We start from the raw sequence: 51,965 nt of genomic DNA, 5'->3' as shown, positions 1-51,965 counted from the left end.
GATCGAAGCGCCCGCGCGGTTGAGTTCCGAAAGGAGCCGATTGAGCCAGGAAAGGAGAGTGTCATGGATCGTGCTTCGTTCGACAAGCCGGTTACCATCCTCACCGGCCTCGGTACGCCGACGAAGATAGAAAGCGCGGCTGAGGCTTATGCACTTTTGGCTGAGTGGCCGGCAACGAGCCGGACGGCCGCGCATGACATCGCCGCAAAAGCGTGCCGTGCAGCACTGGAAGGAGAGATCGACGCCGAGACGGCGCGCGCCACCTTCGTTGCCTTCGCCCGCCGCAACGACCTGCTTGCGCCGCAGACGAACGGGACGGTTGCCGGCGAGAGCGTTGCTGGCGCCACGGTTGCCGACTGGGCAACGCGCGCACAGCGCGTCAACGCCCCGGCCTGAGCGGTTGGAGAAGTCGCCAATCTCCCCCCTTGAGGGGGAGATGTCGCCGAAGGCGACAGAGGGGGTCGGTACGTCCTGGCGCGACGCCATGTTGGACGAAAGAGAAAGTTGGCGCCTCACGCGCGGCTATCCCCTCTGGCCTGCCGGCCATCTCCCCCTCGAGGGGGGAGATTACGCGCTCAGCCGCTTTCGCCTACTAAGCCATCGGTAGCAGCCGGCGCATGATCAGCGAGGCATGGCCGCCCACCCCGTGTGCAGCCGGCCGGCGCTCGACGACCTCGAAGCCGTGCTTGCGATAGAAGGCGATTGCGCGGTCGTTGCCCTCGATCACTTCCAGGGCGATGCTGGGAATACCCGCATGCGCGGCAAGAACGGCATGCAGCAGGTCGGCGGCAAGGCCGGTGCCGTACTCTGTTTTGTCTATATGGAGCCGCTCGAGCATGACCTCGCCTTTGTCGTCCATCGCTGCCATCGCATAACCGGCGAGCGAGCCGTCAGCCCGCTCGGCGACGAAGGACATCTTGTTGTCATCCCCGAGCTCGGCCGCCAGCCGCTCCGGCGCGTGCCTCTCATCCGACAGCCGTGCCATCGTCTCGGCACCCAGGATCGGCGAATAGGTGTGTCGCCAGGACCCTCCAAGCAGCCGCGACACCGCCGGAACGTCCTGTTCGGTCATGGTTCTTATTTGGGTCACCGCCTTACCCGCGATTTCAGCCAGCGGTCGAAGGCCACGGCGAGGATGAGGATCAGGCCGATGACGATGCTTTGCGTGTAGGACGAGACGTTGTTGAACTGCAGCCCGTTCTGCAAGACGCCGATCAGCCCTGCACCGACCACCGTGCCGCCGACGCTGCCGATGCCGCCGAACAGCGAGGTGCCGCCGATAACGACCGCCGAGATCACCGTCAGCTCGTAGCCGATGCCGGCGACGGCTTCGGAGGAGTTGAGCCGCGCCGACAAAACGAAGGCGGCAAGGCCGGCGAAGAAGCCGACGATAATGTAGACCGAGATCAGGATGCGGTCGACACGCAGGCCGGAGAGCCGTGCCGCCTCGGCATTGCCGCCGACGGCATAGACCGCGCGGCCGTAACGTGTGTAGCGCAGCACGATATGGCAAAGGATCGCGGCAATCGCGAAGATGATCGCCGGCACCGGAACCGGGCCGATCAGGCCGGTACCGAACCAGCGCATCGAGGCGTCGAAGCCGGAAATCGGGCCGCCATTGGAAATCGTCAAGGTCAGGCCGCGAAACACGGTGAGGCCGCCAAGCGTGACGACGAAGGGCGGCACTTTCAGCCTGGTGATGGCAAAGCCCTGGACGCCGCCGGCCACGGCACCGACGACGACGGCCGCGAGAAGGGCGGCGAACCAGCCATAGCCCTGCGTGCCCGTTGTCGACAGCGACAGCGTGTTGGCGGTGCCGCCCTTGGCCACCACCGCCGCGACCATGCCGCAGAAGGCGAGCAGCGAGCCGACCGACAGGTCGATGCCGGCGGTGAGGATGACGAAGGTCATGCCAAGCGCGATCAGGCCGGTGATCGAGATCTGGCGCATGATGTTGAACAGGTTGATCGGGTCGATGAAGCTCGGCTTCAGCACGGTGAAGACGACGATCAGCAACGCCAGGAACATCAGTGGGCCGAAACTCATCAGCAGCCGCGCAATATTGACACCGCCGCGCTGGCTCCGTTCGGTCGTGCTGGTCATTGCGTTGCTTCCTGCTTCTGGTCGAGCGCCATCAGTTCCATCAATTTCTCCTCGGTCGCCTCGACGCCGGGCATCTCGCCGGTAATGCGCCCGCGCCGCATGGTGACGATCCTGTCCGACACCGCAAGCACTTCGGGCAGCTCGGACGAGATCATCATGATGGCGATGCCGCGCGCGGCGAGCTCCACCAGGATCTGGTGCACTTCCGCCTTGGCGCCGACATCGACGCCGCGCGTCGGTTCATCGACGATCAGTACCTTGGGATCGCGCGCCAGCCAGCGGGCAAGGATCACCTTCTGCTGGTTGCCGCCGGACAGGCCCTCGATCGCCTGCTCGGGCGAAGCCATGCGGATCGACAGCATCTTCCTGTAGTTCGCCAGCGCCTCGCGTTCGCGCCGCTCGGCCATGAAGCCGACACTGGAGTAGCGGTCGAGCGCGGCGATCGAGAAATTGGTGAGGATGGCGAGTGCTGCGAAGATTGCCTGGTGCTTGCGGTCCTCCGGCACCAGGCCGATGCCGAGCTCGATGGCGTCGGCGGGTGAGGCGGGCGCGATCGGCTTGCCGTCGAGCCTGATGGTGCCGGCGGCAATGCGGTCGGCGCCGAAGATGGCGCGGGCGAGCTCGGTGCGGCCGGAGCCGACGAGCCCGGCGACGCCGAGGATTTCGCCCGCCTTGAGGTCGAGATCGACGCCTTCGAGCACGATGGCGTGCGGCGCCTGCGGATCGCGCACCGTGCGCAGGCCGCGCACCGAGAGCCGGACGTCGCCGGCGACGTCGCGCTGCGTCGGCCTGGCATAGAGCTCGGAAGCGGCGCGGCCGACCATCTTCTCGATGATCTTCGGCAGTTTGATCGGCCCGCCTTCGCGGTCGAGATGGCCGGCCAGCCTGCCGTCGCGCAGCACCGTCATGCGGTCGCAGATCGCCGAGGCCTCCTCCAGCCGGTGGGTGACGAACATGATGGCGACGCCATCCTTGCGCAGCCGGTCCATGATCGACATCAGCCTGTGCACTTCGGTTTCGGTCAGCGCCGAGGTCGGCTCGTCCATGATGATCAAGCGGCTCTTCAGCGACAGCGCGCGGGCGATCTCGACCAGCTGCTGCTCGGCCACCGACAGCGCCGACACCGGCGTCGCCGGGTCGAGGTCGAGGCCGACGCGAGCGATGATCGCGCGCGAATCTTCCTCCATCTTCCGCCAGCTGACCAGCCCGAACCGGCCGAGCGGCGCGCGACCGATGAAGATATTCTCCGCCACGGTCAGCGTCGGGATCAGGCTCAGTTCCTGGTAGATTGTTACGATGCCGTGGCGCTTGGCATCCTGCGGATTGTGCGGGCTGAATTCGACCCCATCGAAGACGATGCGGCCGCTGGACGGCGGCATCACGCCGGACAGGATCTTGAGCAGCGTCGATTTGCCGGCTCCGTTCTCGCCGAGCAGGCCGAGAATCTCGCCGGGGCGGACTTCGAGCGAAACGTCGTTCAGCGCGGTGACGCCGGCAAAGCGCTTGGTCACGCCCTCGACGGTGAGCAGGGCGGGAGAGGGCGCGATGGCGGCTGCCTTGGGCAAAGTTTGCTCCTGGATTGCGATTGTCGGCGGGACAGCGCCCCCCTCTGTCCTGCCTGACATCTCCCCACGAGGGGGGAGATTGGATGTCTTTCGCCAACCTTCCTGCGTTGCAGAAAAGGCGCCATCGGCGAAGCTTCCGATCTCCCCCCAAGTGGGGGGAGATGCCCGGCAGGGCAGAGGGGGGGCGCGACAGAATGCTACTTTTGCCGCTGCGCGCCCTTTGTGCAACCTTACTTCGTCTCGCCCAGCCTCTCCGCCTTGTCGAGATTGTCCTTGCCGATGACGATCGGCGTCAAAAGCACCAGCTTTTCCTTCGGCTCGGTCTTGTCCCTGGCGTAAGCGACCGCGATCTGCACCGCAGTGCGCGATTGTTCGCCGGGGAATTGCTCGACCGTTCCGGCCAGCTTGCCGTCGCGCACGGCGACCAGCGCTTCGGGAAGCGCGTCGAAGCCGTAGATCTTGACGTCGGTGAAGTTGCGCGCCGCGCAGGCTTCAACCGCGCCAAGCGCCATGTCGTCATTGGCGCAGATGATCGCGTCGGGCTTGCCGTTGGCGGCAAGGCCGGCCTCGGTGACGGACAGCGCCTCGGCGCGGGCGAAGTTGGCGGTCTGCTCGAAGATGATCTGGTACTTGTCCTTCATCGGATCGAGGACGTTGTGCACACCCTTGTTGCGGTCGATCGCCGGGCCGGCACCGGGCTGGCCCTGCAGATGGAAGATCTTGGCGCCGTTCGGGAATGCCGCCACCATGGCCTTCGCTTCGGCCTCGCCGCCCTTGACGTTGTCGGCGCCGACATGGGCAAGGATGCCCTCGACGCCTTCGACACGGCGGTCGATGGTGACGACGGGAACGCCGGCCTTGACCGCTTCCTCGATGGCTGGGGCCAGCGCATTGACGTCGAGCGGCGAGATGACGATGGCGTTGACCTTCTGCACGAGCGCCGCTTCGATATCGGCGGTCTGCTTGGGCGCCGAATTCTGGCCGTCGCTTTCGACCAGGTTGACGCCCTGCGCCTGGGCTTCCGCCTTGATCTGGTTCAGCATGTGCACGAAGAACGGAAAGCCGAGGCTCGGCACCGAACCCAGGATGGTCAGCTTGTCCTGGGCAAAAGCCAGTTGCGGAGCGGCCAGCGCCAAAGCGGCCATCGCCGCGGTCGACAGCAGGAATTCACGTCTGTTGATCAATTTAGTCTCCTCCCAGATGAGCGCACGACCCCGAAACCGGAATGGGTTTTCCGGAAGGTTCCTTGCGTCGATTCAAAAATGGAGTGTCCTTCGAGCGCCCAACTCGTGTTTGAAGGGACGCAACGGCGCTCCAGCCGGTCCACCGCGACGTTCTCCTCCGCTCGGTGCCTGCCGGCGGATGCTAGCCAAGGCCGGAGCTTTGCGCAAGAACGCGCTACCGCGCGCGGCTCGCAGCGACCGCCAAATTGACAGCCGACACGCTCTCGGCCATCCTTAAGGCACGCCGCCTTGCGGCTTGTGCGTGAGTAACCAGCATGGCCAGTTCCGTCGCCAGTCAGAAATCCAAGCGCGCCGCGGTGCGGAACGCGCTCGACCGCCACAAGGTGTACATCACCGCGCAGCGTTTTTCGGCCGGCAGCTACAGCGCGCGGGTGCTGGTCAACGGCGAGGCCTATTGGGTCGACGAATTCCGGCTCAGCCAGCTGCAGCAGGGCCTGTCGCCGGCCGAGCTCGAATTGACGCCGGCCACCGACGATTGAGCGGCATGACGCCGACCTGCCGCATGCTGACAAAATGATTCAAGACATGCGCATCAAGCCGTTGTTTTTGCGCAAGAGCATGTGGCCGTGACCGCCCCGCCAAAGCTCAAGGCCTATCGCGCCAAGCGCGAGTTCACGAGGACGCCGGAACCCGCCGGCGGGCTGGTTGCCGGGGAAGGCAACCGCTTCGTCGTTCACAAGCACCACGCCACCGCCGACCACTACGACCTTCGCCTGCAGGTCGGCGACGTGCTGAAGAGCTGGGCGGTGCCGCGCGGCCCGTCGCTCAACCCCGCCGACAAACGGCTGGCGGTCGAGACCGAGGACCATCCGCTCGAGTATATCGACTTCGAAGGTGTCATTCCCGAAGGCGAATATGGCGGCGGGCCGATGATCGTCTGGGACACCGGCGTCTGGGCGCCGATGGACGATGTCGAGAAGAGCCTGCGCACCGGTTCCTTCAAGTTCCGCCTCGCCGGCGAAAAGCTGAATGGCGGCTGGATGCTGACGCGGCTGAAACCGAAGCCCGGCGAGGATGCGGGCAAGAAGAACTGGCTGCTGTTCAAGGAGCGCGATCTCGCCGCCGACGCCAAGCTCGACATACTGGAAGCCCGGCCGGAAAGCGTCAAATCCGGACGCCGCATCGAGGAACTGGCGGCAACGCCGAAGCCGGCCGCCAAGCCTGCCAGGCCGGTGGTGCTGAAGCCAGGTGCTTTGCCGGGCGCCGTCAAGGCGCCGCTGCCCACCCGCATCGAGCCGCAACTGGCGACGCAGGTTTCGAAACCGCCGGGCGGCGATGACCCAGCGGCCCGAACGGGCGAAGTCTGGCTGCACGAGATCAAATTCGATGGCTACCGCACCATGGCGCATCTCGCTAACGGCGCAGTCAGGCTGATCACCCGCGCCGGCCTCGACTGGACGAAGCGCTATGGCGACCTGCCGCTTGCCTTCGCCAGGCTGCCGTGCCGCGAGGCGATCATCGACGGCGAGGTCGTCGCGCTCGACGCCAAGGGCATCAGCCGCTTTGCCCTTTTGCAGAATGCGCTGGCCGAAGGCGCCGGCAACAAACTCCACTTCTACGCCTTCGATCTTCTGTATCTCGACGGCTGGGACCTGAGACAAGCGCCGCTCCGCCGGCGCAAGGCGCTGCTTTCGCAATTGCTGTCCGGTCTCGGCGCCAATTCGGCCATCCAGCTCAGCGATCATGTCGAAGGAGACGGCCAGGCACTTTATGACCAGGCGTCCGAGATGGGGCTCGAGGGTGTCGTCTCCAAGCGCGCCACGGCAATCTACCAGAGCGGCCGTACCAAGACCTGGACCAAGACCAAGGCGCTTCAGACCGGCGACTTCGTCATCGCCGGCTACACAGTCTCCGATGCGGCCGAGGGGCTGGCCGCACTCGGCCTCGGCGAATTCGAGGATGGCGAATTGCACTATCGCGGCAAGGTCGGCACCGGCTTCGACGCCGCCACCGCCGGCGAGTTGCTGGCGCGGCTGGAGCCGTTGCGCGCCGGGGCGTCCGCGCCGGAAGGCGTTCCGCGCGAAATCATGCGCGAGATGAAATGGGTGCGGCCGCTGCTTTCGGCGCATATCCACTACGCCAACCGGACTACCGACAATGCGCTGCGCCATGCCGTGTTCCGCGGCCTGCGCGACGTCGGCCTGTCGACGCCGGTTTCGGCCAAGCGCAAGCGGCTGATCGCCGAGGCCGACCTCGCCACCATCTGGGTGACCAACCCGACGCGGCGGCTGTTCGGCAAGACCGGCCCGACCAAGCTCGACATTGCCGTCTATTATGCGCTGGTCGGCGATTTCATGCTGCCGCACATTCTCGGCCGGCCGGTGTCGCTGGTGCGCTGCCCGACCGGCAGGCCGCAGGACTGTTTCTTCCAGCGCCACGCCTTCACCGGCATGCCGCCCTCCGTGGCGACTTTCGAAGCAACCAATTCGGAGGGCGAGACCAAATCCTATCTCTCGGTGGAAGACGCCAAGGGCTATCTGGCGCTGGCGCAGTTCGGTGTCGTCGAGTTCCACACCTGGGGCACCCATCGCACGCGGCTCGACAAGCCGGACCTGATCGTTTTCGACCTCGACCCGGGCGAGGGGATCGCCTGGCGCGAGGTGGTTGAGGCGGCGGTGCACATTAAGGGCGAGCTGGAAGCGCTAGGGCTGGTGCCGTTCGCCAAGACGTCCGGCGGCCACGGCATCCACATATCAGTGCCGGTGACGCAAAAGCAGAACTGGAAGAAACTGCACCAGGCGACCAGCGCCATCTCGACGCATCTTGCCGCCACCGCGCCCGACACTTTCACCACCACCATGGGCAAGGATAACCGGAAGCGGCGCATCTTCATCGATTATCACCGCAATGCGCGCGGCCACACCTCGGCGGCTCCCTATTCGCTGCGCGCCCGCACCAATTTGCCGGCCTCGACGCCGGTGAGCTGGAGCGACCTGGCGACCATCGACGCCCCGCAGGATCTGAATTATTCGTCATTGCCGGGCCTGCTGGCGACGTCAGGCGACCCTTGGGCCGACATGGAAGATTTCGCCCGGGATTTGCCGGTGATAGGCACCGCGAGGTAGTCGTGCCGGCGCGGCCCCAGACTCCATCGACGCTCCGGAAAATTTGAATTATTCTTCGCCACGGACCTCTTACCTGCAGGGGCTCCGGCGGAGGAAGATTTCGCTAGGGATTTGCCGGTATTGTAAGGGCAATGTAGGATTTCGGCAGCCGCATTCGTCCTCGGGACGAATGAACGCTGCGAACAGTTCGACAGCACAAGGCCGCGTAGGAGTATTCATGGCGCCCAGGGCAAGTTGGAAAGGTTACCTCAAGCTCAGTCTGGTCAGCTGTCCGGTCCGGCTCTATCCGGCGACGAGCGCGAGTGAACGCATCAGCTTCAACCAGCTGCACAAGAAGACGCACAACCGCATCAACATGAAGCCGGTCGACCCCGAGCTCGGGCTGGTCGAGCGTTCGGACCTGGTCAAGGGCTACGAATACGAGGACAAGCAGTACATCATCATCGAGGACTCCGATCTCGATGCGGTGCGCATCGAATCCAACCATACGATGAACATCGAGGCTTTTGTCGACGAGCATTCGGTCGACGTCATCTATCAGGACGCGCCCTATTACCTGGCGCCGGACGGCGCAATGGCCGAGGAGACCTTCGCCGTGCTGCGCGAAGCCATGCGCAAATCCGGCAAGCTGGCGATCGCCCGCCTGGTGCTGTCCAGCCGCGAGCGCGTGGTGACGATCGGCGCGCGCGAGAACGGCATGTTCGTCTGCACCTTGAGGAATCCGAACGAAGTGCGTGGCACGGCTGAGTATTTCGGCAATATCCCGGCCGGAAACCCCGATCCCGAAATGCTGCAATTGGCCGAGGCGCTGATCAAGCAAAAGGAAACCACCTTCGATCCGAAGAATTACGAGGACCGCTACGAGATCGCGCTGATGGCGATGATCCGCGAGAAGCTGAAGGGCCATAAGCCGATCATCGCGGCGGCCCCCGAGCGCGGCAATGTCATCAATCTCATGGATGCGCTGAAGGCGAGCCTGTCGCAATCGGCCAAACCGCCGGCCAAGTCGAAGAGCAAGGCCGATGAAACGGCCAAGCCCGCGGCGAAATCCGCCAAGGCCGGCGCTGGCGCGGCCAAGGAAAACCCGCTCAAGGCGAACCTTCTCAAAGCCGTCGGCAAGAGCAAGGCGTGACGGCTCTCGCCGGCACGGTCTTCGGCATCGTCGGCGCGCTGGCGGCCTTTCCGCTCAGGCTGGCGGCGCGCGAGGTCGAGCGCCAGCACGGCCAGTTGCGGCGCGGGGTCACTCGGCGCACCACACATGTCGTGTTGGGCCGCAAGTTGCTCGCCAAAGCCGGCGATGGCGAGATCGAGCGTCGGGCTGCTGCGGAGCGCGCGGCCGGGCGCAAGCTGGTCAGCGAGAACGGCTTCCTGCGCCTGCTCGGATTGATGAAGGCGCCGGAGGCTTCTGCGCTGTCGCGGCAGTCGCTGATCGACCAGTCGCGGCTGACCGGCGAGGATCTCGACCTTTTGTCGCTGTTCGATGCCTTCGAGCATGATTGCGAACCGTATTCCTTTCGCGACCTGATCCTCGCCCGCAAATATGCCGGGCTGGTTGCCGGCGGCGCCTCGTGGGGGGCGATTGCGCGCTCGGTGCACCGCTCAGGCCCGGTCGCCTCGCTCACCGCCAAGTCGCTCGCCGTCGGCTCGCAGCACGGGCGGGCCGATGCGATCTATCTCGAAGGCGGCCAGAGCGAACTCGACGGCCAGCTGCTGTTCGATCTGGGAACGCAGGATGACGACACGCTGGAAGAGCTGTTCGCCGATGCCGAGGCGGCGGAAGGGGCTGAAGAGCACGAGCAGGCGGCGGCGCTCTACCAGCGCTGCCTGGCCATCGACCCAAGCGATGCCATCGCCGCCTTCAACCGCGCCAACTGCCTGCGCGCCGCCGGCCAGGCGGCCGAGGCGGCGCACGACTATGCCCGCGCGATAAAGCTCGATCCCGGCTTCGTCGAGGCCTGGTTCAATCTCGCCGGGCTGATGAGCGAGGAGGGGCGGGTAGCCTCGGCGCGCCGCCATTTGCTCAAGGCGATCGCATTGGACGCTGATTATGCCGATGCGGTATTCAACCTTGCGAGGCTGGAGTTCGACGCCGGCAATCTCGCCGAGGCGCGGCGTCGCTGGGTGCGCTATCTCGAGCTCGACGCCAATTCCGAATGGGCGCGCACGGCCGCGCGGGGCATCCAGTTTGTCGATTTGCAGCTGGCGCGGATGTCGGCAGGGTGAGGTAGTAGCGCCTCCTTCTCCCCTTGTGGGAGAAGGTGGATCGGCGCGCAGCGCCGAGACGGTTGAGGGGTGTTGGAAGAAATGAGGCGTCGGCGTTCCCTGGAACACCCCTCATCCGACCGAGCTTCGCTCGGTCACCTTCTCCCACAAGGGGAGAAGGGGTCACCAGCGTTGGAGTCCCCATGACAACCTTCCTCTTCGACGGCCCCGACACCGCCGCCATCACGGTCCTGCTCGCCCATGGCGCAGGCGCTCCTATGGACTCCCCCTCGCTGACAGCCACGGCAAAAGCGCTGGCCGAGGCCGGCTTCCGCGTCGCGCGCTTCGAATTCCACTACATGGCGGCTCGCCGCTACGGCCACCGCAAGCCGCCGCCGCGCGCCGAGACGGTTAACCCGGAATACGTCAAGGCGATCGCCGACCTCCGGGCGAAGGGCGTGAAGGGTCCGCTGATCATCGGCGGCAAGTCGATGGGCGGACGCGTCGCTTCGATGATCGCCGACGAGATGTTTTCGAAGGGCGAGATTTCAGGGCTGCTTTGTCTCGGCTATCCCTTCCATCCGCCTGACAAACCGACGCAGCTTCGGACAAAACACCTGGCCGATCTCAAGACGCCGACATTGATCTTCCAGGGCACGCGCGACGAGTTCGGGACCAAAGACGAGGTCGCGACCTATGCTCTGTCCGACGCAATCGAGATCTTCTGGCTGGAAGACGGCGACCATGATCTGAAGCCGCGCAAAAACATCTCCGGCTTCTCCACCGCCGATCATCTGAAGACGCTGGCTGATGCGGTGAAGGCGTGGACCGAACGCATCGTGCGCTGAAGCAGGCCGATGAAGATCGCCACCTTCAACGTCAACAACATCAACAGCCGGCTGCCGAACCTGCTCGCATGGCTGGCTGCCGCCAAACCCGACATCGCCTGCCTGCAGGAGCTCAAGGCGAGACAGACGCAGTTTCCGCGCACTGCGCTGGCGGCGGCCGGCTACGGCGCGGTTTGGGTCGGGCAGCCGACCTGGAACGGCGTCGCCATCCTTTCGCGTGGTGCAGAACCCGTTCTGACCCGCGAGGCGCTGCCCGGCGACGATAGCGACCAGCAGGCGCGCTACATCGAAGCTGCGGTCAACGGCATCGTCGTCGCCTGCCTCTACGCGCCGAACGGCAATCCGCAGCCCGGCCCGAAATTCCAGTACAAGCTCAACTGGCACGAAAGGCTGGAGGCGCATGCGGCGCAGTTGCTCGACACCGGCCTGCCGGTGGTGCTGGCCGGCGACTACAACATCGTGCCCGAGCCGCGCGACATTTACCCGACCCGCTCCTATGACGACAACGCGCTGGTCCAGCCGGAAAGCCGCGCATCGTTCCAGCGGCTGCTCGACCAGGGCTGGCTTGACGCGCTGCGCAAGAAGCACCCGAACGAGACGCTCTACACATTCTGGGACTATCGCCGCAACCGCTGGCCGCGCGATGCCGGCCTGCGCCTCGACCATATCTTGCTCAGCAAGAAGCTGTCGCGCCGGCTGGTAGCGGCGGGCATCGACCGCGACGTGCGCGGCGAGACCGGCGCCAGCGATCATGCGCCGGTCTGGGTGGAGTTGAAGTGAGGCACGGAGGCTGGCGCCGCCTTTCCGGGCGGCAACCAGTCAAGTTGGCCGCGCCGCTTCGCGGGCGAACGCCTCGATCAGAGGGGCGTATCCCTCGAGGTCGGGCTGCGTAGCGAAACTGTGGCTAGCGGCGGTCGAAGCCCAGGGCAGCTTTTCCGAAGTGAAGACTTCGACGAAAGGCACGTACCATTGGTGCTGGTCCAGCATGGTCGCACGAATGTTGACGAAAAAGTCCAGGCCATGCGGGCGCGTGAACATCCAGTTCTTGCAATGCGGGCAATAGAGCTGGCGATGCGGGCCGTGCAGGCCGCCGACCACCGGCTCGCCCTGGGCGACGGCGAAACCGTCGCTGGGCACGGCGATGGTCAGGGAATACGCGCTGGCGCTCAGCTTCTGGCAGCCGGTGCAGTGACACGCCATCGTCAGCAAGGGCGGGGCGCTGATGCGAAAGCGTATTCCGGCGCACAGGCAACCGCCGTCCCAAGGTAGCTTCCAATCGTCCATTGCTGGCCTCGCGTTAGCCTCTGCCAGCGATCTAGCGCGCGACCGGCCTCCCGGCAAACGCGGCGATGCCTGCGGCTGCTGCCGAAGGGCTGGGGTGGACTTGAGCCATCACCGACAGCCAGGCGCCGAGCGCCATCATTGCAGAGCGGATAGATGAACAGGTTTGCTGACAGGCTGCTTGCAGCCCTCATGATCGTGATCGGCACGGCTTGCTTCATCGAGGCGTATCTGGCGCTGGGCGAGGCGTGCTCGCGAGGTGCCGAACGGCCTCAGTTTCACCGCCGGCAGACCGGCAACCAGCTCGCCATGTTCGACAGCCAGTCCGGCCCGATCTATGCGGTTGCCTTTGCCGCGGGCGGCACGGTGCTGACCGGCGGCTACGACCGCAGCATCAGGGACTGGCCGGCTGGCGGCGCCGATAGGATGGTGCTTTTCGCCGGGGCGCCGGATTGATTGCGGGATATCCAATTTCGTCGCCGGGGCTTGGACACCCCCACTGTTGCGCTGGGCAATCGCATTTGGATTCTTGCGAAGATGGACCCCCACCCTAACCCTCCCCACAAGGGGAGGGAATGCTTCCGCGCGCCCTTACTTCCCCTTTGGCGCCGAAAGGCAGGCAATTTGCCGAGGTCAGCGCCAACGGAAGTCCCCCTCCCCCTTGTGGGGAGGGGTTAGGGGTGGGGGTCCATCGTAGAGCGAAAGCCTCGGCTTTCCACCTGCGATAGCCCTGCCCCACGAGGGGGAGATCAGCAGCTCCAGCTCGGCTTCGGCGCGTATACTTGACCCGCCTACCACCCACGCTATGCTCGCGTCCATGTCAGAGACCAGCCCCGCGGCCGCTGCGCCGCTCATCGTGATTGACCTTCAGACCGGCATGTTCGACGGTGTTGCCGAACCGCCGATCCATGATGCCGACGGCATCGTTGCCCGCACCCGCGCGCTGATCGAATGGGCACGGCGCAGCGGGCGCAAAGTCGCCTTCATCAGGCATGACGGGCCGCAGGGCGATCCTCTGGCGCCGGGTGAGCCGGGCTGGCCGGTGTGGCCGGCGCTCGGCCAGGCCGAGGACGAGCCGACTTTCGCCAAGCGTGTCGGCGATGCGTTCAGCAATGCCGCCCTTGCAGAATGGGTGGCCGGGCAGGGCGCCGGCGAGGTCGTTCTGATCGGCGCGCAGACCGATTTCTGCGTGGCGGCCACGGTGAAGGGCGCCTTTGCAGCGGGCCTGGGCGTCACCGTGGTTTCCGACGCCCACAGCACGCTCGACGCGGCCAGCGAGACCGCCGCGGAGATCATCGCCCGGCACAATGCGGCATTTGCCGCCGCCGGGGTCAAAATGGCGACGACGAAGGCGCTTACCGATAGCTGATCCGCCGGCTCATCCCTACGCCGTCAAAGCCTGATCCAGCCGGGAAGCGACTGGCGGGTTCAGACAATTTGGCGCGGGGCGCCTCACTACTGCGGGCTTCCGCCGGCGCGGTCTATCGCGTATTGGCGCAGGAACTCTCCTTTGGCCTTCCCCGGAAAACCATGATTCGTCTCGAAAGCATCAGCAAGCAGAATGGCAGGCAGATCGTCTTCATCGAAGCCTCCGCCGCGTTGCAGAAGGGCGAGAAGGTCGGGCTGGTCGGGCCTAACGGCGCCGGCAAGACGACGCTGTTTCGCATGATCAACGGCGAGGAGCAGCCCGACGAAGGCCAGGTCTCGGTCGATCGCGGCGTCACCATCGGCTATTTCAGCCAGGATGTCGGCGACATGGAAGGCCGCAGTGCGGTGGCCGAAGTGATGGACGGCGCCGGACCGGTCAGCGAAGTGGCGGCCGAGATGCGCGAGCTCGAGCACGCCATGGGCGACCCTGACCAGGCCGACCAGATGGACGAGATCATCGCCCGCTACGGCGAGGCGCAGCACCGCTTCGAGGAGCTCGACGGCTACGCGCTGGATGGCCGGGCGCGCGAGGTGCTGGACGGCCTCGGCTTCAGCCAGGAGATGATGGACGGCGACGTCGGCAAGCTGTCCGGCGGCTGGAAAATGCGCGTGGCACTGGCCAGGATCCTTTTGATGCGGCCCGACGCCATGCTGCTCGACGAGCCGAGCAACCATCTCGACCTGGAAAGCCTGATCTGGCTGGAGCAGTTCCTGAAGAACTATGACGGCGCGCTGCTAATGACCTCGCACGACCGCGAGTTCATGAACCGCATCGTCAACAAGGTGGTCGAGATCGACGGCGGTTCGCTGACCGCTTACTCCGGCAACTACGAATTCTACCAGCAGCAGCGGGCGATTGCCGACAGGCAGCAGCAGGCGCAGTTCGAGCGCCAGCAGGCGATGCTGGCCAAGGAGATCGCCTTCATCGAGCGCTTCAAGGCGCGTGCCTCGCATGCCGCCCAGGTACAGAGCCGGGTGAAGAAGCTGGACAAGATCGACCGGGTCGAGCCGCCCAAGCGCCGCCAGAAGGTATCGTTCGACTTCCAGCCGGCGCCGCGCTGCGGCGAGGACGTGGTGACGCTGAAGAACGTGCACAAGGGCTATGGCAGCCGCTCGATCTACGAGGGATTGGATTTTCAGGTGCGCCGCCGCGAGCGCTGGTGCATCATGGGCGTCAACGGCGCCGGCAAGTCGACGCTGCTGAAGCTGGTCGCTGGCGCTTCCGAGCCGGACAATGGCACGGTGGCGCGCGGGCCCAGCGTCAAGATGGGCTATTTCGCCCAGCACGCCATGGAAGTGCTGGAGGGCGAGCGCACCGTGTTCCAGACGCTGGAAGATGCGTTTCCGCAGGCCGGCCAAGCACCGCTCAGGGCGCTGGCCGGCTGCTTCGGCTTTTCCGGCGACGAGATCGAGAAGAAATGCCGCGTGCTGTCGGGCGGCGAGAAGGCGCGGCTGGTGATGGCGCTGATGCTGTTCGATCCGCCCAATTTGCTGGTGCTGGACGAGCCGACCAACCACCTCGACATCGCCACCAAGGAGATGCTGATCACGGCACTGTCGCAGTACGAGGGAACCATGCTGTTCGTCTCGCACGACCGCCATTTCCTGGCGGCGCTGTCGAACCGGGTGCTGGAACTGACGCCCGAGGGCATCCACACCTATGGCGGCGGCTATACCGAATATGTCGAGCGCACCGGGCAGGAGGCGCCGGGGTTGCGGAGCTGAGGCCGGCTCTGCCGCGCACGGTCACGTAGACGCTCGATTCCGGGGGCCAAGCACGAGGTGCTCAGCCATGTATCGCAATTTCGCGCAGCGGATCGCCGCCGTCGATGAACAGCCGGCCTTGCGCGGTCAACGCCGCCTTGAGCCGTCGCAGGGCAATTTTTCCTGCTTCGGGATGACGCCCGTCCAGCGCGCCGACGCGCACCGCAACGGCAATGTCGAAGTGCTTCTCATCGGCCTCCAACTCGAAATCCTCGATGGCGATCTGGCGAAGGCTCAGCCGGCCTGCCGCAATCTCGGCGCGCGAGGCGGCCCCGGCCTGCGCGATGGCCTTGGCCGAGCGGTCGATCGCCAGCACGTGCCCGCCGCCGATCCGGCGCGCGATCTCGCGCGCTGCAGCACCCGGTCCGCAGCCGATCTCCAGCACTCGCATGCCCTGCCGCAAAGGCAGCGCATTGACGATCTCCAAAAGCCTTGGCGACAAGTCGTTCGCCATACGCTGTTCTCCAGCTTTTTCACAATCCGAGACTAGCGACCGCGGCCGGCGACGGGAAGGCCGAGAGACGCGGGCATCGCCGATGTGTTCAGCTGGCATGTTCAGCTGGGTGCTGCTTGAGCAGGGGGCATGATCGACATCGAAGAGGTCGACGATCCGGTCTCGACCGCGGGCGACCGGGCGGGCCCGAGCGGCCCGGCGTCGTTGACCTGAGGGGTAGGGAGGGAACTGGCGCCGAGCCTAACCGGTTGGGGGGTAGATCACCGGCCGTTTATGTGTATACGCTCAAGCTAATATAAGAGCAAGCTAATGTTTTGCGTCAGCGATGTTGGACGATTGTTCTGACCATGGCCGGTTGTGGCTTCCTGCCGCGCCCTCCAATCCGGCCAAACACCGCTTATTGCCTTCAAGTCCTGGCTTCAATGCTGTACCCCGGCCCGAAATTCAAGGAGCCTGCGATGACCTCACATCCCGACATCCCCGACGCCAGCATGGCGGTCGATGCGGCCGGCGTGGCAGCCGATGACCGGCGCGCTCGCGAGGCGGATGCCGCATGGCGGGACGATGTTCGCGAGGGCGTGCGGCAGGTAGGTGATCTGGATTCGCTGCCGCTGTCGCCAGCCGAGCGGGCGGCGGCCAAAGCCGCGGCCACGCGCCACAAGGTTCGCATTCCCAAGGCCTATCTCGACCTGATCGACTGGAACGACCCCGCCGATCCGATACGGCTTCAGGTCATCCCGTCGCCCGCCGAACTGGCAGAGCAGGAGGGCGAACTCGACGATCCGATCGCCGACCACGCCTTCAGTCCCGTGCCTAGATTGACGCATCGACATGCCGACCGGGTTCTGTTGTTCCCGACCTATCAATGCGCGGTCTATTGCCGGTTCTGCTTTCGCAAGGAGCAGCTGACCTCGATCGGCCGGGGTTTTTCGCGCGAGGCGCTGGAGCCGGCCTTCGCCTATATCGCGGCCCATCCGGAAATCCGCGAGGTGATCCTGACCGGCGGCGACCCGCTGTCGCTGCCGGACAGGGCGCTGGCGGAAATCCGCGCCCGTGTCGAGGCGATCCAGCATGTGCGGCTGTTGCGCATCCACACTCGCGTACCCGTCGCGCTGCCGTCGCGCGTCACCGGCGGGTTGATTCAAGCCTTGCAGGGCCGGCTGATGGTCACTGTCGTCACCCATTTCAACCACCCACGCGAAATCACGGAGGCGACCGAGCGGGCCTGCCGCACGTTGCGGCAGGGCGGCTTCGTGCTGCTGAACCAGAGCGTTCTGCTGAAAGGCGTGAACGATACGGTCGAGGTGCTGGAAGAGCTGTGCCGCGAGCTGATGTATCGCCTTGGCGTCAAACCCTATTACCTGCACCACGGCGATCTCGTGCGCGGAATGGCGCACCGGCGCACCACGATCGCCGAGGGCCAGGCGCTGGTCAGCGCCTTGCGTGCGCGCCTGTCGGGCATCTGCAATCCCGTCTACGTGCTGGACCTGCCGGACGGCGGAGGGAAAGTCCCGCTCGGCCCGTCCTATCTCGAGGCGCGCGAAGCGGAGACGTGGCGAATACGTGCGCTTGATGGGGCGGTGAGGGCGTATAGGGAGGTTGCTGGGGAGTAGGGGACGCGCAGCCGCTGTCCAAGCCAGCCCACCTTGGTGACCTGACATGCAGCCCTTGATCACGGAAGCATGCGTTAACTGCTGTTCTATTTGGTGCTTGCGCAATTGCTAAAATAGTGAAAACGTTGGCCCGGGGTAATGGGTTAGGGGAGTTCGTCCCGGCTGTTGCGAGTTTCGGGGCGGCGCAGAAAAGTCATGAACTTTCCACAGTTCCTGGTGGGGCTGACCACCACATCGTCCATCGTGGCGATCTCGACTTACTTTGCGACGGGTTCAATCTGGAAGACGCTGGCCTGGACGATCTTTACCTTGATCGTCATGCAGGTTGGATATTTCCTGTTCGTCGTCCGGTTGATCTACGGATCCGGGGCGAAAGGCGCGGCGGCAAAGCCGCGGCGTCTGAGGGCTGTGCCGCCGAACCGTCGAGGTCGCATTCAGCTTATGCAGTAATGTCCCATATAGATATCATGGTCTAGACAGGACATGTTCGGTTCTGGGAATGTGCGTTGGACGTTCCGCTAGTTTAGCCAACTAATATATATCGCCCAACTCATATCGTCGTTTTTGGGCTAGCGGGAAAACCTGCCTGCTGCTTGTACGACTGTGCCTAAGTCCGCATTTTACAACCGGCTGGCAAGCTCCCTTTCGTTGATGCAGCCTAAATCCGGCTGGTGTTTTCGATGGGCGGTTGAGGCTATAAAGCCGTTCACCCGGGCGGCATCGAGATGCATTTCGGCCGGTCGAGAGGGTTGTGGTGATCGACGGAACGCCAAACGTGATCTTGCTGATCGGCAGCGCCCCCGATGTCGTGCGTTGCGCCGCCTGGCCCAAGCAGGCCTTCGGCAAGATCGTCGCCATCAACAACGCCTGGCGCGTGCGGCCCGACTGGGATTTCCTGGTCCATGCCGGCGATTTCCCGGCGGAGCGGATGCCGCAAGGCGGTCCCCTGCAGCAGGCGCAGATCTTCAGCGCCTCGCATTACGTGCCGGCGCAAAACAGCTTTGGCGGCTTCGTCTATGCCGGGGGCACCATGTCGATGACGGCGGCCTACTGGACGATCCACAGTCAGAAGCCGGACGTGCTGGCATTCCTTGGCTGCGACATGATTTACGACCAGCCCGGCAACACGCATTTTTACGGCGTCGGCCGCGCCGATCCGCTGCGCAACGACGTCACCCTGCGCAACCTCGAGGCGAAGTCGGCCCGCCTGCTCATCCATGCGCTTCGGCGCGGCTGCCTGTGCGTCAACCTATCCGACCTGCCGCGCAGCCGGCTGGTCTTCCCGCGGCTGACGCTCGATGAAGTCGGCGCGCTTTCTTCCTCGCGGCTTTCGGAAATGAAGGCCGAGATGCTTGCCGGCCTGCGGCTCGATCAGGCGGAGGAGGCCGACAGGATCGAGAAGGAACTCGGCTATTTCTTCGAGGACGGCATGTACTGGAAGCACCTCGAAAAGCTCGACGAGAAATTCCTGGCCAACATCGACCGGCTGTGGATGGCGGCGGTGAAGGCGAGCTTGAGCAGTCGGCCGAAGCTCCCGATCTCCCCCCTTGTGGCAGGGCAACCGCATTTGGATTCTTGCGAAGATGGACCCCCACCCTAACCCTCCCCACAAGGGGGAGGGAACGCTGCCGCGCGCCCTTACTTCCCCTTTGGCGCCGAAAGGCAGGCAATTTGCCGAGGTCAGCGCCAACGGAAGTCTCCCTCCCCCTTGTGGGGAGGGGTTAGGGGTGGGGGTACGTCGTAGAGCGAAAGCCTCGGCTTTCCATCTGCAATAGCCCTGCCCATTGTGGGGGGAGATCAGCAGTTTCAGTCGTCCGCTTAGCTTTTGGCCGCCGCGAGCTTGTCTTGCGTCCTGGTCTCGAAATCGCTGGCGTCATGGCGCTCGTGCAGTTGCATCGAAGGCTCGCCGAAGGTGCGGTTGACCATGCGGCCGCGCTTGACCGCCGGCCGCGCGTCGATGGCGTCGGCCCAGCGCTGCACGTTCTTGTACTGCTCCACCTGCAGGAACTCGCCGGAATCGTCATACATACGGCCCTTAGCCAGCCCGCCATACCAGGGCCACACCGCAATGTCGGCAATCGTATAGTCGCTGCCGCCTAAATACTCGCTTTCGGCGAGGCGTCGGTCGAGCACGTCCATCTGCCGCTTGGTTTCCATGGCGAAGCGGTCGATGGCATATTCGATCTTCGTCGGCGCATAGGCGTAGAAATGGCCGAAGCCGCCACCGAGATAGGGCGCCGAGCCCATCTGCCAGAACAGCCATGACAGCGTCTCGGCGCGAGCCGGCTGCTCCGTCGGCAGGAATTCGCCGAATTTTTCGGCGAGGTAGAGCAGGATCGAGCCGGATTCGAAGACGCGGACCGGCTTTTTCCCACTGCGATCCATCATGGCCGGGATCTTCGAGTTGGGGTTGACCTCGACGAAGCCGCTGCCGAACTGGTCGCCGTCGTTGATCCTGATAAGCCAGGCGTCGTATTCGGCGCCGCTGTGGCCGAGCGCCAGAAGTTCCTCCAGCATGATCGTCACCTTGACGCCGTTCGGTGTCGCCAGCGAATAAAGCTGCAGCGGATGCTTGCCGACCGGCAGTTTCTTGTCATGCGTCGGGCCGGCGATCGGCCGGTTGATGCTGGCGAAAGCGCCGCCATTTGCCTTGTTCCAGGTCCAGACTTTTGGCGGCGTGTATTGGTCCGTTGCGTAGTCGTTCATTTGGGAGGCCTTTGGAAGGGTTGGGTTGGGAGGATATCAGATATTAACGTGGGCAATGGCGGAGGAACTTTGCATAGGGCAGCTTGGGATAGCCGTAGGTACAGATAGGGCTGCCGGCGCTGTTGCAAAACCCCGGCGCGAACGGCGCGGCGCCGGTCCACGCCAAAGCCGGCGCCACCTCTTGCGCCTGATCACCTGCGCCATACCTATAGCCCATATCAGCTGCGAACATTGCCAGGAACCAAAGCATGAATATCGAACCCCTTTTGCGATCCATCGTGGCCGTCCGCGCCACCGTGCCAGAGGACGCCTTCACGGCAAATACACTTGGCACCCGCCGCGAGGGCAGTGGCGTGGTCATCCGCGGCGACGGGCTGGTACTCACCATCGGCTATCTCATCACCGAGGCCGAGGAGGTCTGGCTGGCCGACCAGGACGGGCGCGTCGTTCCCGCCCATGCGCTCGCCTACGACCAGGAGTCGGGCTTCGGCCTGGTGCAGGCGCTGGCGCCGCTCGGGCTGCCCGCCATTGCGCTCGGCGATGCGTCCAGGGCCAAGATCGGCGATCCCGTCGTGCTCGCCGACGGCGTCGGCCGCTCCGTGCGGGCGCGGATCGTCACCAAGCAGGAATTCGCCGGCTATTGGGAATATCTGCTCGACGAGGCGATCTTCACGGCGCCGGCTCACCCCTCATGGGGCGGCGCCGGCCTCATCGGCGCGGATAGCAGGCTGCTCGGCATCGGTTCACTGCGCCTGCAGATGAGCCGCAACGGCGAGGTCGCCGACATCAACATGGTGGTGCCGATCGATCTTCTGCCGCCCATCCTCGACGATCTGCTGACGCGCGGGCAGGTCGCCAGGCCGCCGCGGCCGTGGCTCGGCGCCTTCTCGGCCGAGAGCGACGGCAAGGTCGTGGTGATGAGCGTCGCCGAGGGCGGTCCAGCCGCCCAGGCGGGCCTTCGCCAAGGCGATGTCATCTCGGATGTCCGCGACACGGCGGTCGATGGGCTTGCCGATTTTTATCGCAAGCTTTGGAAGAGCGGCCCGGCGGGTGCCGAGATCCCGCTCCGGGTGCTGCGCGATGGCCGCGAAACCTGGCTGCGCGTCAAGTCCGCCGATCGCAACAGCCTGCTGTGGAAGCCGCCGCTGCAGTGAGGCAACCGAAACCTCTCACTCTCCGCAAGCGCTGAAGCCAGTGCCCGGGGTCCATTCCGCAAATGGGATGACCTTGCCTTCGACCGATACGGTCGCTTGCCTGGTGCTGCCGTCCGCCAGCTTCTTGCTGCTTTTGCCCTTGCCGGTCAGCACATTGTAGTCGCAGTCGCCGGCAACATTGTCGTCCATGTAATCCCAATAATCGTAGGCAAAACCGGCGACGACGAACGTGCCGTTGCGCCAGGCGAGCGTCAGCGTCTTATTGGTCCGCTCGCTGCCGATCTCCATCGCCGGAACATAGAGCTTGATCGAACCGTTGGGGAGCGCGGTGAGTTCGGGCTCGGTGTCGGATGTGGCGGGGCCCGGCCGGTCATAATCCTTCCATTCGCCGTAAATCTGTTCATGCACGACCCCGGCAGGTTTTAGAAAATCGCCATCGCGATCCTTGAGGAAAAAATACATGTCCATGGGATGGCCGGGCTCGGTCTCCACGATCATCGCCAGATCGGCGGCGCCGTCGCCGTTCCAGTCGCCGGTCGCCGCCGTGATGATCTTCTGCGTCTCGATCGGTTCTGCCAGGGCGGAGGCCGGCAGCAGCAGGACCAGACCGAATATTGCCGATCGCATGTAGATCCCCCCGCGCTTGGGCAGGCCTGAGGGCACGCTTCTCAGGAGGCCCGGCTCTGCCGCGTCTCGGAACGGCTCGTCTCGTTGAGCAGCCGGCAGAGCGAAACCGCTTCACGACGGCTCAGGCCGATCAGCGCGATTTGCGAAAATTGCGCCGGCAGATCGTGAACGATGTCCCACACCATCCATCGGCCGTTCGGCTCCATGACACATTCGTAGCGCAATAATTGTTCCTGCATCCGACCCCCCGGCTTTGCTCATCGGACTGGTACAGCGTCGAGGTAAATGAGTTGTTGCGCCGCGAGCGTATTCCGCGGCTGTCAAAACCAGGCGTTGAATCCTCACAAGGGCGAACCCGACAGGTCACGGCTGACGGTGCCGATGCTCTCGACAAGGCAGCAGGGCAGGGACGCTTCCGGCGTGAACGGCGGCCGCCGCCAGAGTTGGATCAGGCGTTGCGGCTCGCCATGTGCGCGTCGAGCTTCCTCCTCGAGGGGCCGTAACGCTTGATGATGGTCGCGGCCTCGCTTTGCGGTATGCCGTATTTGCGGGCAAAGGCAGCGACCTCGTAAGGCTCTTCGCCTGAGACCAGTTTGCGATCCTGCTTGGTCTTGGATTTGTCGTCGGCCATGGCGTCCTCCATCACATCTGGTCGTTATAGGGCTCCTTGGTCCGGCCGACCATCCTGGCCAGTTCGGCAAAGGACGGTACGCCGGTTTCACCCTGGGCATTGTTGGCCGCCTGCAGCAGCCTGAGCGGAAAGCAGACGGCGTCGCGGTTGGATGGCGACATGTCTTCATAGAGACGCTCCTCGCTGGTCATCGCCGCCTCGGCCCGGCGCAACGCCATGTCGACCTCGTCGACCGACAGCAGGCCCTTGTGGACCAGCGCGTTGTTGACGGCCGCGATCGCCATCATCAATCCTTCGAGCTGGAGATTGGCGACGTTCATCGTCTTGCGTCCTTGCCGGGCTTCTTGGCGGTGGCCTTGCCGTCTGGCCGGATCGCTGCGCGCGGCGGGTTCTGGCCCTCCGAATGCAGGGTCCTGTCGTCGAAATCGTCAGCCGGCCTAGTCAATCCCATGCCGCCGGGAGGTGGCTTGTTGCCGGCCGCATCCTGCGAAAATTCGTCGGCCGCGTCGCGGCTCGTCTTTGCCGGATATTTCCTCGCTCCGGTCTCGTAGCGGTTCGGGTCGTCGGCCATGTCCTGTGCTCCCGTTGCAATGAGCAGATAACTTTCATGCGGCGGCAGCGGTTCCGTGGCGAAATCGACCTTGCCGGTGCGCAAGCCTTCGCAATCTGCGACCACGACTACGAGGATTGCCCGAAGCGCAGAACCGATGCCGGACGGCAGAAGCAGACGCCAGGCAACGCGTCCCAGCCCGCAGCCGCGGCTGCAGGGGAAATCGGCTGGCCACCCTGAACCACCCGCCGGTCCGGCCGGCTGCCCCGAAGGTCTTTCCATATCCAGAGGATTGCAATGCCGCCACTATTGTGGGCAAAAGCAGCACGGGCAATCAGGTTGGGGTGGGGTGATGACCGAAACGCAAGGCAATTCAAGCCGTCCGCAGGGCAAGCCGGGGATGGCATCGGGGTCGATCGGTTCCGGCCTGATCGCACTCGTCATCGTGGCGCTCGGCGTCTTTGCGCTGTTTGGATCCTGGTACACGATCGATCAGGGCGACCGCGGCGTGCTTTTGACCAACGGAGCGCTGAGTTCGGTCGTTGATCCCGGACTGCATTTCAAGCTGCCGTGGTTACAGCGTGTCGAGAAGATCAGCCTGCGCCAGCAGGTGCTCAAATGGGGCTGCGAGAACCAGAACGATTGCAGCGGCCTGCCGGCCATGCAGGCCTATTCGCGCGACCAGCAACCGGCCGACATGCGCGTCACCGTCAATTTCCACGTGCCGGCCGCCGAAGTCAGCAACGTCTACACCAATTATGGATCGATCGAGGCACTGGCCGACCGCGTCATTGCCAGGAAAGCACCGCAGGAGATCAAGACGGTGTTCGGCCAGTACGACGCGGTGTCGGTTATCCAGAACCGGGCGAAGTTCAACAAGGACGTCGCCGAGGCCATCGCGGCGGTAACCGACGGCCCGGTGATGATCGACAGCGTGCAGGTCGAGAACATCGACTTCTCCGATGCCTACGAGCAGGCGGTCGAAGCCAGGATGACGGCGCAGGTCGAGGTGCAGAAGCAGGAACAGAACCTGCAGCAGGAAAAGATCAAGGCCGATATCGCCGTCACCCAGGCCAAGGGCCGCGCCGACAGCGTCAAGGCCGAAGCCGAGGCCAGCGCCTACAAGACCAGGGTCGAAGGCGATGCGACCGCGGGCGCCATCAAGGCTCGCGCCGCCGCAATCGCCAACAATCCGCTGCTGGTCGAACTGACCAAGGCGGAGAGATGGAACGGCGAATTGCCGAAGTCGATGATCCCGGGCTCGACCGTACCGTTCCTCGAACTCAGCACGCCTGCCGCAGCATCGAACTGAGGCGCGGCGCAAACCAGATCAGGGCGGCGGCGCGATAGCCGTCCTGGTGCGGTTACGGCTGAAGCACGGCGCCTCGGGCGATTGCTTGCGTTTGACCTAGAAAAGCTGTCAGCAGCTCCATTCCCGCCGGCCAGTCGCCGAGCCCGCTGTCGCCATTGATGTGGCGAAGCGGTCCGGCGATATGGAGATCGCTGCCCCATCGCTCGGATTTCGCCCTGGCATAGTCCAGCGAGCCGTAGGGATCGTTGGTGCTGGCGACAATCAGCGACGGAAAGCGAAGCCGTTGTTGCGGTGCGTCGGCGAAGGCCCGGGCGGAGGAGGGGAAGGCCGGCGACGCAGGGTCCGGAACCGCGACCAGCAACGCGCCGCCGATAGAGCGGGGGGAGATCCGCTGCCAGTGTACGACGAGCAGACAGCCGAGGCTATGGGCGACGAGCACCGGCGGTGTCCTTGCCTGGCATACAGCGGTTTCCAGCGCAGCCACCCAGTCGTCGAGGTTCGGCGCGTCCCAACTCGCCGGGTTGAACCGCCGCATCGCCGGGTTTGCCTGCTGCCAACGTGTCTGCCAGTGGGCTTCGCCCGATCCGCCGATGCCCGGCACAATGATGAAGTCGGTCATGCGAAGCCCTTCTTTCCTGATGCAGCGCGTGCAATTCTAGGTCTTCTCCCAGGTGGCGGAATGAGAGATCATCGGAAAGCAGCGACGAAATCCGATGGATTAAAGGGCGATCATGCGGAACGGCGATTATCGGCCAAGGCTCGACCCCACCGATCTGGCGATCATTGAGATCATGCAGGAGGATGGCCGCATCGGCATCTCCGAGCTTGGCCGCCGCGTCGGACTGTCCCAGCCCGCCACCTCGGAACGGGTGAAGCGGCTGGAGGAGCGCGGCGTCATCACCGGTTACAAGGCGGTGATCAATTCGGCAGCGCTCGGGCTCGGCACCATGGCGGTCATCCGCCTGCGCACCACGCATGAGCATATCCAGGCCTGCCTGAAGAAGTTCGCCCAATTGCCGGAGGTGGTCGAGGTGCTGCGGGTGACCGGCGAGGATTGTTTTCTGGTCAAGGTCGTGGTCCCGTCACCGCCCGATCTTGAAAGCATCGTCGACAGCATCGGCCACTACGGCACGGTGACGACAAATGTGGTTCTGCGCGCCGAGCAACCGAAGCGGCTGGGACGCGAATTGATGACCAGGGCCTGACCGGTCTATCGCTTGGTCTGCGTATGCCCGACGGCATTGGCGAACGAGATGCCGCCCTTGATCTCGCGCATCGCCATCGAGGTGATCGTGCGCCGCACGCCGGGCAGCCGGCTGAGCTCCTCGCGCAGCATCCTGTCGAGCGCCATCATGTCGACGGTGACTATCTGCAGGAGATAGTCGGCCTCGCCAGTCGTGGCGTGGCAGCGGCGGATCAGCGGATGCTTTTTGACCGCCGCCTCGAAGGCGTCCGACAGTTCGAAATCGATCGACACCTGGATGAAGGCTTCGATGCCGAAGCCGAGCTTGGCCGGGTCGATCCGGGTCGAGTAGCCGCGGATGACGCCGGCGTCCTCAAGCGCCTTGACCCGCTTCCAGCACGGCGTCTTGCTCAAGCCGACCTCGTCGGCGAGCGCGGCAAAGGAGATGCGGGCCTCGCGTTCGAGCGCCGCGACGATCTTCCGGTCGACCGCATCCAGCATCATTCGTTCTTCCTATCCGCTTCAGATGCAGTGTTTGTCCTTCATTTTGCACGAATCGAATAACAGAAAGGGACAATGTTCGGCAAGAAGGCGATTAGACTCGGGAACGGGATCCAACAAGCGCCTGCGGCCCAACGGCCGCGGCAAGGAGCATGGCCATGGACAAGCAGGATTATTATGCCCGCATCGAAACGCCTGAGATGCGCGACTATGGCGTCTACCTCAAATGCGACAGGCTGCTGGCCTGCCAGAAGCCGCTGGCCGAGATGGTGAATGCCGACGAGCTGCAGTTCCAGATCGTTCATCAGGTCGAGGAGCTGTGGATGAAGCTCATCGCCTATACGCTGGTCGATGTCGTTGATTTCCTGGAAAAGCAGGACACGCATCGCATCGTCACGCTGATGGCGCGCGTGCACCGGCTGTTGCGGCTGATGACGGCGCAGCTCGACCTGCTCGAAACCATGTCGCCCAAGGAGTACCAGCAGATCCGGCTGCAGCTCGGGAATGGCAGCGGTCAGGAATCGCCGGGTTTTAAGCAGCTGCTGCGTCTGCCGCCCGATCTGTGGCGGGCCTTCAAGGCGTCGTACCTCGACGACCGCGGCCTTTCGGTCGAGGATGTCTACGATACCGGCTACGATCACGGCGACAGCTATGTCGTTGCCGAAGCGCTGATCGAGTTCGACGAGCTGTTCCAGAAATTCCGTGCCAACCACCTCTATCTCATCCACCGCACGATCGGCCTCGGGGCGAAATCGCTGAAGGGCCGGCCGGTCGAATTGCTGGAAGCCGGCGCCCGCCACCGCTTCTTCCCGGAACTCTGGGACATACGCTGGGCGATGACCGACCGCTGGGGCAGCCAGTATGGAACGGTACGCGAGCCGATCAGCAAGCCGGGGGTCAAGGTGGGGTAGTACAACCTTCCTTCTTCCCTTGGGGGAGAAGGTGGATCGGCGCGCAGCGCCGAGACCGATGAGGGGTGTTGGACGGAGTGCCGCCGGCGCCAAGCTGGAGCACCCCTCATCCGTCGCCTTCGGCGACACCTTCTCCCACAAGGGGAGAAGGGAAGGCGCCACTTTGGTGTCGCCCGCTTGTATCTCTCAGGTTTTTCGGGGGATGATGTCGGGCTTGCGGCTGGTGGTGCGTCCTTGGGGCACAACCACCGTAACTCTTGGGAGGACATCATGACCTTGGAAACCGCTCAATCATCCGTTCAGTCGCCGTGGCAGACCGCGGCAATCCTTATCGCCCGCCTGATCTTTGCCGCCGTCTTCCTGATGGCCGTGATCTTCAAATTCGTCGATATCGGCGCCACCGCCGGCTATATCGCGGCGGCCGGGTTTCCATTCCCGCTGTTCCTGGCCTGGTGCGCAGCCCTGCTCGAGGTCGTCCTCGTTCTATGCTTCCTGACCGGCGCCTTCTTCTCCTGGGCAGCACTCGTCGCCGCCGCCTATGTGGTGTTCCTCGGCTTTGCCTTCCACGGGCCGTCGCACTGGGCCGGCAACCAGGCGGAGTTCGGCTTCTTCGTCGATCACTTCACCTTCCTGGCCGGGCTGCTGTTTGCCGCCGTGCACGGGCCGGGCCGCGTCCTGGCGCTGAGGCTTGGCAGGGGGTGATGCCAAAGCTTGCTGCGGCGGTCATCCTCGGTCGCCGCGTCACATCTGGTCGTTGTAAGGTTCCTTGATCTGACCGACCATGCGCGCCAGTTTCGAAAAGGACGGCATGTCCGTCTCCGGCTGACATTGATTGGCCAACTCCAGCAACCGGATCGGGAAGTTGGGGCATCGCGGCTCGACGCCGACATGCCTTCGGACCTTTCCTCGTTGGTCTCGCTGGCTTCGGCCTTGCGCAAGGCGATGTCTATCTCCTCGACGGAGACCACGCCCTTGCGGACCAGGACCTGATTGATCGATGCGATGGCCATCAGCAGGCCTTCGAGTTGCAGATTGGCGACGTTCATGGCTTTTGCTCCCATTGGCTGGGGTTCAAACGCGCGAATGCCTGTTCTGATCCGCGGCTGCGGCTGCTCGTCGGCCGGTGAGATGCCTCGGCAAATGGAGGAAGCGCCAATTGCCGACGCTGCGTTCGCGCCCACAAAGTGGCTGGCGGGCAACGCGAGGCGCCGAAGAGAAATTCGGTTTTTTGTCGCCGCGCCACATTTTGTTCTTGCTTTGTGCCGGCAGCTATGCTACTAATTTGGGTATGGTGCCAATTGGCTCCAACGACCCGCCCGCCGAGGCGGGTTTTTGTTTTTCAGGCTTCTTTTCGATCGAACGTTGCTTGTGTTGCCGGCTGTGAAGTCGGCGGGACAGCGCTCGGGACAGTACCCCCTCTGGCCTGCCGGCCATCTCCCCCTCAAGTGGGGAGATTGGCGGTTTCGGCGCTGCGCTCTTCCTGCAACGTTGGAGATTGGCGAAAGCCGGCGCGAAAGCCGATTTCCCCCCAAGTGGGGGAGATGTCCGGCGGGACAGAGGGGGGCGCGAAGGAATGCAGCCTAGCGGTCTTCTTGGAAGGTCAATCGGGAGGCGGACAAGGCGAGGCGCTGAACGGAATTCGCATTTTTCTGCCGCCGCGCGCCACATTTTGTTCTTGCTTTGTGCCGGCAGCTATGCTACTAATCTGGGTATGGTGCCAATTGGCTCCAACGACCCGCCCGCCGAGGCGGGTTTTTTGCTTTCAGGCCGGTTTGGAGACGATCACGGCGAGCGAGGCGAGCTTTCCGTCACTCAGGCTTCGGATATAGTTGCGGCGGCGCTGCAGGAATTCCGCGCCCATGACGACTTCATTTGCCTGCTGCTGCGCCGGCGAGGGCACGACGCCGGAATTGGCCCTCTTCAGCGCCAGCTCAACATGTTCGCCGGTTTCGTCGACGATTTCGTCGATGCGAAATCCGGCATCAACAAACAGGGTTTTCAATTTTTCCCGATCGGCGAGGTGGCTGGTCGCCGCAGAAACCGCCCAGGGCATGGGATAGTAGGGCTCGCCGCCGGCGAGCACGGCTTCGGTCCAGATCAGCCTGCCTCGCGGTTTCAGCACGCGCCAGGCCTCGTCGATGACCGCGGCTTTGTTCTCGATGTTCATGCCCACATAGAAGCAGATCGCCGCATCGAAGGTGCTGTCGCCAAAAGGCAGTTTCGTTGCGTCGGCCTGATGGAAGCGAACTTTGTCTGCCAGTCCGCTGAGTGCGGTCAGTCGGCTCGACGCGGCGACAAAGGCTGGTGTCAGGTCGATGCCGTCGACCTCGCAGCCATAGGCCGAGGCCAGAAACCTTGCCGGCCCGCCAATGCCGCTGCCGATATCCAGGATTCGATCTGTCGGCGAAGGAGCAAGACGGGCCGCATGCTCCTGCGTGGCGGTCAGTTCGCGGCCATGGAACTGATCGAACGGATAGAGTTGCGCGGCCGCGAGTTTGCCGGCCGGGTCGGCGTCCGGGATCGCGGCCAATATGCGATCGACGATGCCGTCGCTGCCCTCGCTGCCGTAGTGACTGGTGACATTGCCCATGACGCGTTCCCCTCAAGCGCAACCACCATCCCATCAACGCAAGTCTCACGCAATGCCCGCCCTTTTCGCCTTCTTTCCAGCCGTTCACCGACGAGGGTGCGAGGTCGTCAGTGCATTTTTCTGCCGCCGCGCCACATTTTGTTCTTGCTTTGTGCCGGCAGCTATGCTACTAATTTGGGTATGGTGCCAATTGGCTCCAACGACCCGCCCGCCGAGGCGGGTTTTTCATTTCGGGCTCCTGTTCGACCGAATGTTGCGTGTGCTGCCGAGGTATGTCGGCGCGAATGAACGCGACCGACTATCCCGGTCCGCAATCACCTATCGTCCATAGATTTCCCAACGCGCCCGTGCGCCCACTTCAGAGAACATCCCCATGTCCAACCGTTACGCCACCATCATCACCGACGATGACGGCCGCGAGGTCGTCAGCGCTATTGGCGAGTTCGCCGGCGCCGCACCCTATGCCCGCCATGGCCGCTTCGAGCAGGTCGCCGCCGGCGTGCGGATCGGCATGGTGCGTGGCGGTACCGTCGATGCGGTCGGCGGCTTCGGCTTCCCGTCGGAAGCACTCGACGACAAGGCGGCAATTCTCAGGGCAAGGCTGAATGCCTTGCCCGACGCCGGTGCGATGAAGCCCGGCACGACGACTGATGCGAAACCGGCAAGCCAGCCGCGGAAGCCGAAGTCGGCACGGGCCGGCAAGAAGGCCAGGCCGCGCAGGCGCATCGTGCGGCCAGGCAACAAGAAGCCGATGTCCGCCGGGACGGCGGAGTAGGGCATGGCCAAGGCTCCTTCCGCCGGCGATCCGCAGCCGCACGATCAAGCACCCGGCAGCCGAACCAGGCGGCCGAAGAAGACGCTGGCTGACGGCTTTCTCGAAGCGATCCGCGCTGATTTTCGCGCCCATGGCGCCGGCGTCATCGCCGAGGTGCGCGCCGAAAAGCCCGATCAGTATCTGAAGCTCGTGCTGTCGGTGCTGCCCAAGGATCTTAATGTCAACATCAACAATCTGGATGCATTGAGCGATGACGAAATCAGGCAGCGCATCCGCGGCCTCGAAGCCGTCCTCAAGCCGTTCCTCGAGAAGCCGGGCTTCGCAAAAGGCCTCGCAGAGCCGGGCGGCAAGGACGGAATATCTCAGCCTGCTGGCGGAGATGGACCGCAGGCGCCGCACTAACCAGCTTGCCGCCTATCGGCCCTATCCCAGGCAGGCCGAGTTCCATGCAGCCGGCGCGACCAATCGCGAGCGCCTGTTCATGGCCGGCAACCAGCTCGGCAAGACCAGGGCCGGCGGCGCCGAATGGGCGATGCATCTCACCGGCCGCTATCCCGACTGGTGGCAAGGCAAGGTTTTCGATTGTCCGGTTCGGATGTGGGCGGCCGGCGTCACCGGCGAAAGCACGCGCGACAACCCGCAGCGCATCCTGATCGGCCCGCCGCAGCAGCAGGCGGCCTGGGGCACCGGCATGATCCCGGCCGACGCCCTCGTCAGCACGATGGCGGGACGGGCGCCGGGCGCGCTCGACAGCGTCGTGGTGCGCTGGGGCGGCGGCGGCGACGTCCAGGCCGGTGAATCGGTGCTGTCGTTCAAGAGCTACGAGAAGGGTCGCGAGAAATGGCAGGGCGAAACGCTGCACGGCGTCTGGTTCGACGAGGAACCGCCGCTCGACATCTATTCCGAAGGGCTGACCCGCACCAACGCCACCGGCGGCATCACCATCGTCACCTTCACGCCGCTGCTCGGCATGAGCGATGTGGTGCTGCTGTTTTTGTCTGCGGAGGAGGTTGGGTTCATTGGTGAAGGGGAAGCAATCGGCTGAATAAGCCAGCCCGGCGCAATCATTATCCCAGCTGACTGTGGCGCACGGAATAAGTGTGGAGCACTTCTCTTTGCAGCAAAATTGTAGTTGTTTGGACGGAGGATGAGAGCCGTAACGGAGGGGTTGGGCAGTGGGAAATCACTATCGGTCGCTAGTCGTGATCGGTGCAATAATGCTTTCAGGATGCGTAGTGACTGAGAGCCGGTTCAATACAATCAACGCTGGAATACAAAGAAGTCCAGCTTTCAAAAAGGATTTCATGACTCAGTGTGCGGCGGGATTAGGGGAAAAGCCACTAGGTTACCGCAAACAATGGGCAAGAATAATAAACACAAGTGTTGAAGCGTTGCCAGAGGTGTACTGCAAACGCTGGACTGATGCGGCGGTGAGCGGGCGAATGACGTATGCGGATTACAAAAATGGATTGTCGCGACCTACCTACGAAAGTAAGTTGATCAAGATACTTCAGGGCCATTAGCCGGCCCGCCTGTGTTCGTCGCGCGCCGTCCCGGTTTTGCTCCAGCAAGGTATCTCGCATGAGCCGCCACGTCCCCTTCATGACCAGCGCGGTTGCCAAGCCATGATCCGGAACTAGACTGGCTACATTGGGCGGGAGATCACAACTATGAATAGACGAATGGTGTTGATCGGCGGCCTTTCGTCAATTGTCGTATCACCAGAAGGCAACGTCGGCATGTCAGCAACTTTTCCTCCTGTCCCGAAATGGCGGCCATCGTTTTCGCAGCCCATCGATCGCATCGAAGAGCGCTTTGGCTACTACTTCAACCAGGAGCGTGACTTTGCCATCCTTGAAAACGGCACCTGTGTGCTGACGGAGGCCGGTCTTTCCGATGGCGCTGCATCCTTGGCAGCCATCCAGACGCTTGCCGAGATCTACAACTACCACCCGGACATGAAACCGTCTGATATGGACGATGGCAATTTGTTGGTCAGCTACAATCATCCTGCCTTCAACGTCGTGCTGACCGACATTGCCAAGGCGCATTGGCCAGAGATCGAGGCTCGCCACCAGGACGGACTGACGACCGACGAGGTGTTGTTCACGCCGCTCGGGCAGAACGTATTCGATGATTTTGGCAAAAAGGCGCTGCTAGGCCGGTGCTACATGTTCATGGATGCACAGGCGCCGAAAGTCGTGCGCATCAAACGTCGGGCGATCTGATCCCGACTTTTCGACCGGCTCCGTGGCAGGTGTTCCGAGCGATGCAAACGGAGCCGCGAGGCGGGGCGTTGAAGCGCGCACCCGCCCACCACGATTCAATGCCGCGAGGGTGAAAAACAATGACCCGTCACGTCACCTTCATGACCATCGACGATGCCGAGCACTATACGCCGCAGCAGCGCGCCGAGATCGTTGCCGCCTATCCGGCGCATGAGCGTGAGGCGCGGGCCAAGGGCATTCCGGTGCTCGGCTCCGGCCGCATCTTTCCGGTGGCCGAGGAGCTGATCGCCTGCGAGCCGTTCCCGCTGCCGCGCTATTGGCCGCGGCTCGGGGCCCTCGATTTCGGCTGGGACCATCCCTCGGCGGCGGTCGAGCTCGCCTGGGATACGGAGGCCGATGTCGTCTATGTCACAAAGGCCTGCCGGGCTTCGCAGCAGACGCCGGCCATGCAGGCGCTGACCTTGAAACCATGGGGCGAATGGCTGCCTTGGGCATGGCCGCGCGACGGCCGCCGCGAGACGCTGGAAGGTGCCGGCACCGCACTGGCGAAGCAATATTCCGCACATGGGCTGAACATGCTCGCCAGCCATGCGCAGTTCGCCGACGGTTCGGTCTCGGTCGAAGCCGGGCTGATGGAGATGCTCGACCGCATGCATTCAGGCCGCTTCAAGGTGTTTGCGACGCTTTTGCCGTGGTTCGAGGAGTTCCGGCTCTATCACCGCAGGGACGGCCAGGTGGTGAAGCTGCGCGACGATTTGATGGCGGCGACCCGCTACGGCGTGATGATGCTGAGGGAAGCGGTGGTCGACCCGGCTCTGTTCAAGGCCGCGCGGCGGAAGGCGGGGCAGAGCGATCCGCTGGGGGCGTTTCGGTGAGGGGGAGGCAGGCAATGCGCTCCGGCTCCGATTGGAAAACTGTAGTGAATGTCCGTGGACGTGGTGTAGCATCGAATGATCCCGCTCAAGGGACGCATCGGCGTCGCCTCACGGGGGCATTCGCCGATAGGGGAGGATCAGATGCAAAACGGAATTTCTCCAGACCACATACTGCAAATTGGCTTTGGGTTCTGGCCAGCCAAGACATTGTTGAGCGCCGTGGAACTGGGACTCTTCTCGCTGCTTGCGGACGGCCCCAAAACGGGCCTCGAACTGCAAGGCGCGATGAGGCTGCATCCGCGCGCAACGTATGATTTTCTCGACACCCTCGTCGCGCTCGGATTGCTGCAGAGGGACGGCGCCGGTGAAACCGGCAAATACGGCAATACGCCATCGACCGCGCTGTTCCTGGTCAAGCGGAGCCCCCAATACATCGGTGGAATCCTTGAGATGGCGAACGCACGACTGTATCGGTTCTGGGGCGATCTCACACCAGCATTGCAAACCGGAAAGCCTCAAAACGAGATCAAGGAGACAGGCAAGTCGATGTTCGGCGAGCTCTATGCGGACCCGGCGCGCCTGGAGCAGTTCATGGACGCGATGAGCGGCATCTCCATGGGCAATTTCACGGCGTTTGCCGAGAAATTCGACTTTTCCAAATATAAGACGCTGGCCGATATAGGCGGCGCAACCGGGCAGCTTTCGGCCATCGTCGCGGCGCGGCATCCGCACATGCAATGCCGGACGTGCGATCTTGCCGATGTGCAGCCGATCGCCGAACGGCGCTTGAGGGAGCGCAATCTCGGCGGCCGGGTCATCGCCGAGGCGATCGACTTCTTCGCGGACGAATTCCCCAAGGCGGACATCATCACGATGGGAATGATCCTTCACGACTGGAATCTCGAGAACAAGAAAATGCTGATCGCCAAGGCCTATCGTGCATTGCCGACCGGCGGCGCGCTGGTCGCCATCGAGAACATCATCGACGATGAACGCAGGCAAAACGGCTTCGGTCTCATGATGTCGCTGAACATGCTGATCGAATTTGGCGAGGCGTTTGACTTCACCGGCGCCCAGTTCACCGAGTGGTGCAAAGAGGCAGGGTTTAGTCGCTGCGAGATTATTCCGTTGGCGGGACCTGCAAGCGCAGCAGTGGCTTACAAGTAGAGGCTTGGCACCCGCGCGCAGTTCGCCGGCGGTTCGGTGGCGGTCGGGCCGATGCTTGGCCGCATGCAATCAAGCCGCTTCAAGATGGTTTCGACGCTTTTGCCCTGGTTCGAGGAGTTCCGTCTCTATCATCGCAGGGACGGCCAAGTGGTGAAGCTGCGCCACGATCTGATGGCCGCGACCCGCTACGGCGTGATGATGCTGAGGGAGGCGCAGGTCGACCCGGCGATGTTCAAGGCCGCGCGGCGGAAGGCCGGGCAGGCCGATCCGCTGGGGGCGTTTCGGTGAGGAAGCGCCGAAAAGCTTAGCCGGGCTCCTTAGCCCATTCGCCGCCGCTGCCATGATAGGTCTCTGCGGAGAGCAAGAAAACCTGTGCGCAGGTCGTGCAGCGAAAGCGGTAACGAAGCAGATCGTCCCATGGTCCATCCGGGTTGAGATCCGAAAGCGGGATGACACTCGACATAGGACCACCCGGTACTTGCTGCAGAATACCGTCGCGTATGGCCTCTTTGGCCATCGTGATCGCCGCCGCGAGACAACCGGTGCTAAAGATCGTACGGGTCTCCTCGATCGGCGCGCAGTTACTACAAGTCATGCGCTTGTTCCCATAGGTACATCCACAAGTCACAGGCCAAGGAAATCCAGACGGCAAAGAGAGTCAATCTAGCTTGGCGCCTCGTTTCTCTAGGGCTCTCCGCTTCGCAGCGTGCCGGAAAGTGACCCAACATGACCCTCCGCATCATTCCCGCCACTTTGCGCGACCTCTCCTACATCGCTGCCAACCTCCGGCTCGAGGACCGGGCCGAGATCGATTGCCAGTTCGACCACTGGTCGCCGGCGCTGCTGGCGCTGACGGCGCTGCAGGGGTTTGCCTACGTCGCCGAGCTCGACGGCAATCCGGAGGCCGGCTTCGGCGCTGCCGAACAGCGCAGCGGACTTTGGATCGCCTGGAGCTGGGGCACGCGCCGCATGAGGCGCTGCGTGCCTGGGATTACGGAATTCTTTCATGCCGTGCTCGGGCCTGAAGTTGCCGCGCGCGGCGCCTGGCGGGTCGAGGCGCGAGCGCTGGCGGCCAATCAACTGGGGCTGCGCTGGCTTGCCCGGCTGGGCGCCACGCAACGCTGCCGCCTGCCGGGCTATGGCAGGAACGGCGAGGATTTTCTGCTCTACGACTGGATAAGAAGCTCTCATTTCGGAGAAAACCATGTGTCTTTTTCAAAAGCCGCCGGCGCTGAAGCCGTTGCCAAAGACACCGACCATTGCCGACAAGGACGTACAGGCGCGCGAAGCCGCCTTGCGGGCCCAGCTTGCGGCCAATGACGGCACTGCCGGCACGGTGAAGACCGATCTGTCGCCCAGTGAGCTCACCGGCCAGCGCCGCGTGCTGCTGGGGGTGTGACATGGGCGCCATGAGAAGAGTGTTCCGCAACCGCGTGCTGGCCTGGTGGTACTGGCGCCGGCATGCAAGGTTGAAGAAGAGATAGACGGGAGCTTGCCTGCCGGGATCGCGTAAGCCGCGATCCTTCGCGCCCCGGGTGTTCAAGTGCATGCCTCTACAATTGCCCTCCGGTGTTCCGCGTTTTTCCGTAACAGCACAGAGCAAATCGTGTTCCTTCCGCACGGTTGACATTCCTCCCTCAGCCGCCATGCTGCATTGCAACATGGCAATCGAGGAGTTCGGCATGACAGAAGCCCGGTCATCGCGCATCGAGTGCCTGGACGGGCTTCGGGCGCTCGCCGCGATCTGGGTGCTCGTCGGGCACTGCTTGTTGTTGACCGGCTGGCAGATTCCTATTCTCGGCGAACCGGACCTCGGCGTCGATCTGTTCATCATGCTGTCCGGCTTCCTGATGGTGTTCCACTACCAGCTGCGCCAGGACAAGGAGCCCTGGCAAAGGCCGGAAACCTGGCTGAAATTCTGGACCCGCCGCTATTTCAGGATAGCGCCGCTGTTCTACGTCATGCTGTTCGTTGCCCTGGCGCTTGGCCCCTATCTCTACGGGTCGAGAATGGTCATCGACGAGTTCCTGCTGAGGTCGCCGCAGGCGCCCGAGCGTTATCTCGACAGAGGCCTCAAGAATATCGGCGCCCATCTGCTGTTCCTGTTCGGCCTGGTGCCGAATTTCGCCTATCGCACGCCGCTGCCCGACTGGAGCCTCGGGCTGGAGATGCAGTTCTACGCACTGTTTCCGGCCATCATGCTGCTGGTGCGCAGGCTTGACTGGCTATGGGCGGCCATGCTGGTCGCGGCGATCGGCAGCGCGATGGTGTTCTTGATGGGACAATTGTCGGTCCACTTTCCGATGCCGTCGTTCCTGCCGTTGAAGATGCAGATTTTCCTGTGCGGGATGCTGCTGGCGGGCGTCGTCCATCAAAGGCAGAAGCGGCCTTCGTGCATCTGGCACTGGCCATGCTGCTGGCGGCGCTGCCCTTCGGCGGCGGCTATGGGCTGAGCAAGCTGTTGATGCGGGAAGCGCTCGTCCTGGGGTTCTTTGCCCTGGTTCTCTACCGGATGCTGCCGGGAACGATGGGCATCGTGGCCAGAAAGATCGCCATGACGCTCGCCAACAGGTTCTTTCATTTGATGGGTGAGCTTTCCTTCAGCATCTATTTGATCCATCTGCTGGTTCTCCAGCCGGTGGCGGCTCTGGTCATCACCCAGTTCGGCCACGAGCTGTCGGCGCCGTTGCGCTTCGCGGTCGTTGTTGTCGTCGTCTTGCCGGTGGTGTGCCTGCTGTCCTGGATCACCTATACGCTGATCGAAGTACCCGGCCAGAAGATGGGCCGTTTCGTGGTCCAGCGCTTTGGGCGCAAAGCCGCGCTGGAGACGACGCCGGCGGAATAAGGCGCTGCCGATCTCCCCCCTTGAGGGGGAGATGTCGCCGAAGGCGACAGAGGGGGTCGCCGATCCACGCGAGACGACCCCCTCTGTCCTATCGGACATCTCCCCCTCAAGTGGGGAGATTGGCAGTTTCGACGTCCCGCCATCTTTCTTTTTCCCATTGAGTTCATCAAGCGAGGCTGACCATGAGCGATTCCCGTGCTCGCGATATCCTGTCGCGACAGGCAGAACTGGAGGGCGAACGCAGCCAGTATGAGCATGTCTGGGAGGCGGTGTCCGAATTCTGCGATCCCGATGCGCCCGACATGTGGAGCGGCAGCCGAAAGGCCGGCTTCGATTCGCAGGCTGAGCGGCAGGAGCGGCGCGGTGCGCGTGTCTACGCCAACACCATCAACTCGGCCGCCAACCGGCTGGCCGCGGGGCTGGAGAGCCTGATCATTCCCCAGTCGGAGAAATGGCATGGGTTGTCGACCGCGGCCATCAACGACGAGGAGACCGACGAGGAAAAGGAATGGGCGGAAGCGCTGCGCGATTTCCTTTTCTCGCTGCGCTACTCCGCCAATTCGAACTTCGTGCCGGCAACGCAGGCCTGCCTGCGCAATGTCGTGCGCTATGGCCCGGCCTATCTCTATGCCGAGGAAGGTTTTGGCGGCACGCTGATCCGCTATGCCTCGATCCCGGTGGTCGAGGGCTATCTCTCGCGCAACCGCTGGGGGCAGGTCGATATTTTCCACCGCCGCTACGAGCGCACGGCAAGACAGGCCGCGCAACTGCTCGGCTACGACAGACTGCCGGCGCGGATCAAAATCCTGGTCGACGACCCCGCCAAATGCGAGACGAAGATCTCGCTGATCCAGTGCATCCAGCCGCGCGACGAGCGCAAGATGTACAGCTTGAGCGGCTCCTACCAGTATCTCGATACGGCGTTCGCTTCCTATCACGTCATCGAGGACGAGGAGGCGGTCGTCAGGGAAAGCGGTTTTCGCTCGTTCCCGGTGTCGTGCTTCAACTGGCGCCGCTACGAGGGCGATCCCTACGGCATCTCGCCGACCATCGAGGCGCTGACGACGGTGCGCGAGGAGAACGCGGTGCGGCGCTCCGGCCTGCGCGCGCTGCAGCAGATCACCGATCCGGCGACGGCCTCCAAGGCAAGGCTAGACTATGTGCCGGTGCTCAATCCCGGCGAGAACTATCCCGGGCTGATCGACGATGCCGGCCGGCCGCTGATCGCGCCGATCGCCACCGGCCAGAACCCGACCTATGCGTTCAATTATGCCGACAGCCGGGCCGAGGAGATCCGCGACATGATGTTCGTCAACCTGTTCCAGACGCTGGTACAGAACCCGCAGATGACGGCGACCGAAGCCTTGATCCGGGAGGAGGAGAAGGGCGCGCTGCTCGGCCCCTCCGGCTCGATCATCCAGGCCGGCTTTGCCTCTAATCTCGACCGCGAGCTGGGTATTCTGGAAGACAAGGGACTTTACGAGGAAGACAGCCGCTTCCTGCCGCCGGCGAGCCTTGCCGGCAAAGCGTTGCGGCCGACCTTCACCGGTCCGCTCGACGTGCTGCGCCGTTCCGCCGAGGCGCGCGACACCATCCAGGTTGTCACCACCGCCATGCAGATGGCGCAGTTCGATCCCGGCGTGATGGACAATATCGACGGCGACGCGGCGCTGAAGATCGTGCAGGGCGCCGGCCGCAGTCCGCAGCGCATTTTTCGCCGCCAGGACGAGGTGGCGGGAATACGCGATGCCCGCGCCAAGGCTCAAGCTGAACAGGCCGGCATAGCGGCGATGGCTGCCGCGGGCAAGGTCGCCAGGGATGCCGTGCCGGCGGCAGTGCAGGCGCGCGACAGCGGCCTGCTCGACGGGCTCGGCGGACTGATGCCGCAGGCTGCGCAAGATGCTTCGGTCGGGCAGGGCGCATGAGCCAAAAACGCTTCGCCCATTCCAGCCTGGCCGGCGGCCCGGCCAAGGCGCGGGATGCCCTGGCCAAGGCCTATCTCAGGGTATTCTCGGGCCAGGACGGCGAGATGGTGCTGGCCGACCTGACGGCTGCGACCGGCTATTACCGCCGCCCGTCCTATGGCGAGTGGCTGGCCAAGACCAAGACGCCGAACGGCTTCGAGCTGCACAGCGCGCTGAGCAACGCGCGGGCCGAAGTGGTGCAGCATATTATGGGGTTTTTGACGCTGGACGAGGCGCAACTGGCGGCACTGGAGAAGGCGGCGAGGGCGGAGGCGTAGGGGCTTTAGGAAAGCGTATGCTCAGGCGAACCCCGACGTGAACATCGAGGATGTAGTAATTCATCATCCGGCTGAGCAGCAATTACTTAAGAGGCTTCTAAATTTCCTATCGAAGAAAAAGATCAATTCGATAGAAAATCTACGCGGGATCCCTAAGGATTTAAATGATATTCTGCATCTTGTTATCATTAGGGGCGAAAATGACAAATTCTATGAAAAGTACCCGTATCCAACGGAGCAGCAGATTCTGGATCATTCTACAATGATGGATAAGAAATATGGCCATCATTTCGTGCCGCCTGTCGGAAAATATAGGTGAAAAATGGATTATTATTATGTAGAGCCATTTGTTGCTGGTGATTTTGGCAAAAATACGGTTCTCGATAACCGCGTTCACCCGCCGATTGTGCACAAACTTCACTACGAGATTGACGTTTGGATAGGTGATGTCCTGATAAGGAGTTTTCCCTGTTATCTTGTCACCAAAGAAGCCGAGCTGGAGCTGCTGAAGATGCGAGTTTCAGGGGCGACGTTTGCCGACGTCGAGGTTACTGCTTCGGAGTTGTTTCATCGGCTGCAGCCAGAAACAGAACTTCCAACCTTCGTCTGGATGAAGATCCATGGGCAGCCAGGACATGATGACTTCGGCATGGCTTCGAACCACACGCTTGTTGTTTCAGAGCGGGCGCTAGACGTGTTTGAGCGCCTCGGCAATGAGTCGGCCGGGATTCATTCATTCGACGAGCCGGAAAAGGATTGAATGATCCTAGTGACTTCGCACGTCAGAGATTTAGCTGATGGACTGCAAAACCTGAACGCGAATAGCCATCGGTTCTGCGGGCATCAATTCTGCAAGGTGCAGTCCAAATACCACGTGTTCAGATATGTTGGAGTTTGTAGCGTGACCCGCGCCTTGGTCGGAGGACCTTCAATATTTGCTGTCCTCATAACGAAGATGTCGAGCATAAATGTCGTGCTGTCAAATGCAGCGATCTGATATACGTTTCGTCGGAAGATATCGTATTTCGTTGACGATGGTTTGAACGTGCCCGATTTGCTGGTTACAATGAAGTGATCGGCAAATTCTTGGATATCAAATTTCCTGGCCTTGTTAGCTGCGACGAATCCCGAGTCATCTGATGACGGTATGTCGGACCATGTGTGGAAGTCGCTTACTGAACATATGAAGACGTCGCCATCTTTTGAGTTCACTGGCTCCATTGCAAACAAGCAAAGCGACAAAAGGATTATGAGGCGCAGGATCGCCGGCCTCAATGTTGCAATAGTCCGCATTGCCCGCCCCCGTGGGTAGCCCTGGACGATAGCGCTGACCTCTAATCAGGGGAAGGACCAAATCGTCAGGGAAACGGATGCGAGGTTGACGCTGCGCCCCTCTCCCCGTTCTACGGGGAGAGCGATGCCGGCAGGCAGGTGAGGGGCGGTGCCGGCATTTCAGAAGTTTGCGCTGCCCCTCATCCCCCTACCGGGACCTCCTCCCCGTAAAACGGGGAGAAGGGGCTAACGATCAATAATCGCCGTTGTAGTAGCGGTCGTCGCAGGGGGCGGTGTAGATGCGGCCGCTGGTGCGGTCCTGATAGCGGCAAAGCTGTTCGCCGGGCGGCGGCTGCGGCGTGGTGGCATTGCCGACAACGGCGCCCAGCAGGGCGCCGGCTCCGGCACCGATGACCGTGCTCTTGGTGTTGCCGCCGATCGCCTGGCCGGCAAGCGCGCCGGCGCCGGCGCCGAGCAGCGCACCGGTGCTGGTTCTCTGCTGTGCTTCGGTCTGCGCGCAGCCTGCCAGCGCGGCGGTTACGAACATGGCGGCAATGGCTCTGGACATGGTCATCGTCTGATACTCCCTTGAAGTCTATGAACTAATTCGCAGGCTGATTTTGCCAAGTACGGTCGCATTTGCGGCGGAACATAGGCACCGTGCCTCACGAAATAAGACATGGTTGTTTTTGTCTGACGGCCTGATCCGCAAAGAAAGTAACCGAACAAGACCCAAAGAGCTTCATCTCCAGTCGCGCCTTCCAGGGCGCTACGCCGCCTCGATCTGCATTACCTTTTTCGCCGCAGCGGCCAGAAATCCGGATCGGCTGTAGCCGTGGCGCTCCGCATATCGGTCAATCTGATCGAGGACATCTTCCGGAATGGTGACGTTGACACGCACGACCTTCGCAGCTTCAGCTTTCAAGGGAACCAGGATGGCGACACCGCTCAGATTGTCCTTGTCCGACATCACTTCCTCCAGGGACGACGGTTCGGGAATGGCCTCGCCATCCTCGACCAGCCCTTCGACATGAAAGGCCAGTGCTTCCCCGGCCATGGCACGGGCATCATCCAGGTTGACGCCGGCTGTCACCAGGCCCGGAAAATCGGGAAAGGAGACGCCGAAGTCGCTGTCCGCTTGCTTGTGGATCAATCCGATATAGTTCCGCATTTCTCTACCTCAGCTTCACGCCGGATTGTTTTTCAATACTCTTGAGAGTGCCGATCGGGATGTCGCGCTTGGGATGCGGAACTGTCACCCGGCCCGGCTTGGATTTGTGCTTGAACTGGGCGTGACTTCCTTTTCGAGCCACTTCGTACCAGCCATCCGCCAACAGCCTGTGAATGACATCGGCGCTCTTCATGTTGTGTATAGATACACATTACCGATCCAAATGTCCATGAGCTTTTGCCGCTGTTGCGTGCGGCGGCCCAGCCGACCCCGTTTTCAATCCCGCAAGAATGGAGATACCAAATGACCCGAGGTCTTGCCCGGACGCTTTCGCGTGCCGCCGCCAGAGAAGCTGGCCTTGCCCCACTCAGGGCAGGGCTTACCGCCAGGACGACCGGACAGGGCGGCGCCTACCGCACCGTCTTTTCGTTCAATGCCATGCCGGTGCCGGTCACCGATGCGCAGGGCTTTGCCAGCCAGAAGCTCTTTGACTTTCTCGATGGCAAGGTGCGGATCAAGGGCGGCACGGCAAGATTGCAGTTCGCCGTGCTGACGCCGCGCGCCTCGACCATCAACGACAATGCCGCGCTGACCTGGTCGCTCGGCTCGACGGCAGCATCGAGCGCTGTACTGGCAGGCACCATGGTCAATGTGGTGGGCGCGACCGGCCGTACGCTGGATGGCGCGGGTGCCGCGCCGTCGAGCGCATCGATTGCCGATGTTGCCGCAGCCTTGACGCTCGACGGCACCGTGACGCCGGTCGACCTCTATCTCAACCTGGCGTTTGCGACCGGCACGGATATCGACGCCGACGGCACGCTGGCGGTGTCGGGCACCATCACGCTGCTCTGGGAGAACTGGGGCGATAATGCGTAGGCGCTAATCTCCCCCCTTGAGGGGGAGATGTTGCCGAAGGCGACAGAGGGGGTCGGTTCGACGGGCGCGACGCCCGGCGACAGATGAGGTCGGCGCTCCACGCGCGGCTACCCCCTCTGGCCTGCCGGCCATCTCCCCCTCGAGGTGGGAGATACCAAGCTTCGCCGCCACTGCTCTCATCACCGGCCCTTAATTCTGTAACAAAAGGAATCTTCTCATGACAGATCTGGCAGACGCCGGGTCCGTGGTGGCGGCGCCACCGGCGGGCAACCTTGCACGGCCACCGGCCAACGGCGAAAACGGGTCCGCCCCGCCTACGGCCACAAGCTGGTTTGACGGTCTTTCCGAAGGCAACCGCAAGCTCGCTGAAACCAAGGGCTGGACCAAGCCTGAAAGCCTCGATCGGGTTTTCGCCTCCTATGCGGAGCTGGAGCGGCAGCAGGGCGAGAGCCTGCGCGTTCCGGCAGCCGATGCAGCCGCGGAAGACTGGGACAGGTTCCACGCCCGGCTGCCCGAGGCGATGCGTCCGCTGACCTCACCCGAGAAGGTCGAGTACCGGCGCCCCGACGGGCTCCCCGAAAACTTCGCCTATTCGGACGAGCTCGCCAATGCGTCCAAGGCCTGGGCAGTCGAGGCAGGTGCTACCCCGAAGGTCGCACAGGCCTATCACGACCGCTTCGTCGGCTACATGGCCGAGCAGGCCCAGGCACAGCAGATCGCCCTTGCCCGTTCGGTCGAGACGACGCACGACGATCTCGTCAGGGATTGGGGGCCGACCGGCAGCGATGGCTTTCGCCAGAAGCTCGAGGTCGCCAACCGGGCGATGAAGAAGCTCGGCCTGGTCAATGCCTACAAGGCGAAGGGCATCCTTCTGCCGGACGGTGCCTTGACCGACCCGCAGATCGCCAAGGCGTTCCATGCCATCGGCGAGGCGATGTTCCGCGAAGACACGATCGACGGCGGCACGGCCTTGAGTGGAGGCAATCCCTTCAAGCGCAATGCCGCCGGCGAGCGCAACCTGACTGGCATCTCGGCGCTCGTCAAAAGCGACCCCGCCCGCGCCCGGCGGCTGGCACGCGAGGCCGGCGAAAATCCCGACCTGTGGATGCCCAACAATCCTCTTTAACCCAAACCTGAAGGAAGACAAAAATGGCAGACGCCTATACCCGTATCGCGGACGCGATCGTTCCGTCCGTCTATGCGCAATACTCGTTCGAGGAGCACGTCCAGTCGCTGGAGATTTACCAGGCCGGGATCCTGTTTTCCGACCCGTCGATCGCCTCGAAGCTCAGCCTGGGCGGACGTTCCGTCGACATGCCCGGCTGGAAGGACCTCGGCAACGATCCGTCCGAGCCGGTCAACGACGACCCGGCCGACTCGATCGAGATGAAGAAGATCGGCGCGCGCCGCGAAGTCGCGGCCCGCAATGTGCGTGCGCAGGCCTGGGGCATCCCGGATCTGACCTCGATCCTTGCCGGCGACGATCCGCAGAAGCTTGTCGTGCGCCGCCAGACCGACTACTGGCAGCGCGCCAACAAGCTGACGCTGCTGGGCATACTGAAAGGCGTGCTGGCCGACAACATCGCCAATGACGGCAGTGACCTGGTGCGCATCACCGGTGCTTCCATCGTCGACACCGACATCATCGAGGCCGCCTATTTGGTGGGCGACCGCGCCGACAAGTTCAAGACGATCTGGATGCACTCGAAGCAGATGAAGGCGCTGAAGCTCGCCGACCTCATCGACTATGTGCCGTCGTCCGAGCAGGGCGGGCCGCTGATCCCCTATTACATGGGGCTCAGGGCCGTCGTCGACGACGACATTCCGGTTGCCAGCGGCGTCTACACGGCGTTCATGTTCAAGGACAAGGCAATCCTGTGGAACGAACTGCCGGTCAACACCGAAGGCGGCCCGCTCGAGTTCGACCGCAAGCCGCGGCAGGGCCATGGCGGCGGCGTCATGTAGCGCGCAAAATCACTTGGCACCTCCGCGCAACTTCATTTGGCACCAGATCGGCTGCTAAAAATGGCCCCAAAAAAAGGGCCTGTTTTACCGGCTCGCCTCTGCCCGAAACGCGTCCTCCACTTTCCGAGTGATCTCCGCCCGGTCTTCCTCGTCAAGATATAGGTACGGTCGGGATGGAATAGTGATGGTGTGCGCTCCAATCGACACGCGGACAGTTTCCTTCCGCTTGCGTGAAGCCTCTACAAAGCGACGGCCACGATTGGTCTTGCCGAAATTGATATCCTGCTCGCGCGCCGGGATTTGAACCACGCCGCCCAACTGCTGGATGGCCGCATAGGGCAGGTTCGTCCCGACCACTGCTTCGGTGTCGGTCGCCTCGCCGGTGATCGATTCATATAGGTGGAGTTTGTCGCGAAGAATGTGGCTGTAGCCGCGCCGGCCACTACGGCCGATGCGCTTGGCGGCCGTGCGCGGGCTGAGCCGTTGCCATTTGCCGTCCGGGCCGGTCTCGCGTTGGAAATGCTGCTGGGTTGAGAAGACCAGATAGCCGGCAATCTCCGACATGATCGCTTGGGGATGCTTGGCCAGGCGCTCTATACGGTCGAGCGTCTCTAGCACGGCCTGGTCGACTACACGGAGCTGGATACCGTCTGTCGCCATTTATGCGCGCCCCTTTATTCGGCCCTTGAAGCGCTGTTGCTGGGCAGCATGGACACCGGCCCAGTTGGTGCGCTTGAGTTCGGCACGGGCGGCCAAATGCGCCTTCGCGCCGGCCTTCGAGTTGGGCTGCTTTTTGGGGTCTTTCGGAAGCACGTCAGTGCAACCCGCCAGCAAGCAGCTTTTCGACCTCAAACTGCATGTGTTTGTACAGGCTGTTGTGGAACGTCGACCAGTCATTCAGGATCGTTGCCAGGTCGTTGCAAGCCTCGGCCGGCCCCTGCCATTGTTGCGCCCTATCCATCAGCTTTTGCACGAGCGTATTATTGGCCGCCGTTTGCACCTCAAAAAGAGACTCATACCTGAACAGGATTAGCCGGCGCTCGCCATCTGTGAGCTGATCGATATCGATCTTTGTAGCCATTGGGGGTGCAACCTTTTTTCACTGGGAAGGGGGGACGAGGGGGGACAGCGCGCCCTCAACAAACGCGCCATCCCCCGGTTGCCCCGGCTCACGTGAACTGAAACGCGCCGGGGACTTCCGGCCTCCCCGCATGGACTGAAGGAGGGCCGGCTCATCTACAAGGGGCAGTCGTCGCCAACCGCGCCCCTCGCAGGTCTCTTTAGGCCGCTAACAGCCATTGGGTGACCAGCGGCTTGGCCGTGTTGGCCCATTCGTTCTGCACCGCTACCGGCGTGTCATCTGCGCCGGCCAGGACGATGCGCGAGCCGTTATTGAGCAGGCGCATCACCGCGCCCTCGTTGTTCGGCCCGCACACAAGCGTATCAGGTTTGATGCCAAGAGGCCGGCCGGCGTCGCCCAGCTGGCTCTGCATGGCCGCGCGCGCGGCTTCGTAGTTCTCGGCCGTCAGCGGCTGCTTTGACGCGTAGGCAAGCTGCCACAGCCCATAGCCCACGTTGCAGCGCCCGTCGCTGCCGTAGATGTATTCCTTGTTCAGGAACACGTTGTCATCGGTTTCCTTGTCCTTCGACACGAGGTGGTTCAGCGGCATGCGCTCTTGATAGATCAGCGGCTTGATGGCGCGGCTTGTATCGAGCAGAAACCATGCCTCGCCAGCGCCGCCCTGTGTGTTCGACACAGAGGTGTCTGTACCATCGGCGGCTTTCACCGGATGATCCGTGTCGAAAAAGAATTGGCCGTCGTAGCACGCGCCGGTGAAGCCATTTCCGAGCAGACCGAAAATCAGTTCGTCGGGCAGCTCGGCAGCGGATCGGCCCATCTCGGTGAACATTGGCCCGAAGATGCTGAAGCGGTCGTCCTGGATGTCGTTGCGCGGCACCGCAATGCTCTGCTCAAAGTCGCGGTTCTTGATTGTGAAGCCGTGTGCGGCAAGGTTCTCGATGACGCGCGGGCCGAGCCACTCCCTCATCTTGGGGAACTGACCAAGCCAGCCATATTGCTCCTCGCGGGTGCCGGAAGGAACAACCATGGCAATTTGCTTATAGGCCGGAGCGGCAGCCCCAAACCCCGTTGTGAACGCGGTCTTGAACCCTGTGAAAAGGGCCGAAAGGTTGGAGGTGTTGATCAGCATTTTTTGTCCTGCTCCGGGATAGCTTTTGACGCGCCAAGCGCGTTGGTGAAGTCTTCGGTGTTGATGCCCATTTGCGAGCAGAGTTCGATTTCGATGGCCGTTAGATTGGCGTTGCCAGCGCAGAGCCTTGCCGCCCATTCCTTCATGACGCTCGCCATCCTGACGACGCCCTGGCGGAGGGTGTCAGCCTCAGCGACCACTCTGCGATAGTCGCCGATCGGCACATATTGGTGTGGGTCTGGAAGCTCGGCCATCAGTCGCGCTCGATGACGAAGATGGCGTTTGCGACGGTTGCCGATGCGTTAGTGCCTCCAACTGTCAGCGACAGTTCATCCCCGATCGCAACGACATTCGCTGCGGTTGGGACAGCTTCGTCTTTGTCGCCTGCTGCTGAACCCGCCTGAGTGATGGCGACGACGCCGGTAGTGATTGCCACGCCGTTGATCTTGCCGGTCAAGGTGGCGTCGCCGGTCGTCAGGACGCCTTCGGTAACGGACATGATCTTCGTGACGCGCCCGGCATAGGCCGAGACGTTGCGATAGACGTTTGCCCCAACCAGCGTTGCCACGCGGACAGGAACGAAGGCGGTGCGCAGGGCGTCATATTCGGCCAGAACATCCTCGCCCATGAGGACGCAAACCCCCACCGCATCAACGTCCACCACGATCCCGGCAGCGGCACGCGTCCCGGCGCCCGATGTCTTGGCTACCGTCTGATCGTCGGCGATGAAGCAACGATGGCCGATGCTGGATATGCCGATCAGATCGCCACCACCGGAGTTTGCCCACCGGAAGATGCCTTCGTCCACCCTGATCCTGAGATCGCCGGGTGCACCGGCCGAGTTGTCGACTTGCTCGGCGGCGCGGCCGATCGCGTGCAAGGTCGTGTCGGCCGCGCCCTTGGTGGCATAGCCGGTGGCGTTTCGGCAGACGATGGAGCCGGCGAAAATCTTCGCCGCCGCCATCGGTACCGACTTCGAGCCGCGCTCTCTGCGCTGTGTGTTACGGTCTGCGGAAAGATTGGTCACTTGCTTCGGTTCCTTGTGCTGTGGGCATGTGTTTCGTTCATCGGCGTTGCTTCGACCTGACTGCTGAGTTCGCCTCCGCCGCCTCTGGTCATGACACCGCACCGCTACTACTCCAGCGATGGCGACATCGGATCTGTTAGCTGCTCAATCGCCTCTTCGTATGACCCGCGCAGGAGCTCGTTGTCGGCGTGTTTCTCCATTCGCCGCGCCAGCTCTGCCTTGAGGTCCTGGCGGGAAACCGTCTCCTGCTTCAGGAACATGTCCAGCAGGGTGTCCATCGCAACCGCATACCACATTGCCTTTCGGTCCTTTCAGTCGGGCCGCATTCATGCGCAGTGTCGCCATTGATGACGAGGGCGAGATTGAGCGTCATTGGCGAAATCCGCAGGGAAGGCCGCCAAGGCACAACGCGGCATCGGGCAGGCCCCGGAGCAGCGGCGCTGCCCTTCGAACGCGCCCTAGGCCGTTCAAAACCGATTTTAGAAGGGTTGCGCGGGTCATTCGTCGCCCGCTGCGCGGATCAGGCGACGTTTTGGCCTGTCGTCGTTGGCGGCTTGCCGGGATGGCCCTGTGTCGTCATTGGCCGCAGCGCGCCTGCCGCTTCGACGGCTGGCAACCTTCAACCGGAGAAACAGCTTGTCCACACCGGTTTCGGTTATGCCGAGTTTGCGGGCAACCTTTCGGTTCGACAGCCCTTGGGCTCGATAGACCTTGGCGCAGAACTCGCGGGCCAGTGGCACCCGGAGATACGCGCCTGCATATCTTTCAGCGAGAAGTGCAACAGCGCGCACCCCAATCTCATCGGCCAACATCGTGGCTCTGGAGCCGGATGGAACGAAGAGCCGGCAACCGCCATACTCTTCCACAAGACGAAGAAAATCATCATCGCCCAGGAGCGTTAGCAGTTCGCTGGAAAGCTGATGATTGTCATTAAGGGACATGCCCCATTTGCAGCCTTGAGGCCGCAACAATAAATGCCCGCCATGGCGGGCGAAGGAGGGGATTTTGCCAGAATAGGCCGTGGATGGCGGAAAAATAATGCCCGCCTTGGCGTGGCCCCAAAGACGTATTCCGCCCCGCGAAAAACCGCAAGGGAGACAGGCGGTGCTCATTTCGTGCCTGCCGCTTTGATCAGGAGGCGGTGATCGTCATTGTCGGGCTGATGCTGCCGCGCGTTGTTGTTCGCGGCTCGGAGTTGCCGTTTCCACTCCTTGACCGTATTCAGCCCGACCCTGACTTCGCGCGCGACCGTTTGGACAGATCGGCCCTCCGATAGGAGCCGTCTCGCCTTCCGACGGGCGGTCGCCATGAGGCCAAGCGGCCCGTGGTGGATCTCGATCTTTTCGCCTTCGAACCCCAAACCTTGGACAATCGTGAGCCCGATCTCATATCCGACGACCGTCGCCAACGCGCTCTTGGGCGTGAAGAACTTCGGGAGTGGGACATAGAGATTTCCGCCTCCCCACTTGGCCGCAATTTTGAGCGTGGCCTCTGCGCCAACCAGCTCGAAAATCTGAACGAGATGGCCGGTCAGATCGCGCTTTATTTCGGCGATATTTTCGGGGGAGTAGGGGTCACTCATAGCCCGCACGATACGAGCGGGAAGCGAAGTCGTCGGTAGGCCGGAAACACCCCCTCGGTCGCTTTAGCGAAGGAGGGGGAGCGAAGGATACCTAGACCGGATACGCCGCCGCCTGCAAGAGAGGCGGTTTCGACCAGCCGAACCTAGCGCGCGATCTTCTCCGCCAAGCCGAGATTGACCAGCACCGTTGCCGCTTCGGTAACGCTTGGCAATATTGTCCCCTTAGGAAGATGATCCGGCAGCGAGCGCCACGCCAAGGAAAGACTACCTTTGGCAGGACCGCGCATGAGGCGCATGAGCGGCAGCACCCATGCCGGCGCGGTGTTCTCCGGCTCGATCTCCCGCGCTGCTGGCGCGAGCCCGGCCAGCGCCGGAAGGTTCCGCAGTGCCCCTTCAATCGGGTCCGGCTCTGGCAGATCGAGGATGCGCGCGATCAGCGCATCAAAAGCCGGCGCTGGCAGGCTCGTGACATGATAGACCAGATGCCGGCCAATTCGGCGGCGCGACCATCGCGCCGCCTTGGCCCGTCCCGTGACACCCGCTCGTGACGCCGGCAAGCCGGGCAGTCTCAGCGCCGCCAGTTCACCGGCATCAAACCATTCCTGCACCTCGCCCAAGTCGCGGACAACGTGAAGCAACATCGTTTCGAGATAGGTGAGCCGGCGCTGGGCATAATGCCAATCCGAAGCCGGGACTTGCACCGTAAGCGCGAGGTCAAATTCCTGCATCGAAAGCCTCCCATGCTACTGCGGTGCGCATGGCTTCGTAGGCCGCCCGCGCTGTATCGGGTAAGCATTTAAGGTGATACTCAATGCCGTTGTTTGTCCCGAATCTAGGCCTAGTCACGGTAGAGTTGTACCGATACCCTTCCCGGCGAAGGTAGGCCTTCATGGCGGTCTCGCTAGCCGGAAGGCCCGGAAGCTTCAAATTCGCAATTTCCAGTGACGTAAACCACTCTTGAAAGGGCGGCTCCTTGTTTGAGCGTATGGCTTCCAAGCCGGGGCTATTTAGTCGAAATTGGGGGGGGACATGGCGTATCTCAAAGGCAACGACAGCAACCGCGGGAAGACATGAATAATGGTACTCGATACCCCTTTTCCCTGGCTTTCCGCGACGGTGAGACGAATGGCGAAATCGACATAACGGCGAGCCTGCCGTGTGCCCGAGGGCATTCAATTTACTTTGGATGGCACTTCGGCCCCTCGGGAGCCCCGGCAACTGTTCGAGGACGATCTCTGCGACCGTCAACCACTCTTTGTACTGATTACTCATTATTGCACCTCTCTCTCCTGCAAAAAAATTCGGGCGCGGTTGGAGCCGCGCCTTTTGGTTTTTTCAGTGTTTCACGCCTTCCTCGATGTCGGCGACGAGGCTTTTGAGGATGATCGCCTCGCTGACCTCGTCATCCGTGTTCCAGCGGCCCCGCACCTTCACCTTGGCGAGGAGGCCCTCCACGCTGCTTGCGCGGGTCCTCATGACACGGCTGAATGCGCGCGCCGTCGCCGCAGCCTTCTTGGCCTCCCGCTTTTCGGCCTTGCGGATGCGGGTTCTGAGGCGATCGAGCTCCGCTTTGAGTTCCGCTGTCCTGGCGGTGAGTTCCGCCTCGATTTCCGCTGTCCTGGCGGTTGCCTTTTGCCACCGATCGTCCGCAGCGATGAACTCGGCCGCGTGCCGCAGGACCTTGGCGTCTGCCTTGCGCTTACTCATCATCACATCGCCCGCCCTTATTCGTTGACGGCGGAGCGCTCGACCTGGTGCGGCCGCAATCCGATTTTTTCGTTTTTGTTGTCTGTTCCAAGCAACTGCTCGACTAGCTTGGCGACAGCGGCTTCCTTCATGTTGAGGGCTTGGGCGAGAGCCGGAACGCCAACGCCGCGCCGGCTATGGTCGGCTATGAATTTCTCGCGAAGCTCTTCCGGGGACGATGGCTGTTCGTGGCCGGCCCCCAGTTTCGCGCGCTGGCGCGCGAGGTCGGCTTCGATGGTCGCCAGGATGCCT

65 protein-coding genes and 1 pseudogene (2 of these 66 only partly in view) are annotated in these 51,965 nt (G+C 62.9%); 36 read left to right on the top strand and 30 right to left on the bottom strand.

Annotated elements, in window-relative coordinates; all coding sequences use genetic code 11:
- Window positions 1–396 carry the 3' portion of a DUF982 domain-containing protein gene (locus NKH90_RS34865; protein ID WP_502893751.1) on the top strand. The gene continues 234 nt to the left of window position 1, outside the view, so only the last 396 of its 630 coding nucleotides appear in the window; its start codon lies off the left edge, out of view; the stop codon is at window positions 394–396.
- A gap of 196 nt (window positions 397–592) precedes the next feature.
- On the opposite strand, the gene NKH90_RS15800 is transcribed toward NKH90_RS34865, so the two are convergent.
- The 4 genes from NKH90_RS15800 to NKH90_RS15785 form a co-directional block, all read right to left on the bottom strand.
- Complete coding sequence (locus NKH90_RS15800) at window positions 593–1,090, bottom strand: GNAT family N-acetyltransferase (RefSeq protein WP_352820029.1); 498 nt, start codon at window positions 1,088–1,090, stop codon at window positions 593–595.
- Window positions 1,087–2,103: an ABC transporter permease gene (locus tag NKH90_RS15795; protein WP_254819652.1), complete on the bottom strand. Its 1,017-nt coding sequence runs from the start codon at window positions 2,101–2,103 to the stop codon at window positions 1,087–1,089. Before NKH90_RS15795 ends, NKH90_RS15800 begins: the two co-directional genes overlap by 4 nt.
- On the bottom strand, window positions 2,100–3,668 hold the full coding sequence (locus NKH90_RS15790) for a sugar ABC transporter ATP-binding protein (protein ID WP_352820028.1): 1,569 nt from the start codon (window positions 3,666–3,668) through the stop codon (window positions 2,100–2,102). The genes NKH90_RS15795 and NKH90_RS15790 overlap by 4 nt, the downstream gene beginning before the upstream one ends.
- A 230-nt stretch (window positions 3,669–3,898) precedes the next feature.
- On the bottom strand, window positions 3,899–4,849 hold the full coding sequence (locus NKH90_RS15785; RefSeq protein ID WP_352820045.1) for a substrate-binding domain-containing protein: 951 nt from the start codon (window positions 4,847–4,849) through the stop codon (window positions 3,899–3,901).
- 317 nt (window positions 4,850–5,166) lie between these two features.
- Between NKH90_RS15785 and NKH90_RS15780 the strand changes: the two genes are divergently transcribed.
- From NKH90_RS15780 to NKH90_RS15755, 6 genes are all read left to right on the top strand, one after another.
- A complete protein-coding gene (locus NKH90_RS15780) occupies window positions 5,167–5,391 on the top strand; it encodes a hypothetical protein (RefSeq protein ID WP_352472112.1) in 225 nt (74 codons plus the stop codon).
- A gap of 87 nt (window positions 5,392–5,478) precedes the next feature.
- Entirely contained in the window at window positions 5,479–7,977 is a 2,499-nt protein-coding gene (ligD, locus tag NKH90_RS15775; RefSeq protein ID WP_352820027.1) for a DNA ligase D, read from the top strand.
- A gap of 217 nt (window positions 7,978–8,194) precedes the next feature.
- Window positions 8,195–9,109, top strand: coding sequence for a non-homologous end joining protein Ku (gene ku, locus NKH90_RS15770; RefSeq protein ID WP_352501209.1), 915 nt, complete (start codon window positions 8,195–8,197; stop codon window positions 9,107–9,109).
- A complete protein-coding gene (locus NKH90_RS15765; protein WP_352820026.1) occupies window positions 9,106–10,200 on the top strand; it encodes a tetratricopeptide repeat protein in 1,095 nt (364 codons plus the stop codon). Before ku ends, NKH90_RS15765 begins: the two co-directional genes overlap by 4 nt.
- Window positions 10,201–10,382: 182 nt before the next feature.
- On the top strand, window positions 10,383–11,027 hold the full coding sequence (locus tag NKH90_RS15760; protein WP_352820025.1) for an alpha/beta hydrolase family protein: 645 nt from the start codon (window positions 10,383–10,385) through the stop codon (window positions 11,025–11,027).
- A 9-nt stretch (window positions 11,028–11,036) separates the two neighbouring features.
- A complete protein-coding gene (locus NKH90_RS15755) occupies window positions 11,037–11,807 on the top strand; it encodes an exodeoxyribonuclease III (protein ID WP_352472106.1) in 771 nt (256 codons plus the stop codon).
- Between the two features lie 39 nt (window positions 11,808–11,846).
- Here the strand turns inward: NKH90_RS15755 and NKH90_RS15750 are convergent, their stop codons facing one another.
- Window positions 11,847–12,311 carry a GFA family protein gene (locus NKH90_RS15750; protein ID WP_352820024.1) on the bottom strand — a complete coding sequence of 155 codons (465 nt, stop codon included), beginning with the start codon at window positions 12,309–12,311 and terminating at the stop codon, window positions 11,847–11,849.
- Between the two features lie 153 nt (window positions 12,312–12,464).
- On the opposite strand from NKH90_RS15750, the gene NKH90_RS15745 reads away from it, so the two are divergent.
- The 3 genes from NKH90_RS15745 (at window position 12,465) to NKH90_RS15735 (ending at window position 15,461) form a co-directional block, all read left to right on the top strand.
- Window positions 12,465–12,764: a WD40 repeat domain-containing protein gene (locus NKH90_RS15745; RefSeq protein ID WP_352501204.1), complete on the top strand. Its 300-nt coding sequence runs from the start codon at window positions 12,465–12,467 to the stop codon at window positions 12,762–12,764.
- Between the two features lie 361 nt (window positions 12,765–13,125).
- Window positions 13,126–13,677 carry an isochorismatase family protein gene (locus NKH90_RS15740; RefSeq protein ID WP_352490954.1) on the top strand — a complete coding sequence of 184 codons (552 nt, stop codon included), beginning with the start codon at window positions 13,126–13,128 and terminating at the stop codon, window positions 13,675–13,677.
- A 161-nt stretch (window positions 13,678–13,838) separates the two neighbouring features.
- Window positions 13,839–15,461, top strand: coding sequence for an ABC-F family ATP-binding cassette domain-containing protein (locus NKH90_RS15735; RefSeq protein ID WP_352472101.1), 1,623 nt, complete (start codon window positions 13,839–13,841; stop codon window positions 15,459–15,461).
- 61 nt (window positions 15,462–15,522) lie between these two features.
- On the opposite strand, the gene NKH90_RS15730 is transcribed toward NKH90_RS15735, so the two are convergent.
- Window positions 15,523–15,954, bottom strand: coding sequence for an SAM-dependent methyltransferase (locus NKH90_RS15730; protein ID WP_023675692.1), 432 nt, complete (start codon window positions 15,952–15,954; stop codon window positions 15,523–15,525).
- A 491-nt stretch (window positions 15,955–16,445) separates the two neighbouring features.
- On the opposite strand from NKH90_RS15730, the gene NKH90_RS15725 reads away from it, so the two are divergent.
- The 3 genes from NKH90_RS15725 (at window position 16,446) to NKH90_RS15715 (ending at window position 19,167) form a co-directional block, all read left to right on the top strand.
- Window positions 16,446–17,567, top strand: coding sequence for a KamA family radical SAM protein (locus NKH90_RS15725; protein ID WP_502898851.1), 1,122 nt, complete (start codon window positions 16,446–16,448; stop codon window positions 17,565–17,567).
- 195 nt (window positions 17,568–17,762) lie between these two features.
- Complete coding sequence (locus NKH90_RS15720) at window positions 17,763–18,017, top strand: exopolysaccharide production repressor protein (RefSeq protein WP_352820023.1); 255 nt, start codon at window positions 17,763–17,765, stop codon at window positions 18,015–18,017.
- Window positions 18,018–18,342: 325 nt separating this feature from the next.
- On the top strand, window positions 18,343–19,167 hold the full coding sequence (locus NKH90_RS15715) for a hypothetical protein (protein ID WP_352820022.1): 825 nt from the start codon (window positions 18,343–18,345) through the stop codon (window positions 19,165–19,167).
- Window positions 19,168–19,385: 218 nt separating this feature from the next.
- Here the strand turns inward: NKH90_RS15715 and yghU are convergent, their stop codons facing one another.
- Window positions 19,386–20,273, bottom strand: a complete 888-nt coding sequence (gene yghU / locus NKH90_RS15710; RefSeq protein ID WP_352820021.1) for a glutathione-dependent disulfide-bond oxidoreductase — start codon at window positions 20,271–20,273, stop codon at window positions 19,386–19,388.
- Window positions 20,274–20,521: 248 nt separating this feature from the next.
- On the opposite strand from yghU, the gene NKH90_RS15705 reads away from it, so the two are divergent.
- Window positions 20,522–21,427 carry a S1C family serine protease gene (locus tag NKH90_RS15705; protein WP_352820020.1) on the top strand — a complete coding sequence of 302 codons (906 nt, stop codon included), beginning with the start codon at window positions 20,522–20,524 and terminating at the stop codon, window positions 21,425–21,427.
- 15 nt (window positions 21,428–21,442) lie between these two features.
- Here the strand turns inward: NKH90_RS15705 and NKH90_RS15700 are convergent, their stop codons facing one another.
- The 5 genes from NKH90_RS15700 to NKH90_RS15680 form a co-directional block, all read right to left on the bottom strand.
- The gene (locus NKH90_RS15700) at window positions 21,443–22,054 is read right to left on the bottom strand and encodes a hypothetical protein (RefSeq protein ID WP_352501199.1); all 612 of its coding nucleotides are present in this window, start codon (window positions 22,052–22,054) and stop codon (window positions 21,443–21,445) included.
- Window positions 22,055–22,095: 41 nt separating this feature from the next.
- Entirely contained in the window at window positions 22,096–22,293 is a 198-nt protein-coding gene (locus NKH90_RS15695; protein ID WP_352472094.1) for a hypothetical protein, read from the bottom strand.
- Between the two features lie 209 nt (window positions 22,294–22,502).
- Complete coding sequence (locus NKH90_RS15690; protein ID WP_023675702.1) at window positions 22,503–22,685, bottom strand: DUF3606 domain-containing protein; 183 nt, start codon at window positions 22,683–22,685, stop codon at window positions 22,503–22,505.
- An 11-nt stretch (window positions 22,686–22,696) separates the two neighbouring features.
- On the bottom strand, window positions 22,697–23,005 hold the full coding sequence (locus NKH90_RS15685; RefSeq protein WP_352472092.1) for a hypothetical protein: 309 nt from the start codon (window positions 23,003–23,005) through the stop codon (window positions 22,697–22,699).
- Window positions 23,002–23,361: a hypothetical protein gene (locus tag NKH90_RS15680; protein WP_352820019.1), complete on the bottom strand. Its 360-nt coding sequence runs from the start codon at window positions 23,359–23,361 to the stop codon at window positions 23,002–23,004. Before NKH90_RS15680 ends, NKH90_RS15685 begins: the two co-directional genes overlap by 4 nt.
- A gap of 226 nt (window positions 23,362–23,587) precedes the next feature.
- Here NKH90_RS15680 and NKH90_RS15675 point away from each other — a divergent pair, with 226 nt between their 5' ends.
- On the top strand, window positions 23,588–24,547 hold the full coding sequence (locus NKH90_RS15675; protein ID WP_352465360.1) for a prohibitin family protein: 960 nt from the start codon (window positions 23,588–23,590) through the stop codon (window positions 24,545–24,547).
- 52 nt (window positions 24,548–24,599) lie between these two features.
- Here the strand turns inward: NKH90_RS15675 and NKH90_RS15670 are convergent, their stop codons facing one another.
- A complete protein-coding gene (locus NKH90_RS15670) occupies window positions 24,600–25,166 on the bottom strand; it encodes an RBBP9/YdeN family alpha/beta hydrolase (RefSeq protein WP_352820018.1) in 567 nt (188 codons plus the stop codon).
- 112 nt (window positions 25,167–25,278) lie between these two features.
- Here NKH90_RS15670 and NKH90_RS15665 point away from each other — a divergent pair, with 112 nt between their 5' ends.
- Complete coding sequence (locus NKH90_RS15665; protein ID WP_352453704.1) at window positions 25,279–25,752, top strand: Lrp/AsnC family transcriptional regulator; 474 nt, start codon at window positions 25,279–25,281, stop codon at window positions 25,750–25,752.
- Window positions 25,753–25,757: 5 nt separating this feature from the next.
- Here NKH90_RS15665 and NKH90_RS15660 read toward each other — a convergent pair whose 3' ends face one another.
- Window positions 25,758–26,234, bottom strand: coding sequence for an Lrp/AsnC family transcriptional regulator (locus NKH90_RS15660; RefSeq protein WP_245274655.1), 477 nt, complete (start codon window positions 26,232–26,234; stop codon window positions 25,758–25,760).
- A 155-nt stretch (window positions 26,235–26,389) separates the two neighbouring features.
- Here NKH90_RS15660 and NKH90_RS15655 point away from each other — a divergent pair, with 155 nt between their 5' ends.
- Together NKH90_RS15655 and NKH90_RS15650 are read left to right on the top strand one after the other, a co-directional pair.
- Entirely contained in the window at window positions 26,390–27,142 is a 753-nt protein-coding gene (locus NKH90_RS15655) for a tryptophan 2,3-dioxygenase family protein (RefSeq protein WP_352820017.1), read from the top strand.
- Window positions 27,143–27,412: 270 nt separating this feature from the next.
- Window positions 27,413–27,844, top strand: a complete 432-nt coding sequence (locus tag NKH90_RS15650) for a DoxX family protein (protein WP_352820016.1) — start codon at window positions 27,413–27,415, stop codon at window positions 27,842–27,844.
- A gap of 39 nt (window positions 27,845–27,883) precedes the next feature.
- On the opposite strand, the pseudogene NKH90_RS15645 reads toward NKH90_RS15650, so the two are convergent.
- Window positions 27,884–28,188 (bottom strand): annotated as a pseudogene (locus tag NKH90_RS15645) (hypothetical protein).
- A 110-nt stretch (window positions 28,189–28,298) separates the two neighbouring features.
- Between NKH90_RS15645 and NKH90_RS15640 the strand changes: the two are divergent.
- Window positions 28,299–28,526, top strand: a complete 228-nt coding sequence (locus NKH90_RS15640) for a hypothetical protein (RefSeq protein WP_352820047.1) — start codon at window positions 28,299–28,301, stop codon at window positions 28,524–28,526.
- Between the two features lie 378 nt (window positions 28,527–28,904).
- On the opposite strand, the gene NKH90_RS15635 is transcribed toward NKH90_RS15640, so the two are convergent.
- A complete protein-coding gene (locus NKH90_RS15635; protein WP_352501191.1) occupies window positions 28,905–29,732 on the bottom strand; it encodes a class I SAM-dependent methyltransferase in 828 nt (275 codons plus the stop codon).
- Window positions 29,733–30,105: 373 nt separating this feature from the next.
- Between NKH90_RS15635 and NKH90_RS15630 the strand changes: the two genes are divergently transcribed.
- The 14 genes from NKH90_RS15630 to NKH90_RS15565 all read left to right on the top strand — a co-directional run bounded on the left by NKH90_RS15630 (window position 30,106) and on the right by NKH90_RS15565 (window position 40,624).
- The gene (locus tag NKH90_RS15630) at window positions 30,106–30,507 is read left to right on the top strand and encodes a hypothetical protein (protein WP_352820015.1); all 402 of its coding nucleotides are present in this window, start codon (window positions 30,106–30,108) and stop codon (window positions 30,505–30,507) included.
- A gap of 3 nt (window positions 30,508–30,510) precedes the next feature.
- Complete coding sequence (locus tag NKH90_RS15625) at window positions 30,511–30,909, top strand: hypothetical protein (RefSeq protein WP_352820014.1); 399 nt, start codon at window positions 30,511–30,513, stop codon at window positions 30,907–30,909.
- Window positions 30,887–31,552, top strand: coding sequence for a terminase large subunit domain-containing protein (locus tag NKH90_RS15620; protein ID WP_502898850.1), 666 nt, complete (start codon window positions 30,887–30,889; stop codon window positions 31,550–31,552). Before NKH90_RS15625 ends, NKH90_RS15620 begins: the two co-directional genes overlap by 23 nt.
- Window positions 31,553–32,189: 637 nt before the next feature.
- Window positions 32,190–32,735, top strand: a complete 546-nt coding sequence (locus NKH90_RS15615; protein WP_352458173.1) for a hypothetical protein — start codon at window positions 32,190–32,192, stop codon at window positions 32,733–32,735.
- A 119-nt stretch (window positions 32,736–32,854) separates the two neighbouring features.
- A complete protein-coding gene (locus NKH90_RS15610; protein WP_352820013.1) occupies window positions 32,855–33,610 on the top strand; it encodes a phage terminase large subunit family protein in 756 nt (251 codons plus the stop codon).
- 75 nt (window positions 33,611–33,685) lie between these two features.
- Window positions 33,686–34,777, top strand: coding sequence for a methyltransferase (locus tag NKH90_RS15605; protein WP_352501188.1), 1,092 nt, complete (start codon window positions 33,686–33,688; stop codon window positions 34,775–34,777).
- 36 nt (window positions 34,778–34,813) lie between these two features.
- The gene (locus NKH90_RS15600; RefSeq protein ID WP_352770657.1) at window positions 34,814–35,065 is read left to right on the top strand and encodes a hypothetical protein; all 252 of its coding nucleotides are present in this window, start codon (window positions 34,814–34,816) and stop codon (window positions 35,063–35,065) included.
- A 438-nt stretch (window positions 35,066–35,503) separates the two neighbouring features.
- On the top strand, window positions 35,504–36,097 hold the full coding sequence (locus NKH90_RS15595; RefSeq protein ID WP_352820012.1) for a hypothetical protein: 594 nt from the start codon (window positions 35,504–35,506) through the stop codon (window positions 36,095–36,097).
- A gap of 362 nt (window positions 36,098–36,459) precedes the next feature.
- Window positions 36,460–37,230, top strand: a complete 771-nt coding sequence (locus NKH90_RS15590) for an acyltransferase family protein (RefSeq protein WP_352820011.1) — start codon at window positions 36,460–36,462, stop codon at window positions 37,228–37,230.
- On the top strand, window positions 37,170–37,622 hold the full coding sequence (locus tag NKH90_RS15585; RefSeq protein WP_352820010.1) for a hypothetical protein: 453 nt from the start codon (window positions 37,170–37,172) through the stop codon (window positions 37,620–37,622). Before NKH90_RS15590 ends, NKH90_RS15585 begins: the two co-directional genes overlap by 61 nt.
- A gap of 182 nt (window positions 37,623–37,804) precedes the next feature.
- Complete coding sequence (locus NKH90_RS15580; protein WP_352820009.1) at window positions 37,805–39,547, top strand: portal protein; 1,743 nt, start codon at window positions 37,805–37,807, stop codon at window positions 39,545–39,547.
- Window positions 39,544–39,864, top strand: coding sequence for a Bbp19 family protein (locus NKH90_RS15575; protein ID WP_352820008.1), 321 nt, complete (start codon window positions 39,544–39,546; stop codon window positions 39,862–39,864). Before NKH90_RS15580 ends, NKH90_RS15575 begins: the two co-directional genes overlap by 4 nt.
- A 37-nt stretch (window positions 39,865–39,901) precedes the next feature.
- Entirely contained in the window at window positions 39,902–40,183 is a 282-nt protein-coding gene (locus tag NKH90_RS15570) for a hypothetical protein (RefSeq protein ID WP_352501182.1), read from the top strand.
- 3 nt (window positions 40,184–40,186) lie between these two features.
- A complete protein-coding gene (locus NKH90_RS15565; protein ID WP_352501181.1) occupies window positions 40,187–40,624 on the top strand; it encodes a hypothetical protein in 438 nt (145 codons plus the stop codon).
- 765 nt (window positions 40,625–41,389) lie between these two features.
- On the opposite strand, the gene NKH90_RS15560 is transcribed toward NKH90_RS15565, so the two are convergent.
- The 3 genes from NKH90_RS15560 to NKH90_RS15550 form a co-directional block, all read right to left on the bottom strand.
- Window positions 41,390–41,710, bottom strand: coding sequence for a YMGG-like glycine zipper-containing protein (locus NKH90_RS15560; RefSeq protein ID WP_352458164.1), 321 nt, complete (start codon window positions 41,708–41,710; stop codon window positions 41,390–41,392).
- Window positions 41,711–41,905: 195 nt separating this feature from the next.
- The gene (locus NKH90_RS15555; protein WP_352541138.1) at window positions 41,906–42,307 is read right to left on the bottom strand and encodes a type II toxin-antitoxin system HicB family antitoxin; all 402 of its coding nucleotides are present in this window, start codon (window positions 42,305–42,307) and stop codon (window positions 41,906–41,908) included.
- 4 nt (window positions 42,308–42,311) lie between these two features.
- The gene (locus tag NKH90_RS15550; RefSeq protein WP_352773062.1) at window positions 42,312–42,500 is read right to left on the bottom strand and encodes a type II toxin-antitoxin system HicA family toxin; all 189 of its coding nucleotides are present in this window, start codon (window positions 42,498–42,500) and stop codon (window positions 42,312–42,314) included.
- 110 nt (window positions 42,501–42,610) lie between these two features.
- Here NKH90_RS15550 and NKH90_RS15545 point away from each other — a divergent pair, with 110 nt between their 5' ends.
- From NKH90_RS15545 to NKH90_RS15535, 3 genes are all read left to right on the top strand, one after another.
- On the top strand, window positions 42,611–43,183 hold the full coding sequence (locus NKH90_RS15545) for a hypothetical protein (RefSeq protein ID WP_352820007.1): 573 nt from the start codon (window positions 42,611–42,613) through the stop codon (window positions 43,181–43,183).
- Window positions 43,184–43,400: 217 nt separating this feature from the next.
- The gene (locus NKH90_RS15540; RefSeq protein WP_352820006.1) at window positions 43,401–44,309 is read left to right on the top strand and encodes a hypothetical protein; all 909 of its coding nucleotides are present in this window, start codon (window positions 43,401–43,403) and stop codon (window positions 44,307–44,309) included.
- A 23-nt stretch (window positions 44,310–44,332) separates the two neighbouring features.
- Window positions 44,333–45,148 carry a Coat protein gene (locus NKH90_RS15535; protein ID WP_352820005.1) on the top strand — a complete coding sequence of 272 codons (816 nt, stop codon included), beginning with the start codon at window positions 44,333–44,335 and terminating at the stop codon, window positions 45,146–45,148.
- Between the two features lie 84 nt (window positions 45,149–45,232).
- Here NKH90_RS15535 and NKH90_RS15530 read toward each other — a convergent pair whose 3' ends face one another.
- The 11 genes from NKH90_RS15530 to NKH90_RS15480 form a co-directional block, all read right to left on the bottom strand.
- The gene (locus NKH90_RS15530) at window positions 45,233–45,808 is read right to left on the bottom strand and encodes a phage virion morphogenesis protein (RefSeq protein WP_352820004.1); all 576 of its coding nucleotides are present in this window, start codon (window positions 45,806–45,808) and stop codon (window positions 45,233–45,235) included.
- 154 nt (window positions 45,809–45,962) lie between these two features.
- Entirely contained in the window at window positions 45,963–46,229 is a 267-nt protein-coding gene (locus NKH90_RS15525) for a hypothetical protein (protein ID WP_352820003.1), read from the bottom strand.
- A gap of 199 nt (window positions 46,230–46,428) precedes the next feature.
- A complete protein-coding gene (locus NKH90_RS15520) occupies window positions 46,429–47,358 on the bottom strand; it encodes a Mu-like prophage major head subunit gpT family protein (RefSeq protein ID WP_352820002.1) in 930 nt (309 codons plus the stop codon).
- Window positions 47,352–47,612, bottom strand: coding sequence for a hypothetical protein (locus NKH90_RS15515; protein ID WP_352820001.1), 261 nt, complete (start codon window positions 47,610–47,612; stop codon window positions 47,352–47,354). Before NKH90_RS15515 ends, NKH90_RS15520 begins: the two co-directional genes overlap by 7 nt.
- Window positions 47,612–48,385 (bottom strand): hypothetical protein, encoded by a 774-nt coding sequence (locus NKH90_RS15510; RefSeq protein ID WP_352820000.1) that lies wholly within the window; start codon window positions 48,383–48,385, stop codon window positions 47,612–47,614. Before NKH90_RS15510 ends, NKH90_RS15515 begins: the two co-directional genes overlap by 1 nt.
- Window positions 48,386–48,492: 107 nt before the next feature.
- Entirely contained in the window at window positions 48,493–48,663 is a 171-nt protein-coding gene (locus NKH90_RS15505; RefSeq protein WP_352819999.1) for a hypothetical protein, read from the bottom strand.
- Window positions 48,664–48,882: 219 nt separating this feature from the next.
- Window positions 48,883–49,497 (bottom strand): MalT transcriptional regulator family protein, encoded by a 615-nt coding sequence (locus NKH90_RS15500; protein ID WP_352819998.1) that lies wholly within the window; start codon window positions 49,495–49,497, stop codon window positions 48,883–48,885.
- Entirely contained in the window at window positions 49,494–49,967 is a 474-nt protein-coding gene (locus NKH90_RS15495; protein ID WP_352819997.1) for a hypothetical protein, read from the bottom strand. The genes NKH90_RS15500 and NKH90_RS15495 overlap by 4 nt, the downstream gene beginning before the upstream one ends.
- Before the next feature lie 143 nt (window positions 49,968–50,110).
- Window positions 50,111–50,695: a DNA-binding protein gene (locus NKH90_RS15490; protein ID WP_352819996.1), complete on the bottom strand. Its 585-nt coding sequence runs from the start codon at window positions 50,693–50,695 to the stop codon at window positions 50,111–50,113.
- Between the two features lie 607 nt (window positions 50,696–51,302).
- Complete coding sequence (locus NKH90_RS15485) at window positions 51,303–51,674, bottom strand: hypothetical protein (protein WP_352819995.1); 372 nt, start codon at window positions 51,672–51,674, stop codon at window positions 51,303–51,305.
- Window positions 51,675–51,691: 17 nt separating this feature from the next.
- Window positions 51,692–51,965: the 3' portion of a hypothetical protein gene (locus tag NKH90_RS15480; protein WP_352819994.1), read on the bottom strand. It continues 167 nt past the right edge of the window; only the last 274 of its 441 coding nucleotides appear in the window; its start codon lies beyond the right edge, outside the window; its stop codon occupies window positions 51,692–51,694.

This window comes from Mesorhizobium sp. M0898 (genome assembly GCF_040319695.1).
GTDB lineage: Bacteria > Pseudomonadota > Alphaproteobacteria > Rhizobiales > Rhizobiaceae > Mesorhizobium.
This window is presented reverse-complemented; position numbering and strand designations above follow the sequence as displayed.

What these genes read in the sequence shown, in the direction of transcription:
- NKH90_RS15795 (WP_254819652.1), bottom strand. Translation starts at nt 2,103, where the DNA reads ATGACCAGCACGACCGAACGGAGCCAGCGCGGCGGTGTCAATATTGCG.
- NKH90_RS15780 (WP_352472112.1), top strand. Translation starts at nt 5,167, where the DNA reads ATGGCCAGTTCCGTCGCCAGTCAGAAATCCAAGCGCGCCGCGGTGCGG.
- ku (WP_352501209.1), top strand. Translation starts at nt 8,195, where the DNA reads ATGGCGCCCAGGGCAAGTTGGAAAGGTTACCTCAAGCTCAGTCTGGTC.
- NKH90_RS15760 (WP_352820025.1), top strand. Translation starts at nt 10,383, where the DNA reads ATGACAACCTTCCTCTTCGACGGCCCCGACACCGCCGCCATCACGGTC.
- NKH90_RS15755 (WP_352472106.1), top strand. Translation starts at nt 11,037, where the DNA reads ATGAAGATCGCCACCTTCAACGTCAACAACATCAACAGCCGGCTGCCG.
- NKH90_RS15750 (WP_352820024.1), bottom strand. Translation starts at nt 12,311, where the DNA reads ATGGACGATTGGAAGCTACCTTGGGACGGCGGTTGCCTGTGCGCCGGA.
- NKH90_RS15745 (WP_352501204.1), top strand. Translation starts at nt 12,465, where the DNA reads ATGAACAGGTTTGCTGACAGGCTGCTTGCAGCCCTCATGATCGTGATC.
- NKH90_RS15740 (WP_352490954.1), top strand. Translation starts at nt 13,126, where the DNA reads ATGTCAGAGACCAGCCCCGCGGCCGCTGCGCCGCTCATCGTGATTGAC.
- NKH90_RS15735 (WP_352472101.1), top strand. Translation starts at nt 13,839, where the DNA reads ATGATTCGTCTCGAAAGCATCAGCAAGCAGAATGGCAGGCAGATCGTC.
- NKH90_RS15730 (WP_023675692.1), bottom strand. Translation starts at nt 15,954, where the DNA reads ATGGCGAACGACTTGTCGCCAAGGCTTTTGGAGATCGTCAATGCGCTG.
- NKH90_RS15725 (WP_502898851.1), top strand. Translation starts at nt 16,446, where the DNA reads ATGGCGGTCGATGCGGCCGGCGTGGCAGCCGATGACCGGCGCGCTCGC.
- NKH90_RS15720 (WP_352820023.1), top strand. Translation starts at nt 17,763, where the DNA reads ATGAACTTTCCACAGTTCCTGGTGGGGCTGACCACCACATCGTCCATC.
- yghU (WP_352820021.1), bottom strand. Translation starts at nt 20,273, where the DNA reads ATGAACGACTACGCAACGGACCAATACACGCCGCCAAAAGTCTGGACC.
- NKH90_RS15705 (WP_352820020.1), top strand. Translation starts at nt 20,522, where the DNA reads ATGAATATCGAACCCCTTTTGCGATCCATCGTGGCCGTCCGCGCCACC.
- NKH90_RS15700 (WP_352501199.1), bottom strand. Translation starts at nt 22,054, where the DNA reads ATGCGATCGGCAATATTCGGTCTGGTCCTGCTGCTGCCGGCCTCCGCC.
- NKH90_RS15695 (WP_352472094.1), bottom strand. Translation starts at nt 22,293, where the DNA reads ATGCAGGAACAATTATTGCGCTACGAATGTGTCATGGAGCCGAACGGC.
- NKH90_RS15690 (WP_023675702.1), bottom strand. Translation starts at nt 22,685, where the DNA reads ATGGCCGACGACAAATCCAAGACCAAGCAGGATCGCAAACTGGTCTCA.
- NKH90_RS15685 (WP_352472092.1), bottom strand. Translation starts at nt 23,005, where the DNA reads ATGAACGTCGCCAATCTCCAGCTCGAAGGATTGATGATGGCGATCGCG.
- NKH90_RS15675 (WP_352465360.1), top strand. Translation starts at nt 23,588, where the DNA reads ATGACCGAAACGCAAGGCAATTCAAGCCGTCCGCAGGGCAAGCCGGGG.
- NKH90_RS15670 (WP_352820018.1), bottom strand. Translation starts at nt 25,166, where the DNA reads ATGACCGACTTCATCATTGTGCCGGGCATCGGCGGATCGGGCGAAGCC.
- NKH90_RS15665 (WP_352453704.1), top strand. Translation starts at nt 25,279, where the DNA reads ATGCGGAACGGCGATTATCGGCCAAGGCTCGACCCCACCGATCTGGCG.
- NKH90_RS15660 (WP_245274655.1), bottom strand. Translation starts at nt 26,234, where the DNA reads ATGATGCTGGATGCGGTCGACCGGAAGATCGTCGCGGCGCTCGAACGC.
- NKH90_RS15655 (WP_352820017.1), top strand. Translation starts at nt 26,390, where the DNA reads ATGGACAAGCAGGATTATTATGCCCGCATCGAAACGCCTGAGATGCGC.
- NKH90_RS15650 (WP_352820016.1), top strand. Translation starts at nt 27,413, where the DNA reads ATGACCTTGGAAACCGCTCAATCATCCGTTCAGTCGCCGTGGCAGACC.
- NKH90_RS15635 (WP_352501191.1), bottom strand. Translation starts at nt 29,732, where the DNA reads ATGGGCAATGTCACCAGTCACTACGGCAGCGAGGGCAGCGACGGCATC.
- NKH90_RS15630 (WP_352820015.1), top strand. Translation starts at nt 30,106, where the DNA reads ATGTCCAACCGTTACGCCACCATCATCACCGACGATGACGGCCGCGAG.
- NKH90_RS15625 (WP_352820014.1), top strand. Translation starts at nt 30,511, where the DNA reads ATGGCCAAGGCTCCTTCCGCCGGCGATCCGCAGCCGCACGATCAAGCA.
- NKH90_RS15620 (WP_502898850.1), top strand. Translation starts at nt 30,887, where the DNA reads ATGGACCGCAGGCGCCGCACTAACCAGCTTGCCGCCTATCGGCCCTAT.
- NKH90_RS15615 (WP_352458173.1), top strand. Translation starts at nt 32,190, where the DNA reads ATGGTGTTGATCGGCGGCCTTTCGTCAATTGTCGTATCACCAGAAGGC.
- NKH90_RS15610 (WP_352820013.1), top strand. Translation starts at nt 32,855, where the DNA reads ATGACCCGTCACGTCACCTTCATGACCATCGACGATGCCGAGCACTAT.
- NKH90_RS15605 (WP_352501188.1), top strand. Translation starts at nt 33,686, where the DNA reads ATGATCCCGCTCAAGGGACGCATCGGCGTCGCCTCACGGGGGCATTCG.
- NKH90_RS15595 (WP_352820012.1), top strand. Translation starts at nt 35,504, where the DNA reads ATGACCCTCCGCATCATTCCCGCCACTTTGCGCGACCTCTCCTACATC.
- NKH90_RS15590 (WP_352820011.1), top strand. Translation starts at nt 36,460, where the DNA reads ATGACAGAAGCCCGGTCATCGCGCATCGAGTGCCTGGACGGGCTTCGG.
- NKH90_RS15580 (WP_352820009.1), top strand. Translation starts at nt 37,805, where the DNA reads ATGAGCGATTCCCGTGCTCGCGATATCCTGTCGCGACAGGCAGAACTG.
- NKH90_RS15575 (WP_352820008.1), top strand. Translation starts at nt 39,544, where the DNA reads ATGAGCCAAAAACGCTTCGCCCATTCCAGCCTGGCCGGCGGCCCGGCC.
- NKH90_RS15565 (WP_352501181.1), top strand. Translation starts at nt 40,187, where the DNA reads ATGGATTATTATTATGTAGAGCCATTTGTTGCTGGTGATTTTGGCAAA.
- NKH90_RS15560 (WP_352458164.1), bottom strand. Translation starts at nt 41,710, where the DNA reads ATGACCATGTCCAGAGCCATTGCCGCCATGTTCGTAACCGCCGCGCTG.
- NKH90_RS15555 (WP_352541138.1), bottom strand. Translation starts at nt 42,307, where the DNA reads ATGCGGAACTATATCGGATTGATCCACAAGCAAGCGGACAGCGACTTC.
- NKH90_RS15550 (WP_352773062.1), bottom strand. Translation starts at nt 42,500, where the DNA reads ATGAAGAGCGCCGATGTCATTCACAGGCTGTTGGCGGATGGCTGGTAC.
- NKH90_RS15545 (WP_352820007.1), top strand. Translation starts at nt 42,611, where the DNA reads ATGACCCGAGGTCTTGCCCGGACGCTTTCGCGTGCCGCCGCCAGAGAA.
- NKH90_RS15540 (WP_352820006.1), top strand. Translation starts at nt 43,401, where the DNA reads ATGACAGATCTGGCAGACGCCGGGTCCGTGGTGGCGGCGCCACCGGCG.
- NKH90_RS15535 (WP_352820005.1), top strand. Translation starts at nt 44,333, where the DNA reads ATGGCAGACGCCTATACCCGTATCGCGGACGCGATCGTTCCGTCCGTC.
- NKH90_RS15530 (WP_352820004.1), bottom strand. Translation starts at nt 45,808, where the DNA reads ATGGCGACAGACGGTATCCAGCTCCGTGTAGTCGACCAGGCCGTGCTA.
- NKH90_RS15525 (WP_352820003.1), bottom strand. Translation starts at nt 46,229, where the DNA reads ATGGCTACAAAGATCGATATCGATCAGCTCACAGATGGCGAGCGCCGG.
- NKH90_RS15520 (WP_352820002.1), bottom strand. Translation starts at nt 47,358, where the DNA reads ATGCTGATCAACACCTCCAACCTTTCGGCCCTTTTCACAGGGTTCAAG.
- NKH90_RS15515 (WP_352820001.1), bottom strand. Translation starts at nt 47,612, where the DNA reads ATGGCCGAGCTTCCAGACCCACACCAATATGTGCCGATCGGCGACTAT.
- NKH90_RS15505 (WP_352819999.1), bottom strand. Translation starts at nt 48,663, where the DNA reads ATGGACACCCTGCTGGACATGTTCCTGAAGCAGGAGACGGTTTCCCGC.
- NKH90_RS15500 (WP_352819998.1), bottom strand. Translation starts at nt 49,497, where the DNA reads ATGAGCACCGCCTGTCTCCCTTGCGGTTTTTCGCGGGGCGGAATACGT.
- NKH90_RS15495 (WP_352819997.1), bottom strand. Translation starts at nt 49,967, where the DNA reads ATGAGTGACCCCTACTCCCCCGAAAATATCGCCGAAATAAAGCGCGAT.
- NKH90_RS15490 (WP_352819996.1), bottom strand. Translation starts at nt 50,695, where the DNA reads ATGCAGGAATTTGACCTCGCGCTTACGGTGCAAGTCCCGGCTTCGGAT.
- NKH90_RS15485 (WP_352819995.1), bottom strand. Translation starts at nt 51,674, where the DNA reads ATGAGTAAGCGCAAGGCAGACGCCAAGGTCCTGCGGCACGCGGCCGAG.